Genomic DNA, 57,671 nt, shown 5'->3' on the forward strand with positions numbered 1-57,671 from the left:
GTGACAGCTAAGGCCGTCATCATTGCAAGCTGAATATAATCTCGATAATCAAAAAGGGTGACCACATCCTATGAAGTGATCACCTTTTTTCTATGCTTAATTTGTTTATTTAACTTGTTTACTTGACAGACCCCTGTTCAAGCTCCTGGCTCTTAATTGTTTCCTTTAGTTTTCTGATTATATTATGACTTGAAGAATGTTGAAAGAATTCCACGTCCGAGAGATGCACCAAGGTTTCCACCAAGTGTCTTACCGAACTTACCGAATTTGCCACCAAGGGTTTTACCAACTTCTCGGCCGACGGTTCCAACAACAGCGTTGCCGACTGTCTTGGCAGCTTGTTTCTTCTTACGAGCTTCAGCAGCTTCTTCTTTAGCTTTAGCCTTTGCAGCAGCGGCTTCCTCTTTTGCCTTAGCCTTAGCAGCTTCTTCCTCAGCCTTGAGTTTAGCAGCAGCTTCTGCATCAGCGATTCCCTTTCTCTCAAGGAATTCGTAAGCTGAATCTGGATCTTCTGGCTCGTAGTATTTGCTGTAGAGTACGCTCTGCTTGATCTCTTTTTCTCTGGTAGCTTCATCAATTCCGCCCATGAGATTCTGAGGAGGAAGAATCTTGACTCTTTCTACAACAGTTGGAGTACCGGCCTCATCAAGGAATGAACATACAGCTTCACCAACGCCCAGTTCCTGAATGACATCAGCTGTCTTGAAATTAGGATTCTCTCTGAAGGAATCAGCAGCAGCCTTAACAGCTTTCATATCAGAAGGAGTGTAAGCGTGAAGCGCGTGCTGAATCTTGTTACCGAGCTGAGCAAGTACGCCGTCTGGAATATCTCTTGGATTCTGAGTTACAAAGTAAATACCAACGCCCTTGGATCTGATGAGCTTAACAACCTGCTCAATCTTGTCCATGAGAAGCTTAGGAGCATCATCAAAAAGAAGGTGAGCTTCGTCAAAGAAAAATACCATCTTAGGTTTATCGAGATCACCAACCTCTGGAAGTGTCTCGAAGAGCTCAGACATCATCCACAGAAGGAAAGTGGCGTATAATTTACCGTTATTGATAAGGCTTGTGCTGTCGAGAATGTTGATCATTCCCTTACCGCCTTCGCCTGTTGTGAACCAGTCCTTGATATTTAGAGCAGGCTCAAAGAAGAACTTGTCGCCGCCAGCCATCTCGAGTGCAACGATAGCGCGAACGATAGCAGCAATAGAAACTTTGCTGATATTACCATAGGAAGCAGCGAACTCTTTGCTGTTCTCAGATATATAATTGAGCATTGCCTTCAGATCCTTGGTATCTACAAGGAGCAGCTCATTGTCATCTGCAATCTTGAATGTAATTGTGAGAATATCACTCTGAAGATCATTAAGCCCCAGGATTCTTGCAAGAAGAAGTGGACCCATCTCTGAAACTGTGGTGCGAAGTGGAATACCATTTTCACCAAAGACATCCCAGAAAGTTGAAGGATATTTCTGATACTTAAAGCCAGCTTCGTCAAGGCCGAACTTCTGGATTCTCTTTTGCATATCCTCAGAATCTACACCTTCCTTGACCATTCCGGAAAGATCACCCTTAACATCAGCAAGGAATACTGGAACGCCCATATCACTGAAGGATTCAGCAAGAACCTTGAGTGTGATAGTTTTACCGGTACCTGTTGCACCAGCTACAAGACCATGTCTGTTTGCCATCTTAGGTAAAAGAAATACATTTTCCCCATTTTCGTTATTAGCTACCCAAATTTTCCCGTCTTTATACATACCTTTCTCCATTCCGCCGAAAAAGTCGGCTAACACTCTTAAAGACAATTATAGCACGGCTACAGCGGGATTGAAGTACTTATGCACGAGAAAATCTCTATTAATAGGGAGTGCCGGAGTAGTATGAGGTTCTACTCCGGCTGGTGTAAAAAAGTTGTTATGAAAGTGTTTATCCTTTCTGTATATAAATATAGATGGTTAACCTTAAAAATACCTAAAAATATTTTAGGAAAAACATTTTTTTTCCATATTTTTAAAACCATATGATATTAGTTGAAATTGGTACTTATGAGGATTATCATTGAAAAATGAAGTCTTTTTTTCCATAAAAAAACCACCTCGGAAGGTGGTGGATTTTTGGGAGGAGGGGTTGCCTAGTGGGGAACCAGACAACCCGTGTATGAAAAAAAGTATTGTTGGGGGTTCAGAAGGTATGTCCTTCTGATAGGTATATATTACAAGGTAACTGTTGCCAAATTGTGACTGAACTCTAAAAGAAGTATGACCTATTCTAAATTATTTATAGGAGAATAAGAAAAAATGTCAAAAAATAATCGAAATAAAACACATAAAAACACTGCAAAGGCCCATAAAAACAGCGGTTTTGGAAAGCTGATGATGTCACTTGTTATTTTGGGTGTGGTCGTTTTATTGTTCATAAATTACGCTTTACCAATGTTGAAAAGTTCATTTAAAAAAGCTGCAGCAGAAAAAACAGTAGAAGTTCTGACTGAGAATGCAGTAAAAGTTGCAGGAGAAGATTCTCAGGTGACGCAGATTCTGGAGAACTTATCTGAAGAAGATAAAGAAGTAGTTACTGAGATTGTAGAGAATCATATGGATGCTGAGTCTGTTTCTGAAGTTATGGGATATGTTTCTGACGGAGATAAAGACGGCCTTATGAAATATGCTGCAGAGAATCTATCACCGGAAGAGCTTGCACAGCTGGCGGAGTTATATGGTAAGTATGGTAATTAATTAGATCTTTTTATTCTATATAAATATGAATGCCGATGATCAGAATTAATCTGGTCATCGGCATTTTTAATATATTTATTCCTATAACGCAAAAACACCCACGGGGGGACGTGAGTGCCTGCGATTTTCTTATGAGGGGGAGATAGTGATTAGGTTCCGAATAGATTCGTGAACCGAGCTGCATCACTAACTTGGTTATTATACTAAACCCTAATTGTGTTCAAAAAGTGAAGAAAATTATTATAAAATGTGAAAAATCGACATACATTCTATGAAGGCTGTCTGAGTGAATCTTAATTACAATACATGCCCATGAACAGTGAAATTGAGCTCCATTTTAGGCCTGATTTAATACTTATTTTATAATATTTTGGACTTCATGGTGCTACGATGAGCTTAACAAGAAATGGCATGGAGGCCATTTAGGTTTTTTGCAGGGATGCACAGCATGGATGCGTAAGTTATGCAGGGAAGCATGTTGCATGGATGGTTTGTTTTTGCAGGGATGCAAGGAATCTAGGAGGTCTTTATGAGTAGTATATCCTCTGTAGGCGGATATCAAGATTATTCCGCATATTCTACAATAGCCAGTGGTGGCAAAATAAATAAAGCAGCGGAAGATGCTGCAGGTCTCGCAATTCAGGAAAAGACACAGTCCCAGGTTAAAGGACTTGATGCCGGATCAGAAAATCTCACTTCAGCAAAATCAGCACTTAATATAGAAGAGGGAGCTCTTTCAGGAGTTGAAGATTATCTTCAGTCCATTAAAGAGTTATCTGTTAAGGCAATGAATGGAACTCTTTCACAAGATGATAAGGAGAGTATTCAGGCTCAGATAAAAGAATACTTAAAGGGCATCAATGAGACAGCAGAGAGTACAACCTATAATGAAAAGAACCTTACTAATAATGATGGTTCTCTAAAGGTTGCTTCTGATGGAAATGGCTCAACAGAGACTGTTTCAACAAATAATGCTACAACAGATGCGCTTGGTATTACAGGGTATGATGTAACAGGCGATTTCGATATGAGCGTTATAGATAAGGCGCTCGAAAAGGTTTCTGGTCAGAGATCTGAAACTGGAGCTCAGACAAACGGCGTTGAGCATGCGCTTTCATATAATTCGCATGCCGCTATGGAGCTCAATGGTTATCAGATGGACAAAGAAGAGGACAATGCAACAGCAGCTCTTCAGGAACTTAAGACCAAACAGGCTCTTGATTCCTATCAGGCTGTACTTCAGAAACAGCGTCAGGAAGACGAGCAGCAGAAATCCATGGCGATTTTTGCATAATAACTTAGACCATTTTCTTAACATAACATTTTCCAGAATACGGAGAGAGCTGTCATTTCGGCTTTCTCCGTATTCCATTTTTTGCTATACTTTATATGACTATTTTGCTTTCGGGGGTCAATGTGAATAGATATAGGATTTATGGACTTATAGTAGAATCGGAAGTTGAGTTTATTCAGCTGGAAAGAGCCAGAGAGGATGAAGGCTCTTTAGATAATACTATTTATATCAAACAGGAAAAGTGCTCTGATGAAGTGATGGATGTTATTACCAAGGCAGATGCGTTAGATAAGCAATATCATATCGCATCAGAAGCCTCATACTTTTTTAACAAGGGAGGCTTTTATGCAATCAAGAATGGCAGAGATATAATTTTTGAGACCAAAGAGGGCTATATGCCACAGACAGTATCAGCGTGGCTTCTGGGATATTGCATGGCTATTCTTTTATATGAGAGAAGAACAATTGCCATTCATTGCAGCGCAGTATCTGGCGAAAATGGTGCTTTCCTCATTTCTGGAGAGATGGGAGCAGGTAAATCATCTCTTACAAGGAAAATGCTCGAGAGAGGCTTCAAGATCATGGCTGATGATGTAGCAGCTGTCAGACTACAGACAGCTCCAGGTGAGGATAAAGAGAACGCTTTTGTATATCCGGCATTTCCATATCAGAAGCTTTGCAGAAATGAAGTTGAGAGTAGAAACTTTAACATGGATGAGCTCATTTATATTGATGAGGCAAAAGATAAGTTTCTTGTCCCAGTTAAGGATAAGTTTGTATCAGATCCGCAGAAACTTAAATTCCTCATTTTTCTGGTGGTTGCCACTAATGTTGATGACGTAGAAGTTCAGAAGATGACAGGCCTTAACCAGCTGTTGTCTATCAGACAGAATGTTTTTCTTCATAGACTTAAGGGAGATTGGGAGAATAGTAAAGAGTATAGTGAGCTCTGCCTTAAGGTTGCAGCTAACTGTCCGGTATATCTGATTGCCAGACCAATAGAAGGCAATTCTCAGGAAAAAATAGCAGATATAGTTGAGAAAATTTATAGAGGCGAAGAAGTATAATAAAACAGCCACAGGAAAATTCCTGTGGCTGTTATCATTTGCATGTTAGATGTCGATCATGACTGGATTTCAATATCTGATGATCCCTCTGATTTAACAACTACAACATCCAAAGCAGTAGAAGGATCAGGACGACTGATCTTCTCAAGTGTCTTGAACACTTCTGTGTTCTCGATGCTGATAGAGTTGATTTCTGGCTTTGTCCAATTTTTCATACCGCATCTCTCCCTTCATAATAAAATCTTGGATAGAAACATTATCTGATAAAAACGCGTGGACGTAAACCTTTCTATCAAAATTGTAACAATAATAAACAGATTATAAATTTTTGATCTTTTTTACAGTATTTTGAAACTGGTAGCATTTTGAAAGAAGTGATAAAACATTTTGATAGTGCATAATATCTTCGTTAGTTGTCGGCATATCTGATTCTTTCAATTTATCTATTACATCAAAATCAAGGAATCTACCCCAAAAGTCTCTGTCGATTCTGTTGCATAGATATTCTGCTGATTTTTTTTGTTCTTCAAACCAATCCTTGTCCTTACCATTGTCCTGTTCATCTTCTTCATCAACAGGGACGTCAGTACTGGGACTTATCTTGGATGTAAGTTCATAAAGAGATTTTGGAAAAATATCTTTAAAGGCCTGGCGGAAAATATACCTGTTCTGGTTATTCTTTATATACATATGACGCGGAATAGAGACAGCATAATCTATTACTTCGTAGTCTAAATAAGGGAAGATATATCTCGCTCCGGAATAAGCACCAAATAAAGTAGCGACTCGTATTCTTACCTGAGTGGCTCCTGAGTTAATGTAACTGATGGCATCAAAGGGAAAATAAAATGGTGTAGCTTTATAGTCTGTGTATTTATCTTTGAAATCCTGTCTCAAAATATCTGGAGCATTAAGGTATGATTTGTAAGGATCGTTCTGGTAGCTGTAACCTCGCGCTTTTTTATATCTGAATTGTTTTATGGTTTTAATTAGTCGGTTGCTCTGCCCTTTTGTCTGGTCATACAAGCATTTAAGACAATGGAAATATTCTTTATTGTATAAAAGCTCATAAGAATCAGCTCTGTGACTTACTCCTTCGTCACCACCATGACCCGTGAAAACAACGTTACTACCGCTTTCGCTGATGAATTGTGCGGTCTGAGATAGAGCAGGAGTATCTATAAAAAGTGGAAGAGCACAGTTATCAACAAAGTTGCTATTGGGATTAATTGATAGCCCTGCTTCTTTATGACTTTTATATAAATTGGAATCCATATAATTATATTTCTTTCTTCTATAATTACAGGATATATTTTCATGATCGCAGATATCCTGGATGATGAGACGCTCATCATTTGGAACAATTGGAACATCATTGGTATCAAATGACCAGGAGTAGAAAACCGCTTTTCTTCCAAATCTGTTAATCAGAATATCTATTGCTCCAGAATCAAGCCCTCCAGATAACTCTGCACCGATAAGACCAGGAAAAACTTCTAGTCTTTTTCGTATTGAGCCTGATATTAATTCTCTCATTTTTGAAATGTATTTTTTGTTGGATAGGTATTTGATTTTATGAGAGCCTAGCTTCCAATACGATTTTTCGGAGTAGCTGTATATGTCTTTAGATATATCGATTGTAAAATATGTGGCAGGTGTAACAATGTATATATCGGAATACTCAGTCTGATTGTGTGATGTTGTAGTATAACCATTGATCATATTAAATAGATATTCAGGATTAATATCAGCGCTTATATCAGGGAGCGCTATGAGTCCGCGTATGTCGGTTGAAAAAGAGATACAAGAATCGGACTTATAATAATATAAGGGACGAATACCCATATGATCGGTGAAAAGAACCAGAGTTTTCGCTTGCGAGTCGTATAATGCTCCTGCAAAATCACCATTTACATGTCTCAGCTCATCTAATCCATATTTAGTAATCAATGCAAAGAGTAATTTTTCGTCTGAATAAGAGGAAGAAAGATTGTATTTGTATATAAGATCATTTCTATTATATATAATCGTATCTATTACAGCTGTTACATTGTTCTCACTTATTATGGGGGTCTGATTGACTGGAGTATTAGTGATATGTTCAGTACTGATTCCTATTCCCAGATTAGGAGAAAAGTAAGAATTGATTGTATTATTTCCATAAGCCTTGTTCCAACTAGATAAATAATTCAAACAGGTCTCTGTTGTGGGCTGATCATATTGTTTGTTGATTATTCCATAAATTCCACTCATGTAGAATTCTCCTTGCATAGTGAAAAGAACAGTAAAAAAGGATGTGTAAACCATAAGTTTACACATCCTCGATATTAACATGAAAACTAGTTTCTAACAAATAGTATCTATTATGAAAGTCTATCTGTAGTTGTACCAGAATCGCCTGTAGGCTGATCACCTGTAGTCTGTGGTTCATTGCCAGTCTGAGTTGGAATATCTCCAGTTATTGCCTGATGTGGCCAAGGGATGCAAATGCATTCACCTTCTGTCCATAATTCATGCCAACCATTCTCTGTCTTGTTGAGATCAAGTGCAACGATCTCTGCGTTATTCCACTTTTTCATACCTTTTTTTCTCCTTAATAATCATAAAAAATATTCCCGACTTCATGTAATATACAATATTTGTTTCTGTATGTATCGAATTCTAACAAAAAAGTAACAAATGCTTTTTTATAAAGATAGAATATTTCGACAATTTAGAGATTTGAGATATAACTTTTTGAAAACTAATGATGTATTTTTTTATTGACCGCATTCATACATAGGACTATAATTTCATAGGCTTTATAACCGATAATTGGCTCGGTTATATCGGGTTTATTGTAAATACTTGGAGGATATTATGGAAAACGAGAGATTAAAGCCGATGCTGTTTACAGCCCTCAAGGGTTACACTCGTAAGCAGCTGGCACAGGATGTAGTAGCTGGTATTATTGTAGCTATCATTGCACTTCCTTTATCAATTGCTCTGGCGCTTACATCCGGAGTTGGCCCAGAGGAAGGTCTTTACACTGCAATTGTTGCAGGATTTATTATTTCATTCCTTGGTGGTAGCAGAGTTCAGATCGCCGGACCTACAGCTGCGTTCGCGACAATTGTTGCCGGCATTGTTGCTAATAAGGGAATGGAAGGGCTCGCTCTTGCAACTATTTTTGCCGGAGTTCTTCTTATCTTAATGGGGGTATTCAAACTTGGATCACTTATCAAGTTTATTCCTTATACTATTACAACAGGTTTTACAGCCGGAATTGCTGTTACAATCGCTATCGGACAGGTTAAGGACTTCCTTGGACTTACTTATCCGGCTGGAACTGCTACTGTAGAGACAGTAGATAAGGCTTCTGCTATTGCACGCAATATCGGAACATTCAATTATCAGGCATTTATCGTAGGTATGGTATGTCTTGTTATTCAGATTGTATGGCCTAAGGTTAACAAGAAGATTCCTGGATCACTTATTGCAGTTATCGTGGGAATTCTTATGGTCAAGTTCCTTGGCATGAATGTTAATACAATTGGTGATCTCTATGAGATCAAGGGACAGCTCCCTAAGCTTACTATTCCAGAATTTAGTTTTAGTACACTTACTTCTGTGGCAGGAGATGGTGTTACAATCGCTATCCTTGCTGCTATTGAGTCACTTCTTTCATGCGTTGTTGCTGACAGCATGATCGATTCCAAGCACAGATCCAACATGGAGCTTGTAGCTCAAGGTGCTGGTAACATCGGTTCAGCTCTTTTTGGTGGTATTCCTGCAACTGGAGCTATTGCCCGTACAGCAGCTAATATCAAGAATGGTGGTAGAACACCTATAGCTGGTATGGTTCATTCTGTATGTCTTGTACTTGTACTTCTCGTACTCATGCCATATGCAGCACTTATTCCAATGCCTACTATTGCAGCTATTCTTTTCATGGTTGCTTATAATATGTGCCAGTATAAGACGTTCCTTCATCTGGTTAAGACTGCTCCTAAGAGCGATATCATCGTACTTGTTACAACCTTTGTTCTTACAATCGTATTCGATCTTGTTGTAGCTATTGAGGTTGGTATGGTTCTTGCATGCCTCCTGTTCATGAAGAGAATGAGCGAAGAGTCCAGAGTCCGTGGTTGGAAGTACTATGATCCAGAGGATGATCCAGACGGCCCAGGACTTAAGGATATTCCTAAGCACGTAAGAGTTTATGAGATCAGTGGACCGATGTTCTTTGGTGATGCTGAGCAGATTGCTGCTATCAGCTTCAAGGACTTCACAAGAGCTCTTGTTATAAGAATGCGTGGTGTTCCAGCAATTGATGCAACAGCTATGCACTCATTTGAGCAGCTCTACGAGAGATGTCAGAAGAACGGCGTTCAGCTTGTCTTTTCACATGTTAATGAGCAGCCTATGAACACAATGGAAAAGGATGGATTTGTTGACCTTGTTGGTAGAGAGAACTTCCAGCCTCACATTGATGATGCGCTTAAGAGAGCAGCTGAGATTTGATGTATTATTGTTCGTAAACATATTTTCATTAATATAGAATATTGAATATTAGAGGAGATACTGGTTTTATCCGGTATCTCCTTTATTGATGTAAATTAATATTTAGAGTTTTTGCCTTTTCGAAACACAAGATATGGTATAATGAACATATAAGTCATACAAATAAGGGGGACCTACGCATGAAGAAGATCTACGTATTGGACACCAACGTTTTGATTCAGGCACCTCATGCTCTTAAGTGCTTTGATGATAACGAGGTCGTTCTTCCGCTGGTAGTCTTGGAGGAACTCGATGGCCACAAGAGGGATGAGGGCGAGCGAGGAGCAAACGTCCGTGAGGCCATCAGGATTTTGGAGCAGCTAAGAGGCGCAGGGGATTTGGTCAAGGGCGTTGAACTTGACAATGGAGGTTTCCTTAGAGTTGAAAAGAACTTCAAGGATGTAGAACTTCCAAAGGATATGGCAGAGTACAAATCTGATAACCGTATTCTTAAGGTTTGTAAGGGACTTAGTGATAGTAGTAAGGAACAGGTAATTCTCGTAACCAAGGATATTCTGATGCGCATTAAGGCTCAGATCCTGGGAGTTAAATCAGAGGACTTTACTACAGAGCAGGTAGCAGGAGAGGGCGAGCAGTACAGTGGCCGTATTACCGTATATGCACCTGAAGATGTATTCAAGGATTTCAAGAAAAAAGGAATACCAGTTAGCAAAGTGTATTGCTGCGATGATGAGGGTATCGAGTATACACCAGAGCTATATGAGAATGAATTTGTAGTTATCAGAGCAGACCAGTCCAACAACAAGACTCAGATGGGACGTGTCAGTGGCGGATTTATCAAGAAGCTCGAATATGAAAAGTGCCAGCCCTATGGTGTTAAGCCAAGAAATGCTGGACAGTATTTCCTCCAGGAAGCGCTTATGCAGCCTGCAGAGGTGGCACCACTTGTAATAGTCAAGGGTATGGCTGGAACAGCCAAGACATTCTATTCGCTGGCTGTAGGTCTTGAGAAGATGATCAACAGACCAACAGGAGAATACCGTAGGATTCTGGTCTGCAGGCCTAATTCACAGTTTGATGATGATATAGGTTTTTTACCAGGTGATGAGCAGGAGAAGATTTCTCCTCTTATGAGACCTATTATCGATAACTTAGAACAGCTCATAGATTCCAACGAGGAAGAGCGCTACAAGGATGAAAAAGAATTGCAGGGTAAGACTGATGAGGTCTTCGAGAGGGGAATCGTACAGTGTGAGGCGCTTAACTTTATCCGAGGCAGATCTATTCTGAAGACCTTCCTTATAATAGATGAAGCGCAGAACATGACACCTACTCAGGCCAAGGGAATTATCACCAGAGCAGGTAAAGATACCAAGATCATTCTGTTGGGCGATCCTAATCAGATAGACAGACCATTCCTTGATGAGAGGACCAATGGACTGTCCTATGCATCTGAACATATGAAGGGAAGCCCATTTGCATGGCAGATTTCTCTTTCTGCTTCAGAATGTGAGAGAAGTAAACTTGCAATGGATGCAATTAATAGGATGAAAGACAAGGAGAATTTCTAATATTTTTATTATATTTTGAACACATTTTTGACATATTTGGAAACTGAGTTTAAAATAATACGTAATAATGCTGATTATACTTATGTTCTAAGGATACAAATATTTTTTGCAAAGTGATTGTGTGGACGGAGCCACTTTAAGGGTGGTTTCGTCCTTATTTTATGGGCGTTTTGGCCACTTTGTTAATTTGTTAATAAATATTTTACAAATTGGGGATATATAGTATAATCTTCTTTGCGACTTTTAACACTTTTTTATTTTATTTAGAATTAGGGGTAAGAAATGGACATTAGAATTGAGAATCTGACAAAAACATATGGTAATCTTAACGCAGTTGATCATATGAACCTCAGAATCAATGACGGCGAGCTTGTAGGCCTTCTTGGACCATCTGGTTGTGGTAAGTCTACAACACTTTTCATGCTGTCAGGACTTACAACACCTACAGAGGGTAAGATATTCTTTGGTGACAAGGATGTAACATCAATTCCTCCAGAGGACAGAGAGATTGGTCTTGTTTTCCAGAACTATGCTCTTTATCCACACATGACAGTTGAGGATAATATTACATTCCCACTTATCAACCGTGGAGTTAAGAAGGCTCAGGCCAGAGAAGAGGCTCTTGAGATTGCCAAAGTTGTTAAGATTGATCAATATATGAATAGAAAGCCTAGCGAGCTTTCAGGTGGTCAGCAGCAGAGAGTTGCTATTGCAAGAGCACTTGTTAAGAAGCCACAGGTACTTCTTCTTGATGAGCCTTTATCTAACCTTGATGCTAAGCTTCGTGTAGCAACAAGAGAAGAGATCAGACGTATTCAGCAGGAAGTTAAGATCACAACTATCTTCGTTACTCATGACCAGGAAGAGGCTATGAGTATTTCAGATCGTATCGCAGTTATGAAGGAAGGCGTTCTTCAGCAGTACGAGGTACCTCAGACAATGTACCTTAACCCAGCTAACGAGTTCGTTGCTAACTTCCTTGGAACTCCTGAGATCAACAACATTGAAGTTGACGTTAAGGATGGAGTTATTACAGCTGGCGATGCAGTTCTTAGAACTGGTGCTAAGCTTGCAGATGGTCATTATCATGCAGGTATCAGACCAGAATCCTTCTATGTAGATGAGAATGGAATATCTTTTGCAGTTGATAACCTTCGTATGACAGGTCGTGACCTGCTTCTCTTCACTAAGCTTGGTCAGACAGTTGTTCGTGTTCTTGTTCACTCATATATGCATGTGGCTGAGGGAGATGTTATCAAGGCTTCTGTTCGTGAGGGACATATCCTTGTATTTGATTCTTCAGAAAAGCTTATTGGTAGATTTTAATTGGTGAAAAAGGGAGAACAAAATGGATAAGAAGAGCTTTAAGGGATATTTATATCTCCTTCCATCTATAATCATCATGTTAGCTTTCACAATTTACCCATTGATCAGAGCTATCATCATGAGCTTTTTAGGTGATTACAGCATCATCAATCACGGATATTCATCAATTGGTTTTGACAATTACAAGGCACTTTTCGCTGATCCTGATTTTGCACTTTCACTTAGAAATACATCTATTTATGTAATATGCGTGGTACCTGCATCAATCATTCTTTCACTGATCATTGCAGTACTTATTAATAGCTGTAACAAGACTAAGGCATTTTTCCAGACAGTATATTTCCTTCCTTATGTAACCAGTGTTATTGCCATTGGTATCGTATGGAGATGGATGTTCAATAGTAACTATGGACTTATCAATTATTTTCTTGGATTCTTTGGAATTGATCCTATTCCATGGCTGAATCGTCCAGAGTATGCTATGCCAGCTCTTATCATCTTCGCTATTTGGAAGAGCATGGCGTTCAACATCCTTATTTTCCTTGCTGGTCTTCAGACTATTCCAGAGGACCTCTACAGAGCAGCTAGAATCGATTCAACACCTAAGCTTCGTGTGTTTACCAGAATCACAGTTCCACAGCTTGCTCCTATGATCGTATATTCAAGCGTTATCGGTATGATCGGTGCGTTTAAGGTATATAACGAAGTATTCTCACTTTTCCAAGGCAAGGCAGGCCCAGCCAACAAGGCTATGACTATTGTTTATTACATTTATGATAAATTCTACAATAGTTACAAGTATGGCGTAGCTGCTGCTGGTTCAGTTGTACTGTTTATCATTATTCTTGTAATGACACAGATCCAGCTGAGAGTAACAGGTGAAAAGAAGAAAAAATAAGAGGAAATAAAGATGTCACAGAATAGAAAAGTAGGAAATATCATAGCTACTATATTAAAATATGCAGTTCTGATATTTGGTGCGGTATTTACAATCCTTCCTTTCGTGTGGATGATCTCATCTTCACTTAAGACACCAACAGAACTTGTACAGATTCCACCAAGTCTTTTCCCTGAAACTCCTCAGTGGAGCAACTATCAGGAGGCTTGGAAGGCAGCTCCTTTCGCAAGATATTTTGTTAATACACTTATTGTTACGTTCTGCACAACATGTGGAGTCCTTGTAACAACAGTACTTTCAGCCTTTGCTTTTTCAAGACTGAATTTCCCAGGAAAGAAGACAGTATTCTCACTGTTCCTTGCTACACTTATGATTCCTGGTGAGATGCTTATCATCACTAACTATGAGACAATCATCAACCTTAAGTGGATTGATTCCTACAAGGCTATGATTATTCCTTGGATTTCAAGTGCTTTTTATATCTATCTTTTAACTCGTTTCTTTATGCAGGTTCCAGAATCTCTGTATCTTGCAGCTAAGGTAGATAAGTGCTCAGATTTCAAGTATATGATCAAGATCATGGTTCCTATGAACAAACAGGCTATCTTCTCAATTGCAATCCTCAACATTATCAGTTCATGGAATGCATTCCTGTGGCCACTTCTTGTAACAAACTCACAGGAGATGAGAGTTTTGTCTAACGGACTTGTAAGATTCCAGACTGAGGCTGGTTCATCTACAGAGCTTATCATGGCAGCTTCATGTATGCTGGTTATGCCTATTATCATCATTTATCTGTTCCTTAGAAAGTATATCATTGAGGGTGTAACAAGGAGTGGACTTAAGGGATAATTTTTGTTATACTAAAGGGCTGATTTAGAGCTCATATTATGATCATTAAAGGTTTCTTCAGCCTTTTATGATATATACGCTTTTTTTTAAGAAAGAGAGGGATTATGAAATGAAGTTAAAGAAAATTGGTGCAAGCATCCTTGCGATGGCTATGGCAACATCAATGCTCGCAGGTTGCGGACAGGCTAGCACAGAGGCTCCAGCAGAGACTCAGCCTACTGAGGCAGTTGAGACTCCAGCAGCTGAGGCTTCAACAGCTACAGAAGAGGCTGCTCCAGCTAGCGAAGCTAAGAACATCGAGGCTACAGAGGTAACATTCTGGCACGCTATGAATGGTAACCTTGAGGCAGTTCTTACAGAGATCACAGACGAGTTCAACAACTCAAACGAGTATGGTATCAAGGTTACTCTTGTTAACCAGGGTGCATACGGCGACCTTCAGACAAAGCTTCAGGCAAGTGCTGCAGCTGATGCGCTTCCAGATCTTGCACAGGCTTACAACAACTGGCTTACACCTTACCTTGATAAGATCGTTAAGCTTGATGATTTCGTAGCTAACGATTTTGACAACTGGGATGACGTAGTTGAGGCTTATCGTGATGAGTGCTCAGAGTTCGGTTTCATCCACGCTGTTCCTTACAACAAGTCAACATACGTTCTTTTCTACAATAAGACAATGTTCGATGAGCTCGGAATTTCTGTTCCTGAGACATGGGCTGATGTTGAGGCTGCTGCTAAGACAGTTTACGATGCTAAGGGCATTTCTTTCATCGGTTATGATGACCTTGCTGGTGTAGTTGAGGCTTCTCTTCACCAGGATGGTGCTGACTATGTAGATGCTACAGGCGCTCTTTTCAACGACGAGAAGGGTCTTGAGACATTCACATACCTTTCAAACCTTTACAACAACGAGTACGCTCGTCTTGTAGGTGAGGATGGATACTTCTCAAACGTAATCAGCAATCAGCAGATCGCTTCTTACGTTGGTTCTTCAGCTGGTGTTTCTTACATCAAGGCTGAGGGATGGGAACTCGGTGTAGCTCCACTTCCAGGAAACGTTAAGAAGGCAGCTAACATGGCTGGTACAAACATCGTTATGTTCGCTCAGGATTCTAACAAGCAGCTTGCAGCTTGGGAGTACCTCAAGTACATCACAAGCACAGAGGCTATGACAAAGTGGGCTGTTGGTACAGGATACCTTCCAATCAGACAGTCAGCTTATGAGACAGCTGAGTACAAGACATACATGGAAGAGAACATCTGCGCTGCTGCATGCTATGAGCAGGCTAAGGACTTCTTCTTCTCACCTACATTTGAGGCTTCTAATGATATCAGATCAACAGTTCCTTCAACTGTAGAGCAGCTTGTATATGACAAGGCTGATGCTCAGACATGGCTTGACACAATCGTTGAGGCTGTTAACGCTCAGTATTAATGATAAAGGGACTAAAAGTCCAAAGCACGTGCAAGCTTGCTTACTAAGTGCTTTGACTTTGAGGACCGAACAAGAATGAGGAATACAGATATACGAATGAAATGAGTATATCGTTTTCCGAATTCTTGTAGAATTACGAAAGTTGCGAAGCAACGGAGTAATTCGTTTATCATTTTTAAGTGGTGAGAATCACATCTTAAAGTGGTGAGATTCATTAATGAGTAGGGGAGACTCATCTTCCCTACTCATTTTGTCTATAAACTTTTTTTAGAGGTGTCTTTATGACTAAAATGAAGTTTTACAGTGGACTTAAGGAAATAGGCGGAACAGTCATTGGTGTTGAGACTGAAAATGCTATTTGTTTGTTTGATTTTGGATTTGCTTATGCTGATAGACTTGATAGTAAAATACCTTTGCGTAAAGGTTTGGAAGCTTATGATTATGTTAGGCTTGGTGTATTAAATTCGATAGATGGCATATATGAGCCAGATATTGCTCATAAACTTGGAATCAAGGGATTTGGCGAGATTGATAAGGAAATTTTTGCTATTATATCCCATATGCATATAGATCACATGGGCGGGCTTGGTGCACTTGACCAGAAGATGCCTGTGTATATGAGTAGAGAATCAGCTACTCTTTATCATGAGCTTGGCGTTATGGATGAGCTCGAGATAAGAGAGCATGAGAATATAATTCCTATTGATTACGATGGATCTGTTACGGTAGGAGATATTACAATTACCTGTGTACAGGTAGATCATGATGTAATAGGTGCTTGTGGATTTATGATACAGACTCCTGATGGCAGTATCTGCTATACAGGAGATTACAGATATCACGGATATCATCCGGAGATAAGCGCTGCATTTGCACAGAAGTGTAAGGGCGCTGATGTGATGATAAGTGAGGGTGTTACAATAAGTCACAATGACATTGATATACTTTCACTTGAAGGTCCAGTCAGAGAGAATAATGAGCATACTCTTCTTGAGAAGATGAAGGGATTTGCTCAGGATGAAGAAGGTCTTATTGTAATCAATAATTACAATAGAAATGTAGAACGTATTCATAACTTTGTCTCTGTAATAAAGGAAGCGGGAAGAGAACTGGTTCTTTCTCCAGTTCAGGCTGAATACGTAGCTGCATTTTATAAGGAAGATAAGTTTTCAGTTTATGTACCAGATGGAGGAAGCGTGAATGCACCTCTTGTACGTGACTTCCCAGTTGTTACCAGAAAAGACCTTATTTCTGATCCAGCTAAGTATGTGCTTCAGCAGGATTACAAGGATGCTTATGAGCTATTTGAGCTTGCAGATGTAATATCTGTATACCTTCATATGGATGGAGCTCCACTTGGTGATTATGATCCTTCATATGCCAAGTTCTATTCACTCCTTAATGCTGCTGGATTGAATGTAGTAAGATGCGGACTTGGCGGACATGCAGAGCCGTATTATCTCAGGAAACAGGTAGATGATATCGCTCCTAGAACTCTTATTCCTCTTCATAGCTTCAGACCAGAACAGCTCCTGTCCAAGAAAGCTGGTAAGATTGTTCTTCCTAATATAAACGATACAATCGTTCTTGATAAGGGAGAGTGCTTCTATGAGAACAACGCCTGGAGCTGGAGTTATAGTAGCAAGTAAATAATAATGATGAATTATCACAAGAGCATGCAAAGAAAAATTTGCATGCTCTTTTTGAAATTAATATTAAATTGTGTAAAATACGTCGTTGACAATGTTTATCAGTTAGTCTAAACTAACATACGGTTAGCGGAGAGTAACAAAATGCTCCGCATATTTATAATAGCGAGGTTAGCGATGTCTAACCTATCAAATATAAAAGGGGGTATTCATGATGCCTTTATCAATGGCTAACGCTGGAGAAATCGTTAGTATCAAGAAAATTGCTGGTACAGATGAAGTCAGACAGCATCTTTTTGAACTGGGATTTGTTACTGGAGAGGAAGTATCAATTGTAAATAAGAATGGCGGTAATCTTATCATCAATGTTAAGGACAGTAGAATTGCGCTGGACAAAACTTTGGCTAATCGCATTTTTATCTAAATAATAAAAAGTAGAAAGGGAGATTTGAAAAGTGAAGACACTTAGAGATGTTGAAATCGGACAGAGTGCTACAATCAAGAAGTTGCATGGGGAAGGACCAACAAGACGCAGAATCATGGATATGGGGCTTACAAAGGGTGCGGATGTTATCATACGTAAGGTTGCGCCTCTTGGAGATCCTATTGAATTAACCGTAAGAGGCTATGAATTGACAGTACGTAAGGCTGATGCTGAGTTTGTTGAGGTTGAGTAATTATTTTTTTGAATAAATGTTAGCTACATCTAACATGGACATAATTGTTTATAAGAAGCAGGAGGAAAAAATGGAAATAAAGATTGCATTAGCGGGTAATCCAAATAGTGGTAAGACCACATTGTTTAATGATCTGACAGGAAGTAGACAGTACGTTGGTAACTGGCCTGGTGTTACTGTTGAAAAGAAAGAGGGTAAGCTTAAAGGAGCAGAGTATAAGGACGTTGTCATTCAGGATCTTCCTGGTATTTATTCTCTTTCACCATATACACTTGAGGAAGTGGTTTCTCGTACATACCTTGTTACAGAGAAGCCTGATGCCATCATCAATATCGTAGATGGAACTAATATTGAGCGTAATCTGTATCTTACAACACAGCTTCTGGAGCTGAATATTCCTATGATAATTGCACTTAACATGATGGACCTTGTTCGTAAGAATGGCGATAAGGTTGATGTTAAGGCTCTTTCAGATGCTCTTGGCTGCGAGGTAGTTGAGCTTTCAGCGCTTAAGAGTGAGGGAACAGATACTCTTATTAAGAAGGCTGTAGCGGCGGCCAAGAATAAAAAGGTACATGAACAGAAAAAGGTAATTACTGGAGAAGCGGCTTCTGCGGTTGAAAGAATTGAGGGGATTCTTAAAGGCTCAGTAGATGACAGTTTACTTCATTGGAGCGCCATCAAGGCCTTCGAACATGATGAAAAGGCCATGGAGACCATGAACATCACTGCAAGCACTAAGGCAGAAATCGATGCAGTGGTTAAAGAGTGTGAGAAAGCTCTTGATGATGATGCTGAGTCTATCATCACTAACGAGAGATATAACTATATTACTGGTGTTACATCCAAGGCAGTCAAGAAAGGACGAGCTAAGGGAGAGCTTTCTACATCAGATAAGATCGATAGGATCGTTACAAACCGTATTCTTGGTCTTCCTATCTTTGTAGTTATTATGTTCTTTATTTATGCAGTTGCTATGGGCGGTTGGAGCGTATCTATCGGTACAAGAGCTACTGACTTTACTAATGATGTTATCTTTGGTGAGTGGGTTCCAGATTTCTTTGCTACAATACTTGGTGCGCTTCATGTTGAAGAGGACACAGTTCTCTATGGACTCATTCAGGATGGTATCGTAGCTGGTGTTGGTGCAGTCATTGGTTTCGTTCCTCAGATGCTTGTTTTGTTCCTTCTTCTTTCTATTCTGGAAGATGTAGGTTACATGGCACGTGTAGCGTTCGTAATGGATCGTATCTTCAGACAGTTCGGCCTTTCAGGTAAGTCATTCATTCCTTGCCTTGTTGCTACAGGTTGTGGAGTTCCTGGCATTATGGCAAGCCGTACTATTGAGAATGAACGTGATCGTAGAATGACAATCATGACAACAACATTTATGCCTTGCGGTGCTAAGCTTCCTATTATCGGACTTATTGCAGGTGCTGTATTTGGCGGATCACCATGGATCGCTACATCAGCTTACTTTATCGGAATTGGTTCTATCATTCTTTCAGGTATTATTTTAAAGAAGTTTAAGGCATTTGCAGGAATTCCAGCGCCTTTCGTTATGGAGCTTCCTACATACCACGTTCCTTCTTTTGTTGGTGTTCTTCGCGCTACCTGGGAGAGAGGCTGGTCATTTATTAAAAGAGCTGGATCAGTAATTGTTGTAGCATCTGTAATTATCTGGTTCTTATCTGCTTTTGGTACAGTAAATGGTCACTTTGGGCTGGTAGATAACCTCTTTGAGGATGAAAGTATTGTAAACGATGAGTATGTCACTGAGCTGGCAGATAAAATGGATGTTTCTGAAGATGAAGTTAATCCTATGGATGCATCACTTCTGGCTGGAATTGGTAATTCATTCTCGTTTGTATTCAAGCCACTTGGATTTGGTAACTGGAAACCTGCTGTTGCGACAGTTACAGGTCTTGTAGCCAAAGAAAATGTTGTTGGAACTTTTGGAGTTCTATATAATTATGATAATGAAGCAGAGGAACTGGAAGAAAATGGCGATCAGATATGGGACAGAGTAGCAGCAGATTATACTCCAATCGCTGCATTCTCATTTATGATATTCAATCTTCTTTGTGCTCCATGCTTTGCAGCAATTGGTGCTATTAAGAGAGAGATGAATAATGCCAAGTGGACATGGGCAGCAATCGGTTATATGACAGGATGGGCTTATGTACTTGCTCTCATTGTTTATAACCTCGGAGGCTTAATTGTAGGAGAGGTTGCTTTTGGCTTTGGAACTATTGTTGCCATAGCTCTTTTAATTGGCCTTGTATATCTCATTTTTAGAAATGGATATCAGGCAACAGAAGAGGACAAGAGAGGCAATATGAATTCTGTAAAAGCTACAGCTTGATGTTTAGTGTGATTTATTTTGGAGGTGTGATATGTCACCTATTATTGGAAATGCTATAGTTATAGTAGTTTTAGCAATTGTGCTATTCTTTAGCGGAAGAAAATGTGTACAGATATTTAAAAATGAACTTGCTGGAAAAGGATGCTCTGGATGTTCTGGTGGTTGCAACTGTAATTGTCATAAAGACTCCGGATGCTCAGAATGTAAGTGATTAACGCTTTAGAATGATCAGATAACTGCCTTATAGATATGATTTCTGTAGGGCAGTTATTTTTTTACAAAAAGATAAAATGTGTCCGCGTCATACGGACATTTGTCTTTATGCACAATCAATTCATAATTATCAAATAAAGATTGTGCAATATTTAATCCATAAGGGTCTTTTATATATCTTAAGTTTGCATTATAATCTTTTAAGACTTTAACTTATAAAAGCATGGCTAAACTGTATATATATACATCAGAGATTGTATTATACATTAGTTATTCATGACATATTCAAGAAATATACATTTTCCAGTTTCTTAACATTATAATTTATCGCTAATCACAGCTTTTATTTAAACTAATTCTAATTTTTTATAGGAGATTTATATAATGGCGCAGCTTTGGGGAGGAAGATTTACCGGAAGTATAAATGAACTAGCTTGGAATTTTAATGCATCAATTACTTTTGATAAGAGATTTTTGGAAGTAGATGTTCGAGGTAGCAAGGCTCACGCAACCATGCTTGCCAAGCAGGGCATTATTTCTGAGGAAGAGAAGGACCAGATAGTACAAGGGCTTGATTTTATTTTACAGGATGTTCTTGATGGTAAGCTTGAGATCACAACCAAATATGAAGATATTCACAGCTTTTTGGAAGCTAATCTCATAGAGAGAATCGGCGATGCGGGTAAAAAGGTTCATACAGGGCGAAGTCGTAATGATCAGGTAGCTCTTGATATGAGGCTTTATGCCAGGGGTGAAGTGGAACATATGTCAGAGCTTCTTATGAATATGCTAAAGTGTCTTCATAAGATAATGGAAGATAATCTTGATACCTATATGCCAGGCTTTACGCATCTTCAGAAGGCTCAGCCGGTTACATTAGCTCATCATGTTGGAGCTTATTATGAAATGTTCAAAAGAGATCTCCTCAGGATGAAGGATATCTATAACAGGATGAACTATTGTCCGCTTGGAGCTGGAGCACTCGCTGGAACAACCTATCCACTTGATAGAGAGTATACAGCGCAGCTTCTTGATTTCTTTGGTCCAACACTAAACAGCATGGATTCTGTATCAGACAGAGATTACCTGATAGAGTTTATGTCAGCTCTTTCTACTATAATGATGCATCTCTCAAGGTTTTCAGAAGAAGTTATTATCTGGAATTCCAATGAGTACAGATTCGTAACAATAGATGATGCTTATTCTACAGGCAGTAGTATAATGCCTCAAAAGAAGAATCCTGATATCGCAGAGCTGGTTCGTGGTAAGACTGGAAGAGTTTACGGCGACCTGATGTCGCTTCTGACTACTATGAAGGGCATACCACTTGCATATAACAAGGACATGCAGGAGGATAAGGAAGCGTTCTTTGATGCTATAGATAATACCTCCAATTGCCTTACTCTTTTTACAGATATGCTTGCAACTATTAAATTCAATAAAGATGCAATGGAAAAGAGTGCGATGATGGGCTTTACCAATGCAACAGATGCAGCTGATTATCTGGTTAATAAGGGAATGCCATTCAGGGATGCCCATTCAGTAATCGGAAGGCTCGTTTTGTACTGCATTGATAAGAATTGTGCTATAGATGATCTTGAAATCGAAGAGCTTAAGAGATTCTCAGAGATGTTCGATTCGGATATATATGATGCGATAAGCCTGCAGACATGCGTTAATAAGAGACTTACTATCGGGGCTCCAAGCCCAGAGGCTATGAAGCAGGTGTTAGAACTTGGCGACGAGTTCTTACATACATTTAAACTTAAGTAATTATTTGGCAAAGTGAATGTACAGATAAACCGATTTGATGTGAAACATCATCGGAGGTTTATATGTATATTCATGTGCTGAAGATATATCTATGATAATTAAGGAGGAGTTTTATTATGAGCGAGAAATTAAAAGTTGCAGTTCTTGGTGGAACTGGTATGGTAGGTCAGAGATTTATCTCTATTCTCAATAACCATCCATGGTTTGAGGTAACAACAGTTGCTGCAAGCCCACGTTCTGCTGGCCAGACTTATGAAGAGGCTGTAGGTGGCAGATGGAAGATGGATGAGCCTATTCCTGATTCTGTTAAGAACCTTGTTATTAAGGATGTTACTGATGTTGCTGGCGTTTCAGCAGACGTTGACTTTGTTCTTTCTGCTGTTAATATGTCCAAGGATGAGATCAAGCACATCGAGGAAGAGTATGCTAAGACAGAGACTCCTGTAGTTTCTAATAACTCAGCTCACAGATGGACTCCTGATGTTCCTATGATCATTCCTGAGATAAACCCTCAGCACATGGATGTAATTGAGTTCCAGAAGAAGAGACTTGGAACAACAAACGGCTTTATCGCTGTTAAGCCTAACTGCTCAATTCAGAGCTATACACCAGCTCTTACAGCTTGGAAAGAGTATGAGCCATACGAGGTTGTAGCTACAACATACCAGGCTATTTCAGGTGCTGGTAAGAACTTCGAAGAGTGGCCAGAGATGGTAGGTAACGTTATTCCTTTCATTTCAGGTGAGGAAGAGAAGTCAGAAAAAGAGCCACTTAGAATCTGGGGTAAGATTGAGAATGGCGTTATTGTTCCAGCTGACGATGTTAAGATCACATGTCAGTGTATCAGAATTCCAGTGCTCTATGGTCACACAGCAGCAGCTTTTGTTAAGTTTAAGAAGAACCCAACAAAGGAAGAGCTTGTTGAGAAGCTTGAGAAGTTCTCAGGACTTCCACAGCAGCTTGGACTTCCTAGCGCTCCTAAGCAGTTTATTCAGTACATGCAGGAGGACAACAGACCACAGATCACTCTTGATGTTAACTATGAGAATGGTATGGGTGTCAGCATCGGCAGACTTCGTGAAGATACAGTATATGACTGGAAGTTTGTTGGACTTTCACACAACACTCTTCGTGGAGCAGCAGGTGGTGCTGTTGAGTGTGCTGAACTTCTTAAAGCAAGTGGATTTATTAATGCAAAATAATGTTGTAAAATATAATTGAATACTAGTAACTGTAAACTCAAAGGTTTTATCCACACAAATTATTGATTGGGGATTTATGGAAGCAACCAGACAGAAAGATCTTGATTTTTTGAACCGTTACTATGAAAGTGGCCTATCTAATATTCTTGTTATTTATGGACATAAGAATATAGAAGATAGTGAACTTATTGATAGGTTCATTGAGAACAGAAGAAGCGCTAGCTATGTTGCTAGGTCAGCTTCTGAGAGGGAACAGCTTTTTTTATGGGGGAAAGAACTAAGAGATCAGGGAGCAAGTATAAGTCAGAATCCTTCTTATTCTGAGATTTTTGAGACCTGTCTTAATCTGAATGGCAAAAATTCTGTAATTTTTGTGATTCGTAACTTTGAGTGTATTTTAAAATTATCTGATCAGTTTATGCAGGAACTGAATGAGTTTGTTGACCAATATGGCAAACAGAGACAGGTTCTTGTATTGCTGGTGAGCCATGATATTAACTGGGTAGAGAATAGCATGGTTTCTAATCTTGGCAAGCTTGCTGCTTCTATAGCAGACTTTAGGAAGATTAAGCCTCTTTCTTTTGCTGAGGTAAGAGCTTATTTCTCAAATATGTCTTACAAGGACGCTGTAATGGCATTTTCGGTTCTTGGAGGCAGAACGAGACTTTGGAAGTACTTTGATGGCAATCTTTCTTTCAAGGAGAATATCTGTAAGAATCTTTTGAATGATGATTCGTTCCTTTACGGAGAAGCTATCAGACTTACAGAGCAAAACCTCAGAGAGACAGCTGTTTATCATACGCTTTTATCTGAGATGTCTAGAGGTGTTAATAAGCTCAATGACCTGTATCATGCAACGGGCTTTTCAAGAGCTAAGATTTCTGTATACCTTAAGACTTTGATCCATCACGATTTTGTTTATAAGGCATTTTCTTTTGGAAATGCTGGACGAGAGAACGTCATGAAGGGCGTTTACAAGATCAAGGACCCTATGGTCAATTTCTTCTTCAGATTTATTTATCCTAATGAAAGTAATCTGCTGCAGATGTCCAAAGATAAATTTTATGATATATTTATATCTGCGGGAATGCAAGATTATGTTCATGAAGCTTTCAAAGAGGTTTGTAGGGAATATATCTTCAAGTTAGAAGAGCGGGGTCAGTTCCCATTCGAAATTGATGAAGAAGGCGAATGGATAGGCAAGGAAGGCAATATCGATATTATCGCTCAGAGCGATACTGGAGAGACTGCTCTTGCAATGTGCTTCTGGGGTAAACAGGCAACCCATGCAGATTATGTTAAATTGCATTCTGACGCAAGAAAAGCAAGACTTGAGGGAGATGTTATCTATCTCTTTTCAACGGGCGGCTTTGATGCGTGGCTAACAGATGCAGCTATGAAATCATCAGAGAGCCTTAAGTTGATTGGAATAGATGAATTAACGAATGGCTAAAAAACTGATTATCACAGAGAAACCTTCAGTTGCAAGAGATTTTGCGAGAGTTCTGAATGTTTCTGGCAATAATAACGGGTATATCGAGAATGACCAGTACGTAATTTCCTGGTGCTTTGGTCACTTGGTAGAGATGGTATATCCGGAAGAGTACGATCCTAAGTACAAAAAATGGAGGCTGGAAGATTTACCTTTTCTTCCAGCCAATTATAAGTATGGAGTAATTAAAAATAGTGCAGACCAATACAAGCTGATCAATAACCTTCTCCACAGAGAAGATATTGATACGGTTTACTGGGCAGGAGACTCGGGAAAAGAAGGACAGACCATTGAAGAGAACATCAGAAATTATGGTGGCGTCAGAGATGGTATGACAGAGCTGAGAGTCTGGATCGATTCTATGACCGACGAAGAGGTCAGAAGAGGAATCGAAGAGGCTAAGCCAATGTCAGATTATGCACTTCTTGGTGAGTCAGGTATCATGCGTGCGATTGAGGACTACAGCCTTGGAATCAATTTTTCAAGAGCCTTGTCGGTCAAATATGGCAAGCTGATCAACGATGCTGCAGCAACCAAGTCTTACACAGCTATAGCTATTGGTCGAGTAATGACCTGCGTTTTGGGAATGGTAGTTCGAAGAGAAAGAGAGATCAGGAACTTCGAGAAGACTCCATTTTACAGAATTGTAGGTTCTTTTTCTGATGCCAATATTCTGGCTGAATGGAAGGCCGTTAATGGTTCGGCTTATTTCGAATCCCCACTTTTATACAAAGAAAATGGATTTAAAAAGGAAGAAGACGCAAGGAATCTCATAGATAGTCTCAAGGGAAAAGAGGCTGTGATTGACAGCATAGAGACTGGCAATTCCAAGAAAAGAGCGCCTCTTTTGTATAACCTTACTGAGCTTCAGGCGGATTGTACCAAGCGCTTCAAGATAAGCCCTTCTCAGACTCTTGAAATAGCACAGGAGCTCTACGAGAAGAAACTGACTACATATCCCAGAACTGATGCCAGAGTTCTCACAACTGCAGTAGCCAAGGAGATTTACAAAAATGTAAAAGGCTTATCTGCAGTAAATGAGGTTTCAGGTTTTGTGGAGCATGTACTCAAGAATGGCTTGTATAAGGGTATAGAAAAGTCTCCTTATACAGATGATTCCAAGGTTACAGATCACTATGCGATCATACCTACAGGTCAGACAGGAGCTATTAACTCTTTGTCACCTCTGGCCAAGAATGTATATCTTTTGATTTGCAGAAGATTTATATCTATTTTCTATCCATCTGCTGAGTACAAGACTGCCAAGCTTCAGATTGCAGTTGGCGGCGAGAAGTTTTTTGCATCAGCCAAGGTGCTCGCAGCGCCAGGATATCTTTTGGTTGCTGGAATACCAGGTGACAAGAAGACAGAAGATAAAAAGAATGAGGCAGATGGCTCGTCTTCAGAAGATGAAGAGGATGTAGGAATTTCTAAAGAGGAGTTCCTTAAGTTCGTGGAAAATGCTCACCAGGGCGATGTTATTAACGTCAATGACTTTATGCTCAAAGAGGGCGCTACACAGCCTCCTAAGAGATATACCTCTGGCGATCTTGTAATTGCTATGGAGAACGCAGGAAATCTCATCGAGGATGAGGAGCTTCGCGAGACTATCAAGAAAAAGGGCATTGGTACAGCAGCCACAAGAGCAGCTATTATCCAGAAGCTCATTGATAACAAGTACTTGAGCCAGAGTAAGAGCCAGATCATAACTCCTGAAAATCTGGGAGAGATGATCTACGAAGTAGTATATCTGTCAGTTCCTACACTTCTTAACCCAGAGATGACAGCCAGCTGGGAGAAGGGGCTTGAAGGTATCTATAACGGCTCTGTTAATGGCAAGGAATACAGAGTAAAGCTTGAGGACTATATCAGGAGAGAGACTGGTAAGCTTATAGAAAAAGACTTAACCCATGAGATTGTTGGACGCATCAACCAGTTTACTGGTAAAGAGTCCAAGGGCCTTGCATCCAGAAAGCCTATTGGTGTTAAGTGCCCTGTATGTGGTGGAGATATAACAACCACATCCTTTGGCTATGGTTGTAGTAATTATTTCAATGACCAGATAAAGTGTTCCTTCTCAGTTGGGAGAATAGCTGGCAAGGATCTTGATGAAGAGACAGTTAAGCAGCTGATAACAGAAGGTAAGACTGGAGTTTTAGAAGGCTTTTCTGGTAAGAACAAAACAAGCTTTAAGGCAAGCCTCGTACTTGGCAAGGATGAAGCAGGTAAGTATTCAATAAGCTTTAATTTTGATGATGTTCCTACTGAGTATGTTGAGAATCTTAATTGCCCTGCCTGTGGTGGCAGAATGATCAGAACTGGCAATGGTTTCGCTTGTGAGAATCGCAATAAGGAAGAAGGCGGATGCTATTTCTATATAGGAGAGATTGCGGGTAAAAAGCTTACAGAGGACCAGGTTCGAACGATCATTGCGGGCCAGGAAACTGAGGCTATCAAGGGCTTTAAGTCCAAGACTAACAAGCCTTTTAGTGCTAAGCTGGTCATGAAGACAGCTGAGGATGGCAAGAAGGAGATAACCTTTGACTTTGAAGGAATCGAGCCTGATTATCTGCCTGAGGTTGTATGCCCTGACTGTGGAGGTAGGATTATCAAGAAGACTGTTGGCTTTGGCTGTGAGAACTTCAAGGCTGATGATCCACAGTCCTGTAAGTTCTTTATTGGTAAGATAGCTCAGAAGCAGCTCTCTGAAGCCAATGTAATAGAACTTCTTAAAGAGGGCAAAACTGGAACTATCCGTGGTTTTAAGAATAAAGATAAGAAGTCTTTTGACGCATGTCTTGTAATGAAAAAGAATGAGCAAGGCATAAGCGAGATTTCTTTTGACTTTGAAAATGTAGAAGCCAAGAAGGTCAAAGACGTAGTGTGTCCTCTTTGCGGAGGAGAGATTGTTAAGACACCTTTTGGCTATGGCTGCAGCAATTACAAGAAGGATGATCCTGAGAACAGCTGTAAGTTCAATATAGGGGCAATCGCTGGCAAGAACCTCAAGGATGCTCAGATAAAAGAGCTGCTCCTTACTGGAGAAACTTCCAAAATATCAGGCTTTAAATCCAAGAGTGGCAAGACCTTTGAAGCTAAACTTGGACTTGATAAGGATGAAGAAGGTAAGGTTAAGGGAATCAAGTTTGTCTTTGAAAGCGAAGATGAAGTCATGGAAGGCGTTAAGTGTCCTGTCTGTGGCAAAGCTATTATAAAGGGACATATGGGCTATCGCTGTGAGGATTACAAGAAGGGCGATGAAGGCTGTAAGTTCTTTGTTGGTAAGATTGCTGGAGTATCCCTTAGTAAAGAAGACTTTACCAAGCTCATCAATGAGAAGAAGACAGATAAGATCGCAGGCTTTATGAGTAAAAAAGGCAGCACTTTTGATGCAAGGTTGACTCTTAATGAAAATCACAATATAGTTTTCGATTTTGATAATTGATATAATGATAATGGATCAGTGGGGTGGGGATATGGGACCAAAAATTGGACCACAAACCCCGTCCCCACGGTCCATTAGGTAGAAAAAGAAAGGATATGGAAATGGAAGAATTTAAGATTTCTAACATGTATGATTTGAATGAGACTATTGCAGCAGATTATATGAGAACCAAGGAATACCCTTGGGAGCTCCTTGCTGGAATTAAGGATTATATTATTGAACTTGGTAACAAGCTTCCAGCTGACAAGTTCGAAAAAAGAGGAGAGAATGTCTGGGTAGCTAAGAGTGCCAAGGTGTTTGACTCAGCTTATATTGGCGGTCCTTGTATCATTGATGAGGAAGCAGAGGTAAGACAGTGTGCATTCATCAGAGGAAGCGCTATTGTTGGTAAGGGGGCTGTTGTAGGCAATTCTACAGAGCTCAAAAACGTAATTCTCTTTAACAAGGTTCAGGTTCCACATTACAACTATGTTGGCGATTCAATCCTTGGATTTAAGGCTCACATGGGAGCTGGCTCTATCACATCTAATGTTAAGAGCGATAAGAAGCTCATCGTAGTTAAGAATGGTCCTGACGATCAGGTTGAGACCGGCCTTAAGAAGATGGGAGCAATGCTCGGCGATAATGTTGAGGTTGGCTGTAACAGTGTACTTAATCCTGGAACAGTAATTGGAAGATGGTGCAATGTTTATCCTCTTTCAAGCGTTCGTGGATGTATTCCGGATCATCATATCTTCAAGGATAAGGATCACATTGTTAAAAAGGTAGAAGACTGATCTTTTGATACTAATAGGACAGGAGCAGTGGATTTTTCCCTGCTCCTTTATCTATAATACGAATACTTTAGCACTGTAAAATGGTGCGAGTTTAAAGTCTAAAAGAATTTCTTGTTGACATGGTACAAATGAGTGGTATAATTTGATTTAATTAGTTCAAATTCAGTAACTAATATACAAAATAATGGTTCAAAATTCAGTGAGACAATGTAATAAAATCTAGCACTTTAAAGCGCTAAAGGACAAGCTTCATAACTGGGTTTGAACCGGCTCAAAGGAGAGCAAAAATGCAGAAAAAAGTATTTCAGCTTTTAGTTGATAATACCTCAGGTGTTCTTTCAAGAATCTCTGGTCTGTTTTCCAGAAGAGGATACAACATCGAGAGTATTACGGCGGGAGTAACAGCTGATCCTAGATTTACCAGAATCACGATCGTAGCTTCTGGTGATGATGTGATACTGGATCAGATCGAGAAGCAGGTAGCCAAGCTTGTCGATGTCAGAGACATTCATGAGCTCATACCTGAGGACAGCGTTTACAGAGAACTTGCCATGGTCAAGGTCAGAGCAGCTGCAGAGGACAGACAGAGTATTCTGGCAACAGCCAATATCTTCAGAGGCAATATTGTAGATGTCAGCCCTGATTCACTTATTATCGAGATCACTGGTAACCAGTCCAAGATTGATGCCTTCCTCAGACTCTTAGAGGGCAGAGAGATACTGGAACTTGCCAGAACAGGTATTGCAGGCCTTGGAAGAGGCACAGACAACATCATCTATCTGGATGAATGATATGGAATAAACAGACTATATGTCTTTTATTATTGAGGAGTAATCAGAAAATAAGATTAAGATCAAATGGAGGAAAAACTAATGTCACAGGATGCACGTATTTTTTATCAGGAAGATTGTAACCTTTCACTTCTTGAGGGTAAGACAATTGCTATTATCGGTTATGGTTCACAGGGACATGCACATGCCCTTAACTTAAAGGATTCTGGATGCAACGTAATCATCGGACTCTATGAGGGTTCTAAGAGTAAGGCTAAGGCTGAGGCTCAGGGACTTAAGGTTTACAACACAGCTGAGGCTGCCAAGATGGCTGATATCATCATGATCCTTATCAACGATGAGAAGCAGGCTAAGATGTACAGAGAGGATATTGAGCCAAACCTTCAGCCAGGTAACATGCTTATGTTTGCTCATGGTTTCAATGTTCACTTTGGACTTATCAAGGCTCCTAAGGATGTAGACGTTGCTATGATCGCTCCTAAGGCTCCTGGACATACAGTTCGTTCTGAGTATCAGGCTGGTAAGGGAACACCTTGTCTTGTAGCTGTTGAGCAGGATGCTACAGGTAAGGCTCTTGACCTTGCACTTGCTTATGGCGCTGGTATCGGTGGAGCAAGAGCTGGTCTTCTTGAGACAACCTTCAGAACAGAGACTGAGACAGACCTCTTTGGTGAGCAGGCAGTTCTTTGTGGCGGTGTTTGTGCACTTATGCAGGCTGGTTTCGATACACTTGTTGAGGCTGGTTATGATCCAAGAAACGCATACTTCGAGTGCGTACACGAGATGAAGCTCATTGTTGACCTTATCTATCAGTCAGGCTTTGCTGGAATGAGATATTCTATCTCTAACACAGCTGAGTATGGCGACTATGTAACAGGTCCTAAGCTCATCACAGAAGAGACCAAGAAGACAATGAAGAAGATCCTTGCTGATATCCAGGATGGAACATTTGCTAAGGAATTCCTTCTTGATATGTCAGAGGCTGGCGGACAGGTACACTTCCAGGCTATGCGTAAGCTTCATGCTGAGCATCCAGCAGAGAAGATTGGTGAAGAGATCAGAAAGCTTTATAGCTGGAACAACGAGTCAGATAAGCTCATCAACAACTAATTACGTTTTTGTAATAATCCCTTTATTTTTTTCATATAATCCTCCCTGTATCTGGTGTGCAGGGAGGATTACTTTTTGTAGCAGGCGTAACTTCGCATGAATCCACACGTTGTAAAAAGAACGTAATAGAGATATCATGGTACTAGTGGAAAAATGCAGTTTAGGAAGTGAGAAAATGTCTGATACAAAGGTTTATTATAGAGAAAATGAAAAGAAGTGGTATGTACCGGTGATTGTGTTCTTTAGCGCATTCCTGATGTACGTGATATCGGTACTGCCTATTTTTATAAAGAGAGGACTTCCATTTTTTTATTACGGAGATTATAACGTTCAGCAGATACCATTCTATATTGCAGCACATAGAGCAGTAGAGAACGGTGATTTTTTCTGGAACTGGAATATTGATCTCGGCGGCACTATGGCTGGAGATTTTTCTTTTTATCTGTGGGGAAGTCCATTCTTTTGGATAACCATGCTCTTTGATGAGAGCATGATTCCTTATCTTATGCCATTTTTGATGGCTCTTAAGTATGCAACTGCAGCTACCTGTGCGTATCTGTATATCAGAAGATATGTACATAAGTACAGCTATGCTATGGTAGGTGGTTATCTTTATGCATTTTCCGGTTTTAATGCATGTAACATTGTATTTAACCATTTTACTGATTCTGTGGCATTCTTCCCACTTTATCTTTTAACATTTGAAGAGCTTATGTCAGTGGATGACAGGCAGGAGAAGGGATATAGGTATTCTGGCTGGAAGTTTGTGGCATTTGCTGTTATGACGGCTTTTATGGCTACAGTTAACTATTATTTCTTCTTTGGCCAGGTTGTCTTTCTTGTTGTATATTTTGTGGTCAGATATTCCAGAAATAATAAGCCTGCAACTGTGCTTATCATGTTTAACAAGGCTTTGGCGGGCGGAGTAGTCGGCATTTTGATCGCAGGCTTTTTCCTTCTGCAGGCTTATGCAGGCATCAAGGGTAACACAAGACTTGATAACTTCATAAACGGCTACAATATGCTGATCTATCCAAGCGAGAAGCTTCTGTGGGATATTGTTAAGAGTGTTTCTATGCTGCCAGATATCATTGGTAAGGGCACTTTGTTCTACACAGGAACTGTCAAGAATGCATCACTTGCAGCTTACATTCCTATGTTTGGAATGTCTGGCGTTATAGCATTTTTCCTTCTCAATAAGAGAAAGAAAAACTGGGAAAAGACAATGCTGGTTATCAGCTTTGTGACAGCATTTATGCCTGTTCTCAATGCAGCGTTTTCAATGTTTAATTCATCATATTATGCAAGATGGTACTACATGCCAATCCTTATCATGTGCCTTATGACTGCACAGGTAGCTGAGAGGGGCAAGTCTCCTCAGCTTAAAAAGGGAGCTGTAGCAGCAGTTTTAATGTTCCTGTTCTTCCTTGGAGTGTATTTCCTTCCATCCAAGAATGACGATGGTGAAATAGTCATGTTCAACATGACTGAGAATAACACTATCTTCTTAAGGGATGTACTTGGAACAGCGATTCTATGCCTGATGCTTCTTCTTGTTGTCTTTGTTGTGCCCAAGAACTTTAAGTGGACAGATAAAAATGGCAAAAAGAATTTGGGCAGAGGCATAAGAGACCAGATCATTTTAGGAGCTGTAGTTGTCAGCTGTATTATTTCTACATTTGTTCCGATCAAGAACGGTAGTGGCATCATAAGCGACAGAGGCAAAACAATGTGGCAGGAGCAGATGCTCTTTAACAAGGTAGAGGTTGATCAGAGCGATTTCTGCAGGGGCGAAGTAGACAGCACATCAACCAACTACGATATGGTATGGGGAATCCCTTCAATCCACTGTTTCCTTAGTACTGTTCCATCAGAGATATTCGATTTCCTTGAAGGAAGCTGTGGCATTACAAGAACTGTAGAAACCAATCTTCCTGTAGACAGAAGCGGAGCAAGAGCTATCCTGTCAGGTAAGTATTATTTTGAAAATGCTGAGATCAGCAAGAACCGTGTATTCCACAACGGCGAAGGTACAGATGGATATTTTTATCTCAAGAATGAGAATGGTTTTGACGTATTTGAGAACCTTAACTTCATTCCTATGGGATTTACCTTTGATTATTACATCACAGAGTCAGAATGGGAGGATCTTGAGGCAAAAGAGCATGACCTTGATCTTACAAGGGTTCTGATAATTCCAGATGAGGTTGCTTATGAGTATGGCGATAAACTCATTATGAATGAGATGACTTCTGAGGATATAGAGGCCAGTCCTATTTCGTATCTGGAATTTACAGATGAGTGTACTAAGCGTGCAGCTACCTCCTGCACAGAGTTTGTTACTGATACTTATGGTTTTACTGCCAAGACAGCAATGCTAAGGGACAATACACTTGTCTTTTTCTCAGTTCCATATACTGAAGGCTTTAGCTGCACTGTAGATGGCGTAGATACAGAGATAATAAAGGCTGATTATGGCCTTATGGCTATTCCTGTAGCTGGTGGTAGCCATGAGATAAGGGTAACTTATACACCAGAAGGCTTTAGTTCAGGCATGATCATGAGTGCTATGGGCTTGTTACTTCTGGCTTTCCATATGCTTGTGTTAAAAAACATCAAGAAAAACGATTAAATTTGTTATGTGTTTTTAATTAAATGACTATGTTATATTTGCTATAATTATTTTGATATTAATTAAGGAGACATGAGTGTATGAGCAAGATGACCATGAGCCAAAAGATTCTGGCAGCCCATGCGGGACTTCCAGAGGTACATGCAGGACAGCTTATAGAGGCTGATCTTGATCTGGTGTTGGGGAATGATATCACCAGTCCGGTAGCAATTAACGAGTTACATAAGTTTACAAAAGAAGGCGTATTTGATAAGGATAAGATTGCGCTTGTTCCAGACCATTTTGTTCCTAATAAAGATATTAAATCAGCTGAGAACTGCAAATGTGTCAGAGAGTTCGCAATTAAGAATAAGATTACCAATTACTTTGAAGTAGGTAAGATGGGTATCGAGCATGCTCTTTTACCAGAGCAGGGGCTGACTGTTGCTGGAGACCTTATTATTGGTGCTGATTCTCATACCTGTACCTATGGCGCTCTCGGAGCATTTTCTACTGGTATCGGTTCAACTGATATGGCAGCTGGAATGGCAACTGGTAAGGCATGGTTTAAGGTTCCTTCAGCTATCAGGTTTAATATCGTAGGTAAGCCATCCAAGTGGGTGAGTGGCAAAGATGTAATCCTTCATATCATCGGTATGATCGGTGTTGATGGAGCTCTTTATAAATCAATGGAATTCGTAGGAGAGGGAATCAAGAACCTTTCTATGGATGACAGATTTACAATTGCCAATATGGCTATTGAGGCCGGTGGCAAAAATGGTATCTTCCCTGTTGATGATATTGCCATCGCATATATGAAGGAGCACGCTCCTAACAAGAAATATGTTGTATACGAAGCTGACGAAGATGCAGAGTATGATGAGGAGTACACTATCGATCTTAGTACTCTTACTCCAACTGTTTCTTTCCCTCATCTTCCTGAGAATACACATACCTTTGATAATATTGATGATATCGAGATTGATCAGGTTGTTATTGGCTCCTGCACTAATGGTCGTATTGACGATCTTAGAATTGCAGCTGAGGTTCTCACAGATCACCATGTAGCTGATGGCGTTAGATGTATTGTTATTCCGGCTACTCAGAAGATTTATCTTCAGGCTATGGAAGAGGGACTTATCAAGACCTTCATTGAAGCTGGAGCTATTGTGTCTACTCCAACATGTGGCCCATGTCTTGGTGGTTATATGGGAGTTCTTGCTTCCAAAGAAAGATGCGTATCTACTACAAACAGAAACTTTGTAGGTAGAATGGGTGCGATTGATTCAGAGATTTACCTTGCTTCTCCTGCTGTTGCAGCAGCAAGTGCAGTTAAGGGCAAGATTGCGCAGCCATCAGAGCTGGGATTATAAGGAGGATAAAGACATGAAGGCTGCAAAAGGAACAGTATTCAGATATGGGGACAACGTTGATACAGATGTAATCATTCCTGCAAGATATCTTAACAGCACAGAAGCTTCAGAGCTTGCTGCACATTGCATGGAGGATATAGATAAGGATTTTGCCAAGAAAGTTAAGACTGGCGATATTATCGTTGCTGACAAGAACTTTGGCTGCGGATCATCCAGAGAACATGCGCCAATTGCTATTAAGGCAAGCGGAGTCAGCTGCGTAATAGCCAAGAGCTTTGCGCGAATCTTTTATAGAAACAGCATTAATATCGGACTTCCGATCATTGAATGCGAAGAAGCTGCTGATGCCATCAAGGCTGGTGACACAGTTAGCATAGACTTTGACAGCGGTATCATCACTGATGAAACTACTGGAAAGAGTTTTCAGGGACAGGCTTTTCCTCCTTTTATGCAGAAGATAATTGATTCTGAAGGCTTAATCAATTATATTAATGCTAAGGACTAATTTTTGGAGGAGATTTTTTTAATGAATAGGTTGTTCTGCGTTATTCCCTGCTACAACGAGCAGGAAGTCTTGCCTGAAACATCTAGAAGGCTAAGAGAGAAAATGGAAAGCCTTATCAGAAGTGGCAAGATTTCAGAGGATAGCAGAGTTGTTTATGTAAATGATGGCTCCAGAGATAATACCTGGAATATGATTCAGGAGCTCCACAGGGAGAATCCTCTTTTTCAGGGAATTAATTTATCCAAGAATATGGGACATCAGAACGCTCTTCTTGCAGGTCTTTTAACTGCTAAGGATGTGTGTGATGCAGCGATATCAATGGATGCAGATCTACAGGATGATATCAATGCTATTGACGAAATGGTTGATAAGTTTCTTGAGGGTGCGGATGTTGTTTATGGCGTCCGCTCCAAGAGAACTACTGATACTTTCTTTAAAAGATTTACAGCTGAGAGCTATTACAAGCTTGTAAATGCTTTAGGTGCCAAGACGGTTTATAACCATGCAGATTTCAGACTTATGAGCAGACGTGCTTTGTTGGGACTTGCTGAGTTTGGCGAAGTAAATCTTTTTCTTAGAGGTATTGTACCAATGGTTGGCTACAATACAGAAATTGTCTATTACGAGAGAGCAGAGCGCTTTGCAGGTGAGAGCAAGTATCCACTTAAGAAGATGCTCAGCTTTGCTGTCGAAGGCATTACCAGCCTTAGCACCAAGCCTATCAAGATGATCACAGGACTTGGAATTTTTATTTTCTTCGTGAGTATTTTGGTTTTGATCTATAGTCTGGTGAGATACTTTACAGGCCACACAATCACAGGATGGACAACAACAGTTATTTCTGTGTGGGCTATTGGAGGTCTTATGATGATCTCTCTTGGCGTTATTGGTGAGTATGTTGGCAAGATATATCTTGAGACCAAGAACAGACCAAGATTTATAATTGAATCTTATATAGCTGATGAAAAAGATGAAGCTATATTTAAAGATAACGAGCACAGGTAATTACTTGTGCTCTTTATGTGCGTGTGCACAAATTATTATTTTGAAAGTAGGTATATTATTTAGAAATGGCAAATGGACACGGAAAAAAACCAGAGGACTTTAAAAAGCAGATGGAGGATAATTTTAAAGTCGCTCCTTCAGATTATTCACATGTAAAAAAGGTTATTGGTATTGTCAGCGGTAAGGGCGGCGTAGGAAAGAGCCTTGTTACAGGTCTTTCAGCTACAGCTATGAGCAAAAAAGGCTACAAGACAGCAATTATGGACGCTGATATTACAGGACCTTCAATTCCTAAGATGTTCGGTATTGGTAAGGCTAACTATGCTGATGAGAATCAGCTTCTTATTCCAGCTACTACTGAGGGTGGAATCAAGATCATGTCACTTAATATGCTGATGGATAATGAGACTGATCCAGTTGTTTGGAGAGGCCCTGTTATCGCAGGTATTGTTAAGCAGTTCTGGTCAGATGTTAACTGGGGCGATGTAGACTTTATGTTTGTTGATATGCCTCCAGGAACTGGAGATGTACCTCTTACTGTATTCCAGTCACTCCCAGTTGACGGTATCATCGTTGTTTCTACACCTCAGGAGCTTGTTGAGATGATTGTTGAGAAGGCAATCAACATGGCTAACATGATGAACATTCCTGTTCTTGGTGTTGTAGAGAATATGAGCTATATGAAGTGCCCTCATTGCGGAGAGCCAATCAACGTATTTGGTGAGAGCGGAATCGAGAAATATGCTGCTTCCAAGGGACTTGATGTTCTTGGAAGACTTCCTCTTGATCCAACTATCGCTGGCCTTTGCGATGCTGGTAAGGCTGAAGATATCGAGAACGAGTATATGGACAGCCTTGTATATGTTCTTGAAGGAATGATTGGTGCTGAGGAATAATTTCTTTTAACCAAAAGAAAGTATTGGGGTAATCTGTATGAAAATGAAACCTGAGAAAAACCAAGTGACTTGGGGAATCACCATCTTTGTGGTATGCGTATGCCTTATGTTGGCATACTATGTCATTTTTGATGGAATGACAATTGCCAGGAACCTGGGGAATATCGTCGATTCATTATCTGGTATTATTATCGGAATTGTTATCGCCTATATTCTGATTCCTCTCCTGGAAGGCGTAGAACACAGAATACTCATGCCAATTTATAAAAAGCACGGATATGACGTATCTATCGCCAAGACAGCAGATAAGAAAAAGAGATCACAGATGCGTAAGATTTCTATTCTTATCACAATGACAGTATTTCTTATTTTGCTGTATAGCCTTTTTAGAGTCATTATCCCTCAGCTTGTCAGCAGTATACGAGAAATTGCCAATAATCTGCCTATGTATATCAAGAATATAGATGATTATTCCAATCTTTTCCTGGCAAATAATCCTGATCTTCAACAGATCATTGACTCACAGCTTGATAATTACTATGAAACACTTAGTAGTTACCTGACTCAGAAGCTTCTTCCGCTTCTTCCGGGTAACGTCAACACTATTGTCAGATATGCTTCCAGAAGCTTTATCTCGGGTATCAAGATAGTTTTTGATCTTGTTGTAGGTTTGATCGTTGCGATATATGTCCTTAATTCCAAGGAGCGCTTCACAACAAAAGGTAAAAAGATGGCTTATGCTGTTCTCAAGGAAGATGCGGCAAATGAGCTCATCAGCGGCTTTAGATTTGTGAACTATACATTCCAGGGATTTATTGGTGGTAAGCTTGTAGACTCACTTATTATCGGTGTTATCTGCTATATTGGCTGTATAATGCTCAAAATCCCATATCCAGTGCTGATTTCAGTTGTTGTTGGCGCTACCAATGTAATTCCTTTCTTTGGACCTTACATTGGAGGCGGCGTTGGTGCTTTGATCCTTGTGTTGATCAATCCTGTTAAGGCGCTGGTATTCCTTATTTTTGTAATTGTTCTGCAGCAGTTTGATGGAAATATCCTTGGACCTACAATTCTTGGTAACTCAACAGGTCTTTCAAGCTTTTGGGTTATCTTTGCAATCACCCTGTTTGGTGGATTGTGGGGAGTTGTTGGACTGTTTATTGGAGTTCCTATTTTTGCTGTATTCTATGCATTTGTTTCAAGGATCACTAATGTTCTTTTGGCTAGGAGGGGACTTGATACGCGCACCAATGAGTACGCGGATCTTGCGTACATAGAAGATGGAGAGTACAAGCTTCTTAGTGACAAGAATAATACCAAGCATAATGCCAGAAAGAACAGCTCTGCATTTAAAAAGCTGTTTCACTTTGATGTTAAAGCCAAGAAAAATGACAAAAAAACAGAGGATGAAACTAAGTAATTGTATTGAAATTGTGGCTTGACGTAGATAAGTAAAGGGTTATAATGGATACTAATTAGTACGTCAACGCATTAAAGTATGACAATAAAAACTGGGTATTTTATCCGGGTTTTGGAAGGGGATAGGAAGATGAGTAAAAAGAATTTGGACTGGGCAAATATTGGCTTTAGCTATATGGTTGCTGACAAGCGCTATGTATCTAATTTCAAAGATGGTAAGTGGGATGAAGGTACTCTTACAGAGGATTCAATGATCACTATCAGTGAGGATGCAGGCGTTCTTCATTATGCACAGGAGTGTTTTGAGGGACTTAAGGCTTACGAGACAGAGGACGGCAGAATCGTAACCTTCAGACCTGATCTCAACGCTAAGAGAATGGTTGATTCTGCAGAGAGACTTGAGATGCCTCCTTTCCCAGAGGATAGATTTATCAAGGCTGTAGAAGAGGTTGTAGCAGCTAATAAGGACTGGGTTCCACCTTATGGAAGTGGTGCTACACTTTATGTAAGACCTGTAATGTTCGCAACAGGTAATGTTATCGGTGTTAAGCCTGCTGATGAGTATCAGTTCAGAATCTTTGTTACTCCTGTAGGACCTTACTTCAAGGGCGGCGCTAAGCCAATCGTTGTTAAGATTTCTGACTTCGACAGAGCAGCTCCTCACGGAACAGGTAACATCAAGGCTGGTCTTAACTATGCTATGAGTCTTCACGCTATTGTGACTGCTCATGAAGAAGGTTTTGCTGAGAATGTATACCTTGATGCTGAGAGCAGAACATACATCGAGGAGACTGGTGGAGCTAACATCATCTTCGTAACTAAGGACGGAGGACTTGTAGTTCCTAAGTCACATACAGATTCAATTCTTCCTTCTATCACCAGAAGATCAATAGTTCATGTAGCTAAAGAAATTCTTGGCCTCAATGTAGAGGAGAGACCTGTTAAGCTTTCTGAGGTTCCTGAGTTCGTAGAGATGGGTCTTTGCGGAACAGCTGCTGTTATCAGCCCTGTTGGCAAGATCAATGACCACGGCAAGGAAATCTGCTTTGCAAGCGGAATGGACGATATGGGTCCTGTAATGAAGAAGCTTTACGACACACTTACTGGTATTCAGATGGGTACAGTACCTGCACCAGAGGGATGGATTCACGAGATTAAATAAATATTGACAGCTTAGGTGGGTCGAGACATGCATTGAAGGATGTTAGTCTCGACCTATTTTGTTTTTACGACAGTTTTGAGGGCATCATATGCTAAGGGCTATAAAGTCATTTATTCATATGCTTTCTTTGGGTCAGAAATCCTGTGAAGAATATTGCCGCCAAAGGCGTTTACTACGCTTTGAAAAGTATGGAGGCAGAATGAACTTTCTTGCGCTTCATAACTTAGCGCATAGGATACTTGTGCCTTTTACTAAGCTATATTTAGCTGGGGAAAAGAAAAAGCTCATTATTGTAAAAGATAGTAGAAAAAAGACTGATAAGCCAAAGATTTTTTGTCCTACCCATATAGGTGGCATGGATGTAGAAATGTCTTTTATAGCAATAAAAGAACCATGTATCTTTCTATTAGGAGATCCAAGAGAATTGTATAGAACCATGGATGGCTTTATGCTGCAACTAAGCGGAGTTATCCCTGTAGATGTAGATAGTAAGGAAGATAGAGCTGCTGCTAAGGCTACTATGGTTGATGTACTGCGAAAAGGTGGGAATCTGTTTCTTTTTCCTGAGGGCGTGCAGAATATCAGCCCTAATGCGCTATTGGGCAAGCTTTTTCCTGGGGCAGTTGAACTGGCTATCACTTGCGGGGCTGAAATAGTTCCGATTGCTATACATAAAGATAAGGGCACCTATTATGTAAGCATTGGCGAAAACATCAGCTATGAAGGTTATAGCGTGGAAGATAAGATTAAGCTGACTAGAGAGCTACGTGATCATATGGCTACACTTAAATGGGAGATTATTGAGTCACTTCCTATGATTGACCATAGCGATGTCACTCAGAAGGTATATGAGGAAATGATAAATGACATCTTCAACATGAACACAGAGTATACGTGGACTATGGAAGATATCAAGAAGGGCATGTATAGAGAAGAAGGCGTTACACCGCCTGAAGAGGCGTTCGCATTTATGGATAAGCTGGTTCCAAGCAAAGATAATGCTTTTTTATATAATGAAACATCTGTTCCCTATTTCGAAGCGTAATGTGGTAAAATAATTAAGAGTTTGAAATAGTATTTAGTCGGGGGACTTTTAATTTGATCGCTTATGTAAATGGGATTCTTGAGAATCTAGAAGAAGGCAATGCTGTCATTGATGTGAATGGCATTGGCTATAATGTTAATATTTCAGGATCCACAATGGATAGAATGCCTGGTATTGGAGAAATGGTTAAGCTTTACACATATACCAATGTCAAAGAAGATGCATTCACATTGTTCGGATTTCTTTCCAGAGATGAACTTAATCTTTTTAAGATGCTTATAACAGTGAATGGAATAGGCCCCAAAGGGGGACTATCCATTCTCTCTGTTATGACGCCTGATGATCTGAGGTTTGCTATTATGGCTGGAGACAGTAAGTCACTTGCCAAGGCCCCGGGAATCGGCAAGAAGACCGCTGAGAGAATCACACTTGAGCTCAGAGATAAGCTTAAGGTTTCTGAGGATGAGCTTCTTGGTGGAGGCTCTGTTGCTTCTGGTGATGCTCTTGTATCAGAAGGCGAGAATAGCGCTAGAGACGAGGCTGTTGCTGCGCTTGTGGCACTTGGCTATAACTCAGCTGATGCCATGAAGGCAGTCAGAAAGGTTCTTGCTTCTGACAAAGCAGCCGGAGAAGACACAGAGAAGCTTCTCAAGCTGGCTCTAAAAGAAATGTTCTAAGTCATAGACTATTATTGTAGATTGAACGGAAACTTACTATGGAAAAGAGAAAGATTAACACAACTGCAAGGGGAATAGATACGGCGGCTAATCAGGAAGATGCCAAGATAGAAGGATCTCTTCGCCCTAAGCGTCTTGATAATTATATTGGACAGAAGAAGATCAAGGAGAGCCTCAAGATTTATATAGAGGCTGCCAAGAAAAGAGGAGACTGCCTAGATCACCTTCTCTTTTACGGGCCTCCCGGACTTGGTAAGACTACACTTGCCGGCATTATAGCTGCAGAGATGGGAGTTAACATCAAGATCACCAGTGGACCGGCTATTGAGAAGCCTGGAGATATGGCTGCGATTCTCAATAACCTTCAGGAGGGAGATGTGCTCTTTGTAGACGAGATACATCGCCTCAACAGGCAGGTTGAGGAAGTTCTTTATCCTGCTATGGAGGACTATGCTATAGATATTATGATCGGTAAGGGGCCTACGGCGAGATCTATCAGACTTGATCTTCCTCATTTTACTCTTATCGGAGCAACGACACGAGCAGGAATGCTCTCAGCCCCACTTCGTGACAGATTTGGAATGATCCATAGGATGGAGTTTTATGATATCGACGAGTTATCTACGATTATCATGCAGTCCGCAGGTGTACTTGGAGTTGAGGTTGATGAAAAGGGCGCTGTAGAGATGGCTAGGCGCAGCCGTGGAACACCAAGACTTGCTAACAGAATCCTTAAGAGAGTCCGAGATTTTGCTGAGGTTAAGTATGATGGCAGGATCACTGAGGATGTGGCAGTTACAGCCCTTGATCTTATGGATGTAGATAAGATGGGTCTTGACCATACTGACAGAAACCTTCTCATGACGATGATCGGTAAGTTTTCAGGTGGGCCTGTTGGTCTTGATACTCTGGCAGCTGCCATCGGAGAGGATGCAGGCACTATAGAGGATGTCTATGAGCCTTATCTTATCAAGAACGGATTCATCAACAGAACGCCCAGAGGCCGCGTGGTTACTGAGCAGGCGTATCATCATTTAGGGCTTGAAATGCCTGATACTAGTGAAGTATAATGGGTTGTAGTTGTAGATATTTGAGAGGGGATTTACTATGGCATCTAAGACTGATACCGAGGTAATAATCGGGGGAAAGGTTTTTACCTTAAGTGGATATGAGAGCGAGGAGTACCTTCAGAAGGTAGCATCCTATATCAATAACAAGATTGCTGAATACAACAAGATCGATGGGTTCAAGAGACAGCCGATTGATACTCAGAACGTTCTTTTGCAGCTGAATATTGCAGATGACTATTTTAAGTCCAAGAAGCAGATTGAGCTGATGGAGGAGCAGCTTTCTGAGAAAGAGAAGGAGCTCTATGACCTCAAACATGAGCTGATCGCTACACAGATCAAACTTGAGAACACTGAGAAGAATGGCAAGAACCTTCAGACCAAGCTTGATGATTCATCCAAGAAGATTATTCAGCTTGAGACTCAGATCAAGGGAACAGGTAGTAAAAAATAAGATTCTTAAGGCTGTCCTAGTGACAGCCTTTATTATTGCAGAGCCTCTGTAGATTTTAGATAAGGAAGTAAGAAATGCAGAAAAGAGTAGAGTTACTGGCACCAGCTGGTGGATATGAGACAATGGTGGGAGCTTTCAATGCGGGAGCTGACGCCGTATATCTTGGTGGATCCAAATTTGGTGCAAGAGCATATGCTGATAATTTTGACACCCAGCAGGTTCTGGATGCTATTTCTTATGCCCATTTACATGGTAAGAAGATATATATGACGGTCAACACTCTGGTCAAAGAAAAAGAGTTTGGCCAGGTGTATGATTTTATGCTTCCTTTTGCAGAGAAGAATCTGGACGGTGTAATAGTTCAGGACTATGGCGTTATGCGTCTGATAAGGGATGAGTTCCCAAATATTGAACTTCATGCCAGCACTCAGCAGACAGTTACAGGCGTGTACGGAGCAAGACTGTTAAAAGAGCTTGGATGTTGCCGAGTAGTACCTGCCAGAGAGCTTAGCCTTATGGAGATGAAGGCTATCAGAGAAAAGGCTGATGTAGAGGTAGAGGCATTTATCCACGGAGCTATGTGTTACTGCTATTCAGGTGTATGTCTTTTCAGCAGTATGGTTGGAGAGCGTAGTGGTAACAGAGGAAGATGCGCTCAGCCATGCAGACTCCCATATCAGCTGCAAGGGAAAGGTGGCGTAGAAGCCTATCCTCTTAGTCTTAAGGATATGTGCACTATAGATATGATTCCTGAGCTGATTAAGGCGGGAATTGATTCTTTCAAGATAGAAGGAAGAATGAAGAAGCCTGAGTATGCAGCAGGAGTTACAGCTTTATATCGCAAATATATAGATATGTACTACGCAGATCCATCAAAAGATATAAAGGTTTCTGATGAAGATATGGAGATACTTAAGGGACTGTATCTCAGAACTGGTATAAGTGAAGGCTATTATCATCAGCATAATGGCAGGAATATGGTGACTATTTCATCACCTGCATATAACGGAACCTCTGACAAGGTTTTGGCTATGGTTAAGGACAAGTTCCTTCAGGGAGAACAGAAGATTAAATGCACAATTGATGCATATCTTACCCTTGACGAAACAGCTGTTATTACTATGACAGTTAATAAAGATGGCGAGGAGCTTGTAGAGACTGTTACTGGAAGTGACGTGCAGGCAGCTTCCAAGAGACCAATGGATGAAGCGGCAGTTATCAAGCAGCTGGACAGGCTGGGGAATACTCCTTTTGTGTCAGAAGCTATAAATGTCACTATAGAGGACAAGGGAACAGGAACAGGCATATTTGTTCCTGCAAGTGAACTTAATGAGCTTAGAAGAGTATTGACAGAACAGATGCTGCAGAGACTTTCACAGGATGCTGAAGCTATTAAGGCGACCGATGTGGCTGGAAGTGCAGGTAAGGGAAAAGAGTCTTGTGTAACATTCAGCGACGAATTGAACAATAAGCTTTATGGTGGTGCTATTTCTGAGCGCAAGGGAGACTATCACATTCTTGTTAATACAAGACCACAACTCAAGGCAGCTCTTAATGCCATTTCTGAGTATGGTGCAAAAGTCAGAATATATGTTGACTCAGATCTGTATTTTAATTTAGATGATTCTTTGGCTGACAAGGTGATTTCTTTTGTCAGGGAAGATAGAGCGGAGTTTATTGTTGCACTTCCATATGTGACTAGAGAAGAAGAGTTTGATGGAACCATAGACATTCTTGATGTTATTGAGAATGCAGATTCCAGGGGATTTACCGGAGTTTTGGTCAGAAACCTTGAACAGCTTGGTTTTATCAGGGAACATGAATATAAGGGAACTATAATTCTTGATTACGGCGTTTATGTATGGAATCAGAATGCAGCAGCTCTTTTATCAGAGCTTAATAGTGAGAACGGCATTACAATAGATGAGACTTCAGTTCCACTTGAGCTGACTATACATGAAGCCAAAGAGTTGGCTAAAGCTTTGGATAGCAAGAGCCTTATGCCAAGGACTTATAACATCTACGGCAGAACACCTATGATGGTGAGTGCTGGCTGTGTCAAGAAAACTATGGATAAATGCAGCGGTAAGTTGCATGAGTTTAACCGCGAAGAGATGAAGCTTGTAGACAGAATGGGGAATGTACTTCCTGTAACTACCAATTGCAGGAACTGTCTGAATGTGATTTGGAATGCTCATCCGACATCACTTCACAAGAAACTTGATAATATTAGGAATATGCAGCTGTTTGATCATTTCAGGATTGATCTTACAACTGAAAGTATGGAGGAGAGTGCTTTAGTTCTTGGGGCCTTTTTGAACGGGGATAGACAAGCTTTTGAGACTATTGAACAAAAAGGGTATACAACAGGTCACTTTAAGCGCGAAGTAGAATAGACTAATGGAATTATATGTGACTGAAATTTCTAAATATGTGATAACTCTTTTTCTTTTCCTGTATACGCTGGAGGCGTTTCTTGTTTTTACAAAGAAAACGGAGGAAAAGAGAAAGGGGATATATATCAGGCAGATAATCTGCATGTTTGCTGTGCAGATTGCCTGTTTTGTGCAGATCCTTGCCAGAACTGGTAAGGTTCGTTACGCTTTCTTTTTTGCATTTCAAATAATAGTGTTTGCATCTGCAATAACACTTTTTTATCTGATCTATCCAGATGGTAATAAGCTGATAATGAACAACTGCGTAATGCTGCTGATGATCGGTATGATCATACTGACCAGACTATCCTATGACAAAGCAATGAAGCAGTTCTTCATCATAACAGCTTCATTTATCATCGGATTCTTTGTGCCTGAGATGATTTTCAGGTTCAATTTCCTCAAGAAGTTTACTTGGATATATGCAGGTGTTGGAATACTTGCCATAGGTATAGTTCTGATACTTGGAGCAACCGTCAATGGATCCAAGATCAATTATTCCTTTGCTGGTATTACCTTCCAGCCTTCAGAAGTGGTCAAGATAGTATTTCTGTTCTATATGGCTGCGGCCCTTAATCAGGTGGAGGGACTATTTGACCTGTTCCTTTTATCTGTTATATCTGCAGCACACGTTATTATTCTTGTGTTATCCAAGGATCTCGGAAGTGCACTGATTTTCTTTGTGATATATCTGGCACTTATTTATATTGCTACTGAGAATATCGGATATTTGGGAATAGGCCTTGCGGCGGGAGCTATAGCGAGTGTTGTTGCCTACAAGCTCTTTTCCCATATTCAGGTCAGAGTTAAGGCATTTATTGATCCATTTAGTGATATAGAAAAGTCAGGCTATCAGCTGTCACAGTCGCTGTTTGGAATTAGTAGTGGCTGCTGGTTCGGACTAGGACTATACGGTGGCTCACCTCAGTCCATTCCTTATGTTGAGCAGGACTTTATTTTCTCTGCAATTGCAGAGGAGTTGGGCGTAATATTTGCAGTACTGATGATACTCATATGCGTTAGCTCCTTTATTATGATGCTTCAGGAAGGCTATTTTATCAGAGACAAATTCTACAGACTTGTTATAACAGGAACAGCTGTGGCTTACATATTCCAGACATTTCTCACAATCGGCGGAGGATCCAAGTTTATTCCACTGACCGGTGTAACACTGCCACTTGTAAGTTATGGCGGAACTTCAGTACTGGTGACGATCATTATGATCATGATTGCTGAAGGCGTCTGTATGATAAGGCAGGACGAGATTTATGAAGCCAGAGAAAAGAGACGTAGAAAGTTGGAGGCGCAGAGGCGTGGACAGGATAAGGGATACGAGAGAAGAACAGATCAGGCCAGAGAGATCAGACAGGCCGGACAGAGCTTCGAGAATAGATAAAAGAGATAATTCAAAGCGTAAGAAAAAGAAAATAAGATCAAAGCCTATTATTGTTCTGGGAAGCTTTTATTCAGTGCTGTTTGCTGCGCTTATTATTTATATCTGCAACTATGCTTATAGTAACAGGCAGGTACTTCTTAATAACAGCTATAACACAAGACAGCAGATACTTCTGGCTCAGAACTACAGAGGCCAGATACTTTCAAGAGACGGCGATGTTCTTGCATATACTACTACAGGAGAAGATGGTAAGGATAAAAGAGTATATCCCTACGAAAGAGAATTTGCTCATGTAGTAGGATATTCTACAAATGGTAAGGCTGGAATAGAGTCAGCTGCCAATTACTATCTCATCAATACCAGTATTGACCTTCAAGATAAGGTTAAGCTTGATGCACAAGGCTCCAAATATCCTGGAGATAACGTATATACAACTCTTGATGTTAAGCTTCAGGAGGTTGCATTTAATGCCCTTTCTGCCAGAAAGGGAGCTATTGTTGTAACTAATCCCAAGACTGGTGAGGTACTGGCTATGGTTTCCAAGCCGGATTATGATCCTAACACTATCGCTCAGGATTGGGACAGCCTGATTGCTGATAAATCTCCTGATGCCAAGCTCCTTAACAGAGCGACTCAGGGGGTATATCCTCCGGGATCTACCTTCAAGATTGTTACAGCCCTTGCATATTTAAGAGATCATCCAAACAATTATCAGGACTACAGATTTAGCTGTAACGGAAGATTCACCTATGAAGGCAATACGATTCAGTGCTTCCATGGTGAGAATCACGGAGCAGTGAACTTCACAAGCTCTTTTGCTAAATCCTGTAATTCATCCTTTGCAAATATGGGCGTTGATATAAAGAGATCTACCTTTAACGATACACTCAAGTATCTTTTGTTCAACACTGAGCTTCCCATTACAACTCTTTATTCAAAGAGCTCAGCTGTTTATGATGCATCCACAACTACTGACGATGTAATGCAGCTCTCTATTGGACAGGGAACAACTACTGTAACACCAATGCACATGAATATGATCACCTGTGCTATTGCTAATGACGGCGTACTCATGAAGCCATACCTTGTTTCATCTGTTAAAAGTGATACTGGTAAGCTTGTTAAGAGCTTCTCATCTGAGAGCTACAAGAGACTGATCTCACAGAATGAGTCTGATATTCTCACAGAGATGATGGAGCAGGTTGTACAGTCAGGAACAGCTAGCAAATTAAAAGGTCTTTCCTATACAGCAGCTGGTAAGACAGGTTCTGCTGAGTATAACACATCAACTTCAGATTCACATGCCTGGTTTACTGGATTTGCGCCTGCTGATGATCCTGAAATATGCGTGACTATCATAGTTGAAGATGCTGGTAGTGGCGGAAGCTATGCTGTACCTATTGCAAAAAGAATATTTGATGCATACTTCGGTGTCGAATAATTTTGTGTTATCATAGATAATATGATGAAATTACAGAAATGCTTTTGGGGCTGTGATTTCGTTTATGAGTTATATGGGGAAGAGCGGTAATGAAAAAAGGCGGATTTTGCCAGTTTTACAGGAATTTATATTGGGGTAATAATGTCAAAAAGAGAACGCTTGTTAAGTGGAAACTCTATACCGGAAGTGGGCAGTTCAATATCTACTGCGTCACCAAGGCTATGGATGATAATGACCAGCTTGATATTATTCATTGTGCGTTTCTCAAACAGCAGTATTATCGCAAGCATCCCGTTTTGATCTATGGAATAGCCTCAAGCTATGAGGAAGCTGTTGATATAGTACTGAGAATATCACAGGAAGCTTCCAATGTCGGAATGGATGGAAGGCTTTTGGACTATTTACTTTTAGAAGAATAATTTTGTTGTGAGCAGTTTATGCTTACGGGGATACTAACTGTACTTAAGATAATTGGAATAACACTGCTAGTGATTCTGGCAGTTGTGCTTCTCATATTGATTCTTGTTTTGTTTGTTCCTGTCAGGTATCGCCTTGATGGAACCATTCCGGAAACGGACCTTGAGCAGGGCTTTGATCTGGAGAAGATAATAGGCTCTGCCAGATTCTCCTGGCTCCTTCATTTTGTCAGCGGTGGAATCGAATATCCTGAGAAAAAGGAATTTACGGTCAAGGTTCTTGGAATGCAGATTTTACCTAAGAAAGAGAAGCTTGATAAAAAGAAAGACAAGAAAAAGAAAAAAGAGGATAAGTCTGAAGAAATTATAGAAGAAGCAGCCGAAGATACCACAGAAGTCGAAGCTACTGAGACTGTCGGGGAAAATACAGAGAATGAGGTAATTCAGAATTCTGAAGCTACTGAATCAGACGACACAGAAAATGCTTCAGAAAATGATAAAGAATCAGAGTCAGAATCCGATACAAATACTAGAAACGATTCAGAAGATAAAGCGCTGATAGAAATTGTATGGGACATTATTGAAAAGGTTGAAAATATTCTAAAAACGCCACAAAATGTGCTTGGAAAAATCCAATATACAACATCTAGAGTTTGTGGTAAGATAGGGATGATAAAAACTACACTTGAAAACGATATTTTCAAGCGGGCATTTGAGCTGGTTAAGGGCAAACTTATCAAACTTATCAAGATGATCTTACCGGATAAATCCAAGGTGGATTTGATGCTTGGACTTGGAGATCCTGCAGATACAGCGCAGGCCATGGCAGCTTATGGAGCTCTTTATCCTGTCCTTTTTAAGAGCGTAACATTCAGACCTGATTTTGACAGGAAAGTTATTTATGCAGATGCTCATTTTAAGGGGCACATTACACTGTTTACAGTACTGTATTGTGTGTGCGTCTGCTACTTTAATAAAGATGTGAAAAAAGTCATCAAAAGATTTAAAAAGATTTTAAATTCTTGATGGAATCGTTGGAGGTGTATAGTGAGTAATTTTAATGAGGTTGTGGAGTCTTTACTTGGAGGAATGAACAAAATTATGGCAGCCAAGACCGTTGTAGGTGAGGCTACCAAGGTTGGTGATACAATAATTGTTCCACTTGTTGATGTATCTTTTGGAGTAGGAGCAGGTTCTTCAGAAGCCGACAAGAAGAATGGCGGCTGCGGAGGCTTTGGTGCAAAGATGTCACCAAGCGCAGTTCTTGTTATCAAGAATGGTTCAACTAAGCTTGTTAATATCAAGAACCAGGATGCTGTTACCAAGGTACTTGATATGGTGCCAGATATTGTAGACCGTTTTTCAGCCAAGAAAGAAAACATGATGGATGATGATGAGGCGGTAGATATAGCTTTCCCAGACGAGGAATAGTTTGTGCCTCTTCTTAGGGGGTATCCATATGGATGAAAGAAGAAACATTGAAGAAATTATCTTAAACGGAACAGAGGATGATCTTGCACAGCTCCGTTTATGGCTCTTTAAAGAGAGTGTGAGACTTGAGAATCAGGAGAGTGCTCTTGAGGACAAGTATGCCAGATTAGAAGCGGATGAGATGGCGTTTAAAGAGAGAATGGACGCTCTTGAGCGTAAGCTTGAGACTGCTACCAAGAAACTGGATACTGACAAGGCTTTGTTTGATCAGAGACTTCGCATTCTTAATAATGGCTTTGCTCAGCTCAACAGCGATAAAAAGAAGCTTGAGGCTGATTTCATGAGGCTTGAGAGAGAGAAAGCCTACCAGAGACAGAATGAGTATGATGCTCTTGATCTTTTATTCAGAGGCGTAGACAGTGCACTTACTCTTAAAAAGAGATATAAAGATCTTATGAAAATGTTTCATCCTGATAATATTTCTGGCGATGAAGAGATGGTTCAGCTTATCAATGCTGAATATGCAGCTCTTTGCAGACAGTTTAATATCAGTATTATCAATTAAAAATACATGTTGTGTAGCTAATTGATACACATAATTGCGACATACATAAAATATTAATTTGTTTGGTGGGGAATAATATGGTATCGTTAACAAGTCATTGCTCATTAGGGCAATGACTTGTATATGTTAACAGGGGATTTTTGCAGTATTACTGCGGTGTAATGCTGTGTCTGGCGATTCTGCCGGAATTTTCAAAAAATTAAAATTATTATATTGACACACCCGAACGTTTGTTTTATTATTTTAAATATACAGAACGGGTGTTCTTGGAAGGAGATTAGTATGGAAAGAGAAGATAAACAAAAAGCATTAGAGGCAGCTCTTGGACAGATTGAGAAGCAGTTTGGTAAGGGCGCTGTTATGAAGCTTGGAGATTCATCTGATACTATGAATGTCGAGACAATCCCAACAGGATCACTTAGTCTTGATATTGCACTTGGCCTTGGTGGAATTCCTAAGGGCAGAATTATTGAGATTTATGGACCAGAGTCCAGTGGTAAGACCACTGTAACTTTACATATGATTGCAGAAGTACAGAAGAGAGGCGGTATTGCAGGTTTCATCGATGCTGAGCATGCTCTTGATCCTGTATATGCCAAGAATATCGGCGTAGATGTTGATAACCTCTATATTTCACAGCCAGATAGTGGTGAGCAGGCTCTTGAGATTACAGAGACAATGGTACGTTCAGGTGCTATTGATATCGTAGTAGTTGACTCAGTTGCAGCTCTTGTTCCTAAGGCTGAGATTGATGGAGATATGGGTGATTCACATGTAGGTCTTCAGGCAAGACTTATGTCACAGGCTCTTCGTAAGCTTACAGCTGTAATCAGTAAGTCTAACTGTACTGTAGTATTTATCAACCAGCTTCGTGAGAAGGTTGGTGTTATGTTTGGTAATCCAGAGACAACTACTGGTGGACGTGCTCTTAAGTTCTATTCTTCAGTACGTATGGATGTTCGTCGTATCGAGGCCATCAAGCAGAACGGTGAAGTAATTGGTAACAGAACACGAGTTAAGGTTGTTAAGAATAAGATTGCACCTCCATTCAAGGAGGCTGAATTCGATATCATGTTTGGTAAGGGAATCTCAGCTACTGGTGATATCCTTGATCTTGCTGCTGGCGTTGATATTGTCAATAAGAGCGGCGCTTGGTACCAGTATGAAGGTGAGAAGATTGGACAGGGTAGAGAGAATGCTAAGCTTTATCTCGAGAATAACCCGGCTATCCTTACAGAGATTGATGCCAAGGTAAGAGCTCGTTATGGTCTTCCTGTTGACGGCGCTGTTGCAGCTAAGGCAGATGAAGCTGATGAGCCAGCAACATCCTCAGCTAAGAGAGCAAAAGCATCTAAATAATAGTACTCGGCAATTGATGAATCGGTGACCTTATGGTCACCGATTTTTACTAAAAGCCTTAATATAGGAGACAGTATGATAGTTACAGATGTAGCTGAACTTGATAAGAAGCGTTGCAAGATATTTATAGATGGCGAATTTGCCTTTGTTTTATATAAGGGTGAGCTTCGAGAGTATGGAATTAAGGCTGATACAGAGGTGTCTTTGCATAATTATGAAGAGATTATGGGAGTCCTTTTACCTAAAAGGGCCAAACTAAGAGCAATGAACCTTCTCCAAAAGAAGGACTACACTGAGAAACAGCTTCGTGACAAGCTTCATGAAGGATTATACCCCTCAGATATTGTTGATGATGCCATTACTTATGTGAAATCCTACAGATACCTTGATGATGAGCGCTTTGCCAGAGACTATATTACCTATCACATGGAGATGCGTAGCAGGAGCAGAATCATTCAGGATCTGACAGGTAAGGGAATTAGTAAGGATGTTATACTTCCCATCATAGAAGAGTTATATGAACAGGCGAATGAAGCATCTGATACTGATATAGAGCAGGAACAGATTGCTAAACTCCTTGAGAAAAAACATTATAGTGATGACATGGAATACAAAGAGAAGCAGAAGATTATGGGCTTTTTATTAAGACGAGGGTACTCTATGGATAGCATTAGAAAAGCCATGAATCAATACGATTGATGATTTTATAAATAAGAGATAAAGAAAACCGCAATTTCGTAAAAAAAGGATTAAATATACGAAAAAGCGGTTTTTTTCTATGCCCAAAAGCGTGATAATAATTGTGCACTGTTTAATTGATGTTTTGCATATTTATTAGGAGGTATCATGAATAGGAAGAGACCGACTATAATTTGCGCTGTATTATTAGCAGGAATCTTAACAGCCTGTGGAAGTACTACAGCTGCAACAGTCAGCGTAGGCATGACTGGCTCAGATGTAATTGGCAGTGGCAATGCGTCTTATACTAAGCCTTCTTCCATTACAATTATGGTAGATGGAACGCTTGTCACACAGGAAAACGGTAGAGATGAGTTTGAAAAACAGTGGGAGGCTTTGACTGGAATAGACCTTATAATTATTCAGCCAGAGCATGATGTATATTACGAAGAGGTTACAAAAGCATTTGAATCAGGTGATTTGCCGGACGCAGTACTTCTGAGTTCGACATATTACACTTCTTATGCTGCAAAAAATTATCTTGCTGATTTATCCACCTATTATCAGGGCTCTGACCTTCAGGCAAGAATCCAGGCTGAAGGAAAGGAAAGCCTTATCGATGGTATCAGGATCAACGGTAAGCTTTATGGTATCAGCCCTACAAGAGGTAATGGATGTATTACCTATATTAAGAAAGCCTGGCTTGATAATGTAGGAATGAGTGCGCCTACTAATTATGATGAATATCTTGCTATGCTGAAGGCCTTTACTGAAGAGGATCCAGACGGGGATGGAATTAGAGGCAATACTTATGGCGTTTCAGCTGCAGGTATTATCAATAATGAGGCACCTTATACTAACTATCTTCCAGAGTTTTACCAGGATGCATATCCATCTTTTTATCAGAAGGATGATGGTACCTGGGTTGATGGCTTTATGGAAGACAGTATGAAAGCGGCTCTGACAAGAATTCGCGATGCTTATTCTAAAGGCTATATCGATAAGGATATTGTTGATAATGGCACCGGAGATTGTAGAGATAAGTTCTATGCCAATGAATACGGCGTATTTACTTATTGGGCAGGTAACTGGGCACAGACGCTTGCTAATAAGCTTAAAGAAGCAGAGGTTGATAGTGAACTTGTAGCACTTCCTCCTATAGCAGAGACCGGAGCATATCTTGAAAGAGTAGCTCCGGTATGGTGCATTACTTCAGCCTGCAAGAATCCATCAGGTGTCTACAAGTATTTCCTTGAGACAATGAATGATGGCGGAGAAATGGAGCTCCTTTGGACCTATAGTCCTATTTCAGACAGTTATGCCAAAAACCATATTGATCATTTGATCGCTACTGTAACACTGGCTAATGACCCAGGTAAGGTTACAGAGAAACAGGCAGAAGCTTTGAAACTCTTTAATGAAAATAGTGTTATGGCAGATCTTCCATATGGTACAGAAGCATTTTCTATTTATAACGATGATCTGATGGCTCTTAAGAAAGAGTTAGTTAAAAAGGTGGTAATTGACGGGGCTGATATGGACTCAGCATATGCAGAATTCGAAGCAGCAAATGGAGTATATATGTCCCAGGCAATAGTGGATTCACTGAATGCTGAGTAAGGAGGCAAATCGATGAAGAACAAGAGAGGTTTTAGATGTAGTATTAAGGCCAAAATTCTTATTGGTAGTGTTCTTATCAATATTATCGTATGTACAGTAATGGGTATTGCAATCTACCGCTCAGTACAGGATAGTTACGTACAGTCAGCTGCCAAGAATACGCTTTCAATATGTCAGATTGCAGCTAAACAGATCAATGGTAATCTGCTTAGCCTTTTGGACACTGGAGGCGATGAGAGCTATGCTAATACTGTTATGAGAGAAGATATGGCAGTTGTAGCTGATTCTGCTAATATCAGTTCTATCTATACTGCTGGAGAAAGAGGCGGATCACTTGTTTATCTGTCAACTCCTGCATCAGAGGGCATTTCAATTGGATCACCAATTGATGGCGCTGATACTGATAGTATTAACAAAGCAATGAGTTCAGATGGCTATGTTTCAACAACAGTTGATAAAAATGCGTCTGGTGTAGATTATATTACAGCGTTTGCTCCAATTAAGGATGCATCAGGAAAGGTAGTAGGTGTTCTTGGCATCGATTATATCGTTTCGGATCTGACTGCTTCTTTAAAGAGTATAGTTGAAAAGATCATTATCATTGCTGCAGTAATGGCTGTTATTTCCGCTGTTATTTCATTCATCATGGCTAATGGTATCGGTTATGGCCTTGGCGTTGTTGATAAGAAGATTTCTGATCTTGTTAATAACAATGGTGACCTTACTCAGAAGATTGAAATCAAGGGTAATGATGAGGTATCAGATATTGCAGATAGTATCAATGAACTTCTGGAATATATCAGAGGCGTAGTACATTCTATCTTTGATAGTTCAAATAAGCTTTCAGGCTCTGTAGAAACAGCACTTGATACTACAGTAAGAACTAACGATCAGCTTGATGGCGTTTCTGCAACCATGGAGCAGATGAGTGCAGCAATGGAAGAAACTGCAGCTTCACTTGCACAGGTTCAGGGTTCTACTAACAAGATTAAAGAAGATGTACAGGGAATGTACAGTAGTGTTCGTGAAGGCACTGATTACGCAAGTGAGATGGAAGAGCGTGCTAAGGAAATGAGAAAGCATGCTGAGGAAGAGACAGATGCAGCAAGAGAAGCGGCTGACAACATGACAGAAGGTCTTAATGATAAGATTGAAAAATCTAAGGCCGTTGAACAGATCAGTGGTCTTACTCAGACAATCCTTGAGATTGCATCTCAGACTAACCTTCTTTCACTTAATGCAAGTATTGAGGCAGCAAGAGCTGGTGAACATGGTAAAGGCTTTGCGGTTGTTGCTGGAGAAATCAGCAGTCTTGCTACAAGTTCAGCTGATACAGCCAAGAAGATTCAGGTTATTTCTGAAGAAGTTATTGGAAATGTTAAGGAACTTGCAGATGAAGCGACCAAGATGGTTGACTTTGTAAGAGAAAAGACAATCGGTGGATATCAGCAGCTGATGGATACCGGTGTTCAGTATCAGGATGATGCTCAAAAGATTTCTGAAATGCTCCGCAATGTAGAAAATGCTTCACAGAACATCGAGAATTCAATGAATTTCGTATCTCAGGCAATGAGCGATGTTGCTACAGCAGTTGATGAAAGTGCTAAGGGAATTGGAGATGTAGCAGGTGCTGTTACTGAGATGTCAGATAACATGAAGGAAAATAAAGCTGTTGTAAATGAGAATGCACAGATTGCTCAGCAGCTTGATGGAGAGGTTAATAAATTCAAATTCTGACAGGCATTTGAATAGATTTTTTCTATATTTTCTTGTGTGTGAATGCTGAAGATGGCCGTATTTCCTCGCTTTTGGGAATGCGGCCATCTCTTTAATTGAAGTTTATCTTCTTGACACTGCACTTTATAAAAGGTAAAATTTAAGTGTTGTAAAATTGTATTTATGTGCGTTATTTATGGGTGTTTTATAGCACACTATACAAAATATTGTACAATGAAAATTGAATAAGGAGGTGCTCCTGTAATGCCAGGTATTATTATTGCAGTAGTAGCAACTCTTGTCATTTCTGTACTTGTAACTTGGGTTTTGTCAAACTCATACCATAAAAAGGTAACTGAGGGGAAAATCGGAAGTGCTGAGGAAAGGGCAAGAAAGATTATTGACGAAGCACTCAAAACTGCTGAGGAGACAAAGCGTGAGAAACTTTTGGAAGCCAAGGAAGAAGCGTTAAAGACACGTAACGAATTGGAAAAGGAAGTTAAGGACCGTAGAAACGAGGTTCAGCGCTCTGAGAGAAGAGTTCAGCAGAAAGAGGAAAACGTCGAGAAGAGATCGGAAGCGATTGAGAAGAAAGAGCAGAGTCTTAATGCTCGCGAAGAGGCGCTTAACAAGAAGAGTGAAGAGGTTGCTAAGCTGAATGAACAAAGGCTACAGGAACTTGAGAAAATCTCTGGCTTAACCTCCGAGCAGGCAAAAGAGTATCTTTTAAAGATCGTTGAGGATGATGTTAAACATGAATCAGCTGTCATGATCAAGAACATGGAAGCTGAGGCAAAAGAGGAAGCAGATAAGAGAGCTAAGGAAATCGTAGTAAACGCTATTCAGCGTTGTTCTGCAGATCATGTTTCTGAGACTACAATATCTGTTGTACAGCTACCTAATGATGAAATGAAGGGTAGAATCATTGGTAGAGAAGGAAGAAACATTAGAACACTTGAGACAATGACTGGTGTGGATCTCATTATTGATGATACACCGGAGGCAGTTGTTATCTCTGGCTTTGATCCAATCCGTAGAGAGGTTGCTCGTATAGCTCTTGAGAAGCTTATTGTAGATGGTCGTATCCATCCTGCAAGAATCGAGGAAATGGTTGAGAAGGCACAGAAGGAAGTAGCTGCCAAGATCAAGGAGGAAGGTGAGAATGCCGCTATCGAGGCTGGTGTTCACGGACTTCATCCAGAAGTTATCAAGATTCTTGGTCG

At 40.2% G+C, this 57,671-nt stretch carries 47 protein-coding genes (1 of these 47 running past the window's edge); 43 read left to right on the forward strand and 4 right to left on the reverse strand.

The genetic code is table 11. The features are described from left to right. Positions 1-182: 182 nt before the first annotated feature. On the reverse strand, positions 183-1,760 hold the full coding sequence (locus IJI01_RS07835) for a helicase HerA-like domain-containing protein (protein ID WP_292188330.1): 1,578 nt from the start codon (positions 1,758-1,760) through the stop codon (positions 183-185). 540 nt (positions 1,761-2,300) lie between these two features. On the opposite strand from IJI01_RS07835, the gene IJI01_RS07840 reads away from it, so the two are divergent. From IJI01_RS07840 to IJI01_RS07850, 3 genes are all read left to right on the forward strand, one after another. Further along, positions 2,301-2,738 (forward strand): hypothetical protein, encoded by a 438-nt coding sequence (locus IJI01_RS07840; RefSeq protein WP_292188334.1) that lies wholly within the window; start codon positions 2,301-2,303, stop codon positions 2,736-2,738. Between the two features lie 529 nt (positions 2,739-3,267). Beyond that, positions 3,268-4,032: a flagellin gene (locus tag IJI01_RS07845; RefSeq protein WP_292188337.1), complete on the forward strand. Its 765-nt coding sequence runs from the start codon at positions 3,268-3,270 to the stop codon at positions 4,030-4,032. A gap of 122 nt (positions 4,033-4,154) precedes the next feature. Then, positions 4,155-5,099, forward strand: a complete 945-nt coding sequence (locus tag IJI01_RS07850; protein ID WP_292188340.1) for a hypothetical protein — start codon at positions 4,155-4,157, stop codon at positions 5,097-5,099. Between the two features lie 56 nt (positions 5,100-5,155). On the opposite strand, the gene IJI01_RS07855 is transcribed toward IJI01_RS07850, so the two are convergent. From IJI01_RS07855 to IJI01_RS07865, 3 genes are all read right to left on the reverse strand, one after another. Further along, positions 5,156-5,314 carry a hypothetical protein gene (locus IJI01_RS07855; RefSeq protein WP_292188343.1) on the reverse strand — a complete coding sequence of 53 codons (159 nt, stop codon included), beginning with the start codon at positions 5,312-5,314 and terminating at the stop codon, positions 5,156-5,158. Between the two features lie 103 nt (positions 5,315-5,417). Beyond that, positions 5,418-7,352, reverse strand: a complete 1,935-nt coding sequence (locus tag IJI01_RS07860) for an asparagine synthase-related protein (RefSeq protein ID WP_292188345.1) — start codon at positions 7,350-7,352, stop codon at positions 5,418-5,420. 110 nt (positions 7,353-7,462) lie between these two features. Beyond that, complete coding sequence (locus IJI01_RS07865) at positions 7,463-7,678, reverse strand: hypothetical protein (protein ID WP_292188348.1); 216 nt, start codon at positions 7,676-7,678, stop codon at positions 7,463-7,465. A gap of 280 nt (positions 7,679-7,958) precedes the next feature. On the opposite strand from IJI01_RS07865, the gene IJI01_RS07870 reads away from it, so the two are divergent. The 40 genes from IJI01_RS07870 to rny form a co-directional block, all read left to right on the forward strand. Then, complete coding sequence (locus IJI01_RS07870; RefSeq protein WP_292188350.1) at positions 7,959-9,602, forward strand: SulP family inorganic anion transporter; 1,644 nt, start codon at positions 7,959-7,961, stop codon at positions 9,600-9,602. Between the two features lie 179 nt (positions 9,603-9,781). Then, positions 9,782-11,173: a PhoH family protein gene (locus IJI01_RS07875; protein WP_292188353.1), complete on the forward strand. Its 1,392-nt coding sequence runs from the start codon at positions 9,782-9,784 to the stop codon at positions 11,171-11,173. A gap of 282 nt (positions 11,174-11,455) precedes the next feature. Continuing rightward, on the forward strand, positions 11,456-12,499 hold the full coding sequence (locus tag IJI01_RS07880; RefSeq protein WP_292188356.1) for an ABC transporter ATP-binding protein: 1,044 nt from the start codon (positions 11,456-11,458) through the stop codon (positions 12,497-12,499). A gap of 22 nt (positions 12,500-12,521) precedes the next feature. Then, entirely contained in the window at positions 12,522-13,397 is an 876-nt protein-coding gene (locus IJI01_RS07885) for a carbohydrate ABC transporter permease (protein WP_292188359.1), read from the forward strand. 12 nt (positions 13,398-13,409) lie between these two features. After that, complete coding sequence (locus IJI01_RS07890) at positions 13,410-14,249, forward strand: carbohydrate ABC transporter permease (protein ID WP_292188362.1); 840 nt, start codon at positions 13,410-13,412, stop codon at positions 14,247-14,249. A gap of 109 nt (positions 14,250-14,358) precedes the next feature. Then, positions 14,359-15,684, forward strand: coding sequence for an ABC transporter substrate-binding protein (locus IJI01_RS07895; protein ID WP_292188364.1), 1,326 nt, complete (start codon positions 14,359-14,361; stop codon positions 15,682-15,684). A 281-nt stretch (positions 15,685-15,965) separates the two neighbouring features. Then, positions 15,966-17,333 carry an MBL fold metallo-hydrolase gene (locus IJI01_RS07900; RefSeq protein WP_292188367.1) on the forward strand — a complete coding sequence of 456 codons (1,368 nt, stop codon included), beginning with the start codon at positions 15,966-15,968 and terminating at the stop codon, positions 17,331-17,333. A 211-nt stretch (positions 17,334-17,544) separates the two neighbouring features. Further along, positions 17,545-17,757 carry a FeoA family protein gene (locus tag IJI01_RS07905; RefSeq protein WP_292188370.1) on the forward strand — a complete coding sequence of 71 codons (213 nt, stop codon included), beginning with the start codon at positions 17,545-17,547 and terminating at the stop codon, positions 17,755-17,757. A gap of 31 nt (positions 17,758-17,788) precedes the next feature. Then, positions 17,789-18,010: a FeoA family protein gene (locus tag IJI01_RS07910; RefSeq protein ID WP_292188373.1), complete on the forward strand. Its 222-nt coding sequence runs from the start codon at positions 17,789-17,791 to the stop codon at positions 18,008-18,010. A gap of 70 nt (positions 18,011-18,080) precedes the next feature. Beyond that, positions 18,081-20,375, forward strand: a complete 2,295-nt coding sequence (feoB, locus tag IJI01_RS07915; RefSeq protein WP_292188375.1) for a ferrous iron transport protein B — start codon at positions 18,081-18,083, stop codon at positions 20,373-20,375. A 597-nt stretch (positions 20,376-20,972) separates the two neighbouring features. Continuing rightward, positions 20,973-22,361 (forward strand): argininosuccinate lyase, encoded by a 1,389-nt coding sequence (gene argH / locus IJI01_RS07920; protein WP_292188378.1) that lies wholly within the window; start codon positions 20,973-20,975, stop codon positions 22,359-22,361. Between the two features lie 116 nt (positions 22,362-22,477). Next, entirely contained in the window at positions 22,478-23,563 is a 1,086-nt protein-coding gene (asd, locus tag IJI01_RS07925) for an aspartate-semialdehyde dehydrogenase (protein ID WP_292188381.1), read from the forward strand. A 76-nt stretch (positions 23,564-23,639) separates the two neighbouring features. Next, positions 23,640-25,016, forward strand: a complete 1,377-nt coding sequence (locus tag IJI01_RS07930) for an ATP-binding protein (protein WP_292188384.1) — start codon at positions 23,640-23,642, stop codon at positions 25,014-25,016. Then, positions 25,009-28,500, forward strand: a complete 3,492-nt coding sequence (locus tag IJI01_RS07935) for a DNA topoisomerase III (RefSeq protein ID WP_292188387.1) — start codon at positions 25,009-25,011, stop codon at positions 28,498-28,500. The genes IJI01_RS07930 and IJI01_RS07935 overlap by 8 nt, the downstream gene beginning before the upstream one ends. Before the next feature lie 101 nt (positions 28,501-28,601). Beyond that, positions 28,602-29,276: a UDP-N-acetylglucosamine pyrophosphorylase gene (locus IJI01_RS07940; protein ID WP_292188390.1), complete on the forward strand. Its 675-nt coding sequence runs from the start codon at positions 28,602-28,604 to the stop codon at positions 29,274-29,276. Positions 29,277-29,563: 287 nt separating this feature from the next. Beyond that, on the forward strand, positions 29,564-30,067 hold the full coding sequence (gene ilvN, locus IJI01_RS07945; RefSeq protein WP_292188393.1) for an acetolactate synthase small subunit: 504 nt from the start codon (positions 29,564-29,566) through the stop codon (positions 30,065-30,067). Positions 30,068-30,148: 81 nt separating this feature from the next. After that, positions 30,149-31,177: a ketol-acid reductoisomerase gene (ilvC, locus tag IJI01_RS07950; RefSeq protein ID WP_292188396.1), complete on the forward strand. Its 1,029-nt coding sequence runs from the start codon at positions 30,149-30,151 to the stop codon at positions 31,175-31,177. Between the two features lie 175 nt (positions 31,178-31,352). After that, positions 31,353-33,809, forward strand: coding sequence for a YfhO family protein (locus IJI01_RS07955; protein ID WP_292188399.1), 2,457 nt, complete (start codon positions 31,353-31,355; stop codon positions 33,807-33,809). Positions 33,810-33,889: 80 nt separating this feature from the next. Then, entirely contained in the window at positions 33,890-35,161 is a 1,272-nt protein-coding gene (gene leuC, locus IJI01_RS07960; RefSeq protein WP_292188401.1) for a 3-isopropylmalate dehydratase large subunit, read from the forward strand. Positions 35,162-35,174: 13 nt separating this feature from the next. Then, positions 35,175-35,666: a 3-isopropylmalate dehydratase small subunit gene (gene leuD, locus IJI01_RS07965; RefSeq protein WP_292188404.1), complete on the forward strand. Its 492-nt coding sequence runs from the start codon at positions 35,175-35,177 to the stop codon at positions 35,664-35,666. 21 nt (positions 35,667-35,687) lie between these two features. Next, entirely contained in the window at positions 35,688-36,671 is a 984-nt protein-coding gene (locus tag IJI01_RS07970; RefSeq protein WP_292188407.1) for a glycosyltransferase family 2 protein, read from the forward strand. 65 nt (positions 36,672-36,736) lie between these two features. Then, positions 36,737-37,567 carry an Mrp/NBP35 family ATP-binding protein gene (locus IJI01_RS07975; protein WP_292188410.1) on the forward strand — a complete coding sequence of 277 codons (831 nt, stop codon included), beginning with the start codon at positions 36,737-36,739 and terminating at the stop codon, positions 37,565-37,567. A gap of 37 nt (positions 37,568-37,604) precedes the next feature. Continuing rightward, positions 37,605-38,987: an AI-2E family transporter gene (locus IJI01_RS07980; RefSeq protein ID WP_292188413.1), complete on the forward strand. Its 1,383-nt coding sequence runs from the start codon at positions 37,605-37,607 to the stop codon at positions 38,985-38,987. Between the two features lie 129 nt (positions 38,988-39,116). Continuing rightward, positions 39,117-40,148 carry a branched-chain amino acid aminotransferase gene (locus tag IJI01_RS07985; protein WP_292188415.1) on the forward strand — a complete coding sequence of 344 codons (1,032 nt, stop codon included), beginning with the start codon at positions 39,117-39,119 and terminating at the stop codon, positions 40,146-40,148. Positions 40,149-40,347: 199 nt separating this feature from the next. Further along, complete coding sequence (locus IJI01_RS07990; RefSeq protein ID WP_292188417.1) at positions 40,348-41,193, forward strand: lysophospholipid acyltransferase family protein; 846 nt, start codon at positions 40,348-40,350, stop codon at positions 41,191-41,193. A 53-nt stretch (positions 41,194-41,246) separates the two neighbouring features. Beyond that, positions 41,247-41,870, forward strand: coding sequence for a Holliday junction branch migration protein RuvA (gene ruvA / locus IJI01_RS07995; RefSeq protein ID WP_292188419.1), 624 nt, complete (start codon positions 41,247-41,249; stop codon positions 41,868-41,870). Between the two features lie 38 nt (positions 41,871-41,908). After that, a complete protein-coding gene (gene ruvB / locus IJI01_RS08000) occupies positions 41,909-42,940 on the forward strand; it encodes a Holliday junction branch migration DNA helicase RuvB (protein WP_292188422.1) in 1,032 nt (343 codons plus the stop codon). A 37-nt stretch (positions 42,941-42,977) separates the two neighbouring features. Next, entirely contained in the window at positions 42,978-43,391 is a 414-nt protein-coding gene (locus IJI01_RS08005) for a cell division protein ZapA (protein ID WP_026487955.1), read from the forward strand. A 74-nt stretch (positions 43,392-43,465) separates the two neighbouring features. Next, positions 43,466-45,787: a U32 family peptidase gene (locus IJI01_RS08010; RefSeq protein ID WP_292188425.1), complete on the forward strand. Its 2,322-nt coding sequence runs from the start codon at positions 43,466-43,468 to the stop codon at positions 45,785-45,787. 4 nt (positions 45,788-45,791) lie between these two features. Further along, positions 45,792-47,222: an FtsW/RodA/SpoVE family cell cycle protein gene (locus IJI01_RS08015; RefSeq protein ID WP_292188428.1), complete on the forward strand. Its 1,431-nt coding sequence runs from the start codon at positions 45,792-45,794 to the stop codon at positions 47,220-47,222. Further along, positions 47,140-48,663, forward strand: a complete 1,524-nt coding sequence (locus tag IJI01_RS08020) for a peptidoglycan D,D-transpeptidase FtsI family protein (protein ID WP_292188494.1) — start codon at positions 47,140-47,142, stop codon at positions 48,661-48,663. The genes IJI01_RS08015 and IJI01_RS08020 overlap by 83 nt, the downstream gene beginning before the upstream one ends. Before the next feature lie 89 nt (positions 48,664-48,752). Further along, positions 48,753-49,082 (forward strand): hypothetical protein, encoded by a 330-nt coding sequence (locus IJI01_RS08025; protein ID WP_292188431.1) that lies wholly within the window; start codon positions 48,753-48,755, stop codon positions 49,080-49,082. 18 nt (positions 49,083-49,100) lie between these two features. Beyond that, positions 49,101-50,105 carry a DUF2953 domain-containing protein gene (locus IJI01_RS08030; RefSeq protein ID WP_292188435.1) on the forward strand — a complete coding sequence of 335 codons (1,005 nt, stop codon included), beginning with the start codon at positions 49,101-49,103 and terminating at the stop codon, positions 50,103-50,105. Between the two features lie 21 nt (positions 50,106-50,126). Next, positions 50,127-50,510, forward strand: a complete 384-nt coding sequence (locus IJI01_RS08035; protein WP_330623103.1) for a GerW family sporulation protein — start codon at positions 50,127-50,129, stop codon at positions 50,508-50,510. 28 nt (positions 50,511-50,538) lie between these two features. Next, entirely contained in the window at positions 50,539-51,075 is a 537-nt protein-coding gene (locus tag IJI01_RS08040; protein WP_292188438.1) for a hypothetical protein, read from the forward strand. A 282-nt stretch (positions 51,076-51,357) separates the two neighbouring features. Then, on the forward strand, positions 51,358-52,434 hold the full coding sequence (gene recA / locus IJI01_RS08045; RefSeq protein ID WP_292188441.1) for a recombinase RecA: 1,077 nt from the start codon (positions 51,358-51,360) through the stop codon (positions 52,432-52,434). A gap of 75 nt (positions 52,435-52,509) precedes the next feature. Next, on the forward strand, positions 52,510-53,133 hold the full coding sequence (locus tag IJI01_RS08050; RefSeq protein WP_292188444.1) for a regulatory protein RecX: 624 nt from the start codon (positions 52,510-52,512) through the stop codon (positions 53,131-53,133). Between the two features lie 147 nt (positions 53,134-53,280). Further along, positions 53,281-54,732: an extracellular solute-binding protein gene (locus tag IJI01_RS08055; RefSeq protein ID WP_292188446.1), complete on the forward strand. Its 1,452-nt coding sequence runs from the start codon at positions 53,281-53,283 to the stop codon at positions 54,730-54,732. Between the two features lie 12 nt (positions 54,733-54,744). After that, positions 54,745-56,469 carry a methyl-accepting chemotaxis protein gene (locus tag IJI01_RS08060; RefSeq protein WP_292188448.1) on the forward strand — a complete coding sequence of 575 codons (1,725 nt, stop codon included), beginning with the start codon at positions 54,745-54,747 and terminating at the stop codon, positions 56,467-56,469. A gap of 243 nt (positions 56,470-56,712) precedes the next feature. Next, positions 56,713-57,671, forward strand: partial view of a ribonuclease Y gene (gene rny, locus IJI01_RS08065; RefSeq protein ID WP_029232707.1) — the 5' portion only. It continues 589 nt past the right edge of the window; the window shows 959 of its 1,548 coding nt (coding positions 1-959); the start codon lies at positions 56,713-56,715; its stop codon lies beyond the right edge, outside the window.

The organism is Butyrivibrio sp. (assembly GCF_017433805.1).
Taxonomy (GTDB): domain Bacteria; phylum Bacillota; class Clostridia; order Lachnospirales; family Lachnospiraceae; genus Butyrivibrio.

What these genes read in the sequence shown, in the direction of transcription:
- argH (WP_292188378.1), top strand. Translation starts at nt 20,973, where the DNA reads ATGGCGCAGCTTTGGGGAGGAAGATTTACCGGAAGTATAAATGAACTA.
- IJI01_RS07970 (WP_292188407.1), top strand. Translation starts at nt 35,688, where the DNA reads ATGAATAGGTTGTTCTGCGTTATTCCCTGCTACAACGAGCAGGAAGTC.
- ruvB (WP_292188422.1), top strand. Translation starts at nt 41,909, where the DNA reads ATGGAAAAGAGAAAGATTAACACAACTGCAAGGGGAATAGATACGGCG.
- leuC (WP_292188401.1), top strand. Translation starts at nt 33,890, where the DNA reads ATGAGCAAGATGACCATGAGCCAAAAGATTCTGGCAGCCCATGCGGGA.
- IJI01_RS07940 (WP_292188390.1), top strand. Translation starts at nt 28,602, where the DNA reads ATGGAAGAATTTAAGATTTCTAACATGTATGATTTGAATGAGACTATT.
- IJI01_RS07905 (WP_292188370.1), top strand. Translation starts at nt 17,545, where the DNA reads ATGATGCCTTTATCAATGGCTAACGCTGGAGAAATCGTTAGTATCAAG.
- asd (WP_292188381.1), top strand. Translation starts at nt 22,478, where the DNA reads ATGAGCGAGAAATTAAAAGTTGCAGTTCTTGGTGGAACTGGTATGGTA.
- IJI01_RS07985 (WP_292188415.1), top strand. Translation starts at nt 39,117, where the DNA reads ATGAGTAAAAAGAATTTGGACTGGGCAAATATTGGCTTTAGCTATATG.
- IJI01_RS07890 (WP_292188362.1), top strand. Translation starts at nt 13,410, where the DNA reads ATGTCACAGAATAGAAAAGTAGGAAATATCATAGCTACTATATTAAAA.
- IJI01_RS07930 (WP_292188384.1), top strand. Translation starts at nt 23,640, where the DNA reads ATGGAAGCAACCAGACAGAAAGATCTTGATTTTTTGAACCGTTACTAT.
- IJI01_RS07875 (WP_292188353.1), top strand. Translation starts at nt 9,782, where the DNA reads ATGAAGAAGATCTACGTATTGGACACCAACGTTTTGATTCAGGCACCT.
- IJI01_RS07835 (WP_292188330.1), bottom strand. Translation starts at nt 1,760, where the DNA reads ATGTATAAAGACGGGAAAATTTGGGTAGCTAATAACGAAAATGGGGAA.
- IJI01_RS07990 (WP_292188417.1), top strand. Translation starts at nt 40,348, where the DNA reads ATGAACTTTCTTGCGCTTCATAACTTAGCGCATAGGATACTTGTGCCT.
- IJI01_RS07975 (WP_292188410.1), top strand. Translation starts at nt 36,737, where the DNA reads ATGGCAAATGGACACGGAAAAAAACCAGAGGACTTTAAAAAGCAGATG.
- IJI01_RS07870 (WP_292188350.1), top strand. Translation starts at nt 7,959, where the DNA reads ATGGAAAACGAGAGATTAAAGCCGATGCTGTTTACAGCCCTCAAGGGT.
- IJI01_RS07860 (WP_292188345.1), bottom strand. Translation starts at nt 7,352, where the DNA reads ATGAGTGGAATTTATGGAATAATCAACAAACAATATGATCAGCCCACA.
- feoB (WP_292188375.1), top strand. Translation starts at nt 18,081, where the DNA reads ATGGAAATAAAGATTGCATTAGCGGGTAATCCAAATAGTGGTAAGACC.
- IJI01_RS08040 (WP_292188438.1), top strand. Translation starts at nt 50,539, where the DNA reads ATGGATGAAAGAAGAAACATTGAAGAAATTATCTTAAACGGAACAGAG.
- IJI01_RS08055 (WP_292188446.1), top strand. Translation starts at nt 53,281, where the DNA reads ATGAATAGGAAGAGACCGACTATAATTTGCGCTGTATTATTAGCAGGA.
- IJI01_RS08030 (WP_292188435.1), top strand. Translation starts at nt 49,101, where the DNA reads ATGCTTACGGGGATACTAACTGTACTTAAGATAATTGGAATAACACTG.
- ilvN (WP_292188393.1), top strand. Translation starts at nt 29,564, where the DNA reads ATGCAGAAAAAAGTATTTCAGCTTTTAGTTGATAATACCTCAGGTGTT.
- IJI01_RS08010 (WP_292188425.1), top strand. Translation starts at nt 43,466, where the DNA reads ATGCAGAAAAGAGTAGAGTTACTGGCACCAGCTGGTGGATATGAGACA.
- IJI01_RS07935 (WP_292188387.1), top strand. Translation starts at nt 25,009, where the DNA reads ATGGCTAAAAAACTGATTATCACAGAGAAACCTTCAGTTGCAAGAGAT.
- IJI01_RS07845 (WP_292188337.1), top strand. Translation starts at nt 3,268, where the DNA reads ATGAGTAGTATATCCTCTGTAGGCGGATATCAAGATTATTCCGCATAT.
- IJI01_RS07955 (WP_292188399.1), top strand. Translation starts at nt 31,353, where the DNA reads ATGTCTGATACAAAGGTTTATTATAGAGAAAATGAAAAGAAGTGGTAT.
- IJI01_RS07900 (WP_292188367.1), top strand. Translation starts at nt 15,966, where the DNA reads ATGACTAAAATGAAGTTTTACAGTGGACTTAAGGAAATAGGCGGAACA.
- IJI01_RS08050 (WP_292188444.1), top strand. Translation starts at nt 52,510, where the DNA reads ATGATAGTTACAGATGTAGCTGAACTTGATAAGAAGCGTTGCAAGATA.
- IJI01_RS07855 (WP_292188343.1), bottom strand. Translation starts at nt 5,314, where the DNA reads ATGAAAAATTGGACAAAGCCAGAAATCAACTCTATCAGCATCGAGAAC.
- IJI01_RS08060 (WP_292188448.1), top strand. Translation starts at nt 54,745, where the DNA reads ATGAAGAACAAGAGAGGTTTTAGATGTAGTATTAAGGCCAAAATTCTT.
- IJI01_RS08015 (WP_292188428.1), top strand. Translation starts at nt 45,792, where the DNA reads ATGGAATTATATGTGACTGAAATTTCTAAATATGTGATAACTCTTTTT.
- recA (WP_292188441.1), top strand. Translation starts at nt 51,358, where the DNA reads ATGGAAAGAGAAGATAAACAAAAAGCATTAGAGGCAGCTCTTGGACAG.
- IJI01_RS07880 (WP_292188356.1), top strand. Translation starts at nt 11,456, where the DNA reads ATGGACATTAGAATTGAGAATCTGACAAAAACATATGGTAATCTTAAC.
- IJI01_RS07865 (WP_292188348.1), bottom strand. Translation starts at nt 7,678, where the DNA reads ATGAAAAAGTGGAATAACGCAGAGATCGTTGCACTTGATCTCAACAAG.
- IJI01_RS08005 (WP_026487955.1), top strand. Translation starts at nt 42,978, where the DNA reads ATGGCATCTAAGACTGATACCGAGGTAATAATCGGGGGAAAGGTTTTT.
- IJI01_RS07980 (WP_292188413.1), top strand. Translation starts at nt 37,605, where the DNA reads ATGAAAATGAAACCTGAGAAAAACCAAGTGACTTGGGGAATCACCATC.
- leuD (WP_292188404.1), top strand. Translation starts at nt 35,175, where the DNA reads ATGAAGGCTGCAAAAGGAACAGTATTCAGATATGGGGACAACGTTGAT.
- ilvC (WP_292188396.1), top strand. Translation starts at nt 30,149, where the DNA reads ATGTCACAGGATGCACGTATTTTTTATCAGGAAGATTGTAACCTTTCA.
- IJI01_RS07895 (WP_292188364.1), top strand. Translation starts at nt 14,359, where the DNA reads ATGAAGTTAAAGAAAATTGGTGCAAGCATCCTTGCGATGGCTATGGCA.
- IJI01_RS07840 (WP_292188334.1), top strand. Translation starts at nt 2,301, where the DNA reads ATGTCAAAAAATAATCGAAATAAAACACATAAAAACACTGCAAAGGCC.
- IJI01_RS07885 (WP_292188359.1), top strand. Translation starts at nt 12,522, where the DNA reads ATGGATAAGAAGAGCTTTAAGGGATATTTATATCTCCTTCCATCTATA.
- IJI01_RS08025 (WP_292188431.1), top strand. Translation starts at nt 48,753, where the DNA reads ATGAAAAAAGGCGGATTTTGCCAGTTTTACAGGAATTTATATTGGGGT.